This window comes from Zavarzinia compransoris (assembly GCF_003173055.1).
Taxonomy (GTDB): Bacteria; Pseudomonadota; Alphaproteobacteria; order Zavarziniales; family Zavarziniaceae; genus Zavarzinia; species Zavarzinia compransoris.
This window is the reverse complement of sequence record NZ_QGLF01000005.1, coordinates 386,160-440,484: the sequence shown is the minus strand read 5'-3', so window position 1 is coordinate 440,484 and position 54,325 is coordinate 386,160. Positions and strand designations below refer to the sequence as shown.

Sequence of the window (54,325 nt, the reverse complement as noted above, 5' to 3'; positions counted from 1 at the left end):
GCGCCTCACGCTCGGAAATCGGCGTCGGCTTGCCGGCGGGGCCAAGGAAACCCGTCACCTTCGCGGTGTTCTTGATCAGGTGGTAGCCCTGATCGCTCATCTGCATCTTCACCAGGACGTAGCCGGGATAGAACTTCCGTTCCGCCGACACTTTCTGGCCCCGGCGGACCTCGACCACTTCTTCGGTCGGGACCAGGACTTCCAGGATCTGATCCTGCATGCCGTGCTGCTCGGACTGCTCGCGGATCGACGCCGCCACCTTCTTCTCGAAGCCGGAATAGGCGTGGACGATGTACCAGCGCGCGGTCATGGCTTACGCTCCAAGGCCAAGGAGGAATTCGACGGCCTTCGAGAGGCCGATATCGACCACCAGGAAGAACAGCGACGCCACCACCACCATGATGAAGACCATCAGGGTCGTGATGCCCGTCTCCTTGCGCGACGGCCAGGTGACCTTGGAAACCTCCTGGCGCACCTGGCGGGCAAATTCGATCGGACTCGGCTTGCTCATGCCCTGTCACTCACCCCTGACTGGGCCGCCATCGCCGGCGCGACACATATCGACGCCGGCAACGACCGCCTGGTTTTTCAACGAGCCCAGGGCCGAGGCGTGGTTCCCCGCGCCCGGCCCTTTGCCCATCAACCTACTCTACCCGTCTTGTTGCCGCCTCCATCGGGAAGTGGCAGGAGTGGAGGGGCTCGAACCCCCAGCCCCCGGTTTTGGAGACCGGTGCTCTACCAATTGAGCTACACTCCTGTAGCCCGGACGGGAAACTCGAACCTTACTTCACGATCGAAGCGACGACGCCGGCACCGACGGTGCGGCCGCCTTCGCGGATCGCGAAGCGAAGACCTTCGTCCATGGCGATCGGCGCAATCAGCTCGACCGTCATCGCGACATTGTCGCCCGGCATCACCATCTCCACGCCTTCCGGCAGGGTCACCACGCCGGTCACGTCCGTCGTGCGGAAGTAGAACTGCGGGCGGTAGTTGGTGAAGAACGGGGTGTGGCGGCCGCCTTCTTCCTTCGTCAGGATGTAGGCTTCGGCCTTGAACTGGGTGTGCGGCGTGATCGAGCCCGGCTTCGCCAGGACCTGACCGCGCTCCACGTCGTCGCGGCCGACACCGCGCAGCAGCGCGCCGATGTTGTCGCCCGCCTCGCCCTGGTCCAGCAGCTTGCGGAACATTTCAACGCCGGTCACGGTCGTCTTCTTCGTCGCCTTCAGGCCGACGATCTCGATTTCCTCGCCGACCTTCACGATCCCGCGCTCAACACGGCCGGTCACCACGGTGCCGCGGCCGGAGATCGAGAACACGTCTTCGATCGGCATCAGGAACGGACGGTCCTTCGGGCGCTCCGGCTGCGGGATATAGGCATCAACCGCCGCCATCAGCTCCAGGATCGCTTCACGGCCCAGCTTCTTGTCCGAGTCGTTCAGCGCGCACAGGGCCGAGCCCTTCACCACCGGAATGTCGTCCCCGGGGAAGTCGTAGGACGACAGCAGCTCGCGCACTTCCAGCTCGACCAGATCCAGCAGTTCCGGATCGTCGACCATGTCGCACTTGTTCAGGAACACCACCAGCGACGGCACGCCGACCTGGCGCGCCAGCAGGATGTGCTCGCGGGTCTGCGGCATCGGGCCGTCGGCCGCCGAGACCACCAGGATCGCGCCGTCCATCTGGGCGGCACCGGTGATCATGTTCTTCACATAGTCGGCGTGCCCGGGGCAGTCGACGTGCGCATAGTGCCGGTTCGTGGTCTCGTATTCGACGTGCGCCGTCGAAATCGTGATGCCACGGGCCCGCTCTTCAGGCGCCTTGTCGATCTGGTCGTACGCCGTGAACGTCGCGCCGCCGGACTCGGCCAGGATCTTGGTGATCGCCGCCGTCAGCGACGTCTTGCCATGATCGACGTGACCGATCGTACCGATGTTGCAGTGCGGCTTCGTCCGCTTGAAACTTTCCTTGGCCATTTCTGCAGTCCGTCTAAAACATCGACCCAAGATTGAAGGGCAGACGGCGAAAGCCGCTGCCCTGGAAACTCGCTGCCGGCAGTACCGGCTTGAAACTCGCCCACCGGCTAGGCCGGCTGGAATACGCCCGCCGGCCAGGCCGGCTGGAATACGACTGCCGGCCCTGGCCGGTACTGTCCACCGTCGGCATCGGCCGCCGGTTTCACGCCTCGCTTCTCGCCGGCTCGAGCCCGCCGGGACCTTCCAAAGCCTGGAGCGGGTGATGGGAATCGAACCCACACAACCAGCTTGGAAGGCTGGGGCTCTACCATTGAGCTACACCCGCGCGCCAGACAAATCGGCATTTCCGCTGATCCGGCCTGATGGCCCGTGCCGCGAATCCGCCCGTCCGTCGCCGCCGGTCCGGTCCCGATCGCCGCCCCGCCCCGCAAGGAGCCCTGGTGGTGGAGGGGGTTGGATTTGAACCAACGTAGGTGTACACCGGCAGATTTACAGTCTGCTGCCATTGACCGCTCGGCCACCCCTCCACAGGGGCTGACGCACAGGGGACCTGCCCGCCAGAGCGCCGCAATATGGTGATTTGGCGGCCGGAGTCAATCGGAAACAGCAGGCCCCGCGGGAGGTCTTGGTCGGCCCGGGCCAAAGGCGCGGAAAGTCTGGACTTCATCGGCAGCCAATATGGTGCCGGGGCGGGCCCGGCGCAAGGGCGGCGGCGAATCAATTCGCGAAATCAATGCGTCTTCGGGCGATTCTCGCCGGACCGGCGATTGCCAGCCCCCGGGCGAAACCCTATAAGACCGGCCATGGACAAGCGCAGACCAGCAAGCCGCGGCCCCGGCGGCAAGGGCCCCGCCCCCCAGGGCTTCAAGGGCCCCGCCCCCCAAGGCGGCAAGGGCTCCCCCCCTCAGGGCTTCAGGGACAAGGACGCCGGTGCGACCGGCGCCGGCCCGAAGGCCCGGCCCGGCAAGCCCGCGGGTCCCCGGCCCGGCAGCGCGGCGAAGCCTGCCGCGCCGGCCCGCCCGGCGCGGGAAGGCGGGCTCTGGCTTTACGGCCATCATCCGGTGCTGGCGGCCCTGGAAAACCCGGCCCGGCGCTGCCTGCGCCTCGTCACCAGCGCCGAGCATCCGGATGAGATCGCGCCGGCGCTGCAACGCGCGATCGAGGCGAAGGGCGTGGCCGTCGAACATGCCTCCCGCGACGCGCTCGAGCGCCTGCTGCCCGCCGGATCCGTGCACCAGGGCATCGCGCTGAAGGTCGAGCCGCTGGAGGAGTTGTCGCTCGACGAGGCCTGCGTCCGGGACGACGGCGAGCGCGCCATCGTCGTCGTGCTCGACCAGGTGACCGATCCCCACAATGTCGGTGCGATCCTGCGCTCCGCCGCCGCCTTCGGGGCGCGGGCGGTGGTGGTGACCGACCGGCACGCGCCGGGCGCGACCGCGGTGATGGCCAAATCCGCTTCCGGCGCCCTCGACGTCATTCCCCTGGTCCGGGTGGTCAATCTGGCACGCGCCCTCGATCAACTGGGCGAGATGGGCTATTGGCGCATCGCCCTCGATGCCGATGCGCCGGCGACCCTGGCGGCGACCGACACCACCGGCTCGATCGCCCTCGTGCTCGGGGCCGAGGGCCTGGGCCTGCGGCGGCTGACGCGGGAGCGCTGCGATACGATCGCCAGCCTGCCGATCAAGGGCATGGAGTCCCTAAATGTCTCGAACGCGGCCGCGGTCGCGCTCTACGAATTGATCCGGGTGACCTGATCCACCATTCACATCGCAATAAGACCTTGAGGGCGGGGGTTTTCATGGCGTGGAACATCAACAGCGTGCCGGACCAGACGGGACGGACGGCCGTGGTCACCGGGGCGAATTCGGGGCTCGGCTATCACACCGCCAATGCCCTGGCGGCGCGCGGCGCCCGGGTCATCCTCGCCTGCCGCAACCGGGAGAAGGCCGAAGCGGCGGTCGCGGCCATTCGCGCCAATCACCCGGGCGCCCGGGCGGAGTTTCGCCCGCTCGACCTTGCCGACCTCAAGTCCGTCGAGGCGTTCGCGGCAACGCTCGGGGCCGAACTGCCGGCCCTCGACCTCCTGGTCAACAATGCGGGCGTCATGGCCCTGCCTTTGGTGCGCACGCGCGACGGCTTCGAGATGCAGGTGGGCACCAACCACCTCGGCCATTTCGCCCTGACCGGCCGCCTTCTCCCCCTGCTCGACGCGGCCCCGGCGGCGCGGATCGTCACGGTCGCCAGCCTCGCGCACAAGACAGGGACCATCGATCTCAACGACCTCAACTGGGAACAGCGCCGCTACAGCAAATGGCCGGCCTATGGCCAGGCGAAACTGGCCAATCTGGTCTTCGCCCACGAACTGCACCGCCGCCTTGCAGCGGCCGGCCGCCGGACCGTCAGCATCGCCGCCCATCCGGGCTTTGCCGCCACCAACCTGCTGATGGCCGGGCCGCGCATGGAGAATTCGCTGCTCGGCAAGGTCGCCATGGCGTTCGGCGGGGCCGCCTTCGCCCAATCCGCCGATCGCGGCGCGATCCCGATCCTACATGCGGCGACCGCGCCCGATGTCGCGGGCGGCAGCTATTGGGGCCCGGACGGCACGCTCGAACTCTGGGGCCGCCGGGCGGTGCCCGCCCAGGCCGCGCAGAAGGCGCGCGACCCGGAAACCGGCCGCCGCCTCTGGGTCCTGTCCGAAAGCCTGACGGCCGTCGCCTATCTCGGCTGAAGGACCGGAAATTCACCATTGACGACCGGGTCGGCGGCGGCGACATATACCGCCCGGTCGACCCCGGGCCCCGGCAAGGCAGCGGCTTTGCCGCCGGGGCGAGAAGGCGAATCGGATCAGGTGCTTAGGTCGGCATGATCCCAACAGGCACCGGCTTCCGGTGCCGCAGCGGCCGGTTTAGCTCAGCGGTAGAGCAGCGGTTTTGTAAACCGAAGGTCGGGGGTTCAATCCCCTCAACCGGCACCATTGCCGCACGGCGGGCGGAAGCCCGCGCAGAGGGCGGCCGTCAGTCCGTCAGCGCGCTCAGCATCCTGTCAGCGCGCACCAGTTGGTCCTCGTTCAGGCGGGACAGCCGGGTCTGGATCTTCGAGAGGATGCGCGTCCGCTCGCCGTCGGTGGTGACGATCAGGCCGACGCCGAAGAAGACCACCTCGGGCACCGCCAGTATCTCCGACAGTTTCTCGATCGTCGCGAAGGACGGCGAGGCGATCCCGCGCTCGATCTTGCTGATCATCTCGGGCGAGAGCGCCACCTTCTCGGCAAGCTCAGCCTGCGTCAGGTGTTTGGCCTTACGATGATGACGCAGGTTTGTTCCGAATATGACCGCAAGCGACACGCTGCACCTCCGAATGCCGACATTCGGAGGCGGGACACGGCAACAGAAGGAAACAACATTGCGATCACGCCATAATTCGCAATATAAATGCGATTATCATACAAATCGTCCGGTAGTTGCGAATTATGCTGGATTGCCCCCTGCCGGCGCTGAAATGGCTGGCGGTCGCGGCGGCGCTTTCGCCCATCGCGGCCGGCCTCGGCTGGGCCGTGGTCGAGGGGGTGATCCTGCCGCGCCTCGTCTCCCGCGCGGAGATCGAGGCGCTGGCCGATGCGGTGCTGCGCGACCATCCCGACGCCCCGGAAGCCTGGGCCGCCATGGAGGAACACGCCGCCTGGCATCGGAGCCTGGGGTTCGAGCAGGCCAAGTGGCGCCGCATCCGCAAGGCGCTCAGGCGGCGGCTACCGCCGCCCGGCGCCTGAGCGGCCGCCCTCGCCCGCCGGACCCGCATCCGGCCGGCACCATTTTCCTTGCCCATCGGCCAAAAGCGAGCATCATGCCTATAATGCTCATATATAACGACAAGAGCGGGGGAGCGCGATGGGCCGGGGTATCGATATTGCCATGAAGAAGCGGCCGAGCCAGCGCCGCGCCCAGGTGACGGTCGAGGCCATGGTCACTGCGGCGGCCGAGCTTCTGTCGAGCCTGCCCTACGACAGCGTGACCACCAACCGGATCGCGGAGCGGGCGGGTGTCGGCATCGGCTCGCTCTACCAGTATTTTCCGAACAAGGAGGCGATCGTCGCCCGGGTCGTCACCGGCTGGGTCGAGGCCATGGTCGAGGAAGTGACGGCACGCCTCGCCGCCTCGACCCAGCTCGAAGTGCGCGAAGCGGCGCTGGCCATGGTCTCCGCCCTGTTCGAGGTGATCGACCGGCACCGGGTGAAGGTGAAGCTGATCCTCGAAGTCATCCCCTTCGCGACGCAGATCCCGGCGGTGGCCATGCTGCCCCAGCAATTGGTGCTGATCGCGGCGCAGACCCATGCCTCGGTCCGCGACCGGCTGAACTTCCCCCGGCCGGAGGCGGCTTCCTATGTCCTGATGGTGATGTCCCGCGCCTCGATCATCGATGCGGTGCTGCATTGCCCGAAGCATCTCGACCGGCGCGACGTCGAACTGACGATTTCCGATTTCATCGCCCGCATCATGCTGGGCAATGAAACCGCCGCCACCGCCCGGCCTCAGAACTGATAGGTGGCGGCGATGCCGAGGAAATCCCGGTCGATGAAGGGATTGCGCGAACCGTTCGAGCCGCCGCCCGCGCCGAAGGATTTGAAGTAGTTCAGCGTCACCGCGAAACTTTGCGAGAAATCGGCGCGCAGGCCGAAGAGCAGCGACGTCATCCCCTTGGTGAAGCCCGGCAGCGGCGCCGGCGTGATCCCCACCAGCCCGGTCGAGAAGGCGACGGAGGGCGTCAGTTTCACCCCCTCGATCAGGTCCGGATAGTCGAACAGGAACAGGCCCTGGATGCCGCCCGACCATTGGGTGGGCAATCTGCCGGTCTCCCAGAACGGGTCGCCCAGGGCCAGCACCGGCTCGGGCGGCGAGACCTGGGCAAAGCCCCCGGGCAGTTCGAGCGCGCGGCTGTAGAAGCCGGAAAAGCCGTTCTGGCCATAGGCGGCATAGGGGTAGTTCTCGTCGAGATCGACGAAGAGCCCGCCGAATTCAACCAGCGCGATGATCGAATTCGCCCCCGTCACCCGGGTCAGGAAATCGGTGCCGCCGAAGATCTTGGTCAGGCGCAGCGCCGCCTGCCAGACATCGTGGCGCTTGTCGGCGCGGATGATGCGGCCGGGACTATATTGGTCGTCGAAGACGAGGCCGTTCGGCCCGTCGGAAATCGGCGCGATGCCGAAATTATTGATGTAGAGGGGGCCGAGGGGCAGCGCCGTGCCGGCGATGGTCGGCGGGCCCAGCGGCAGCCGCGCCCCTGCCGTGCCCTGGTCGATCGGAATGCCGCCCGCCTGGTTGATCGCCGCGGCGAAGAAGGCGGGGGCGGAGCCGAGGATCGGGACATTGTGCTTGTAGGAAATCTCGCCGTTGATGGCGATGCCGGTCCAATTGTCGGTGGTGCTGAAGGCGAGCCCCAGCATCTGGAGATCGTCCGGGTAATATTGATAGAAACCCGAATTATCCAAATTCTCGAACACCACCGAGCGCGGCAAAGTGCCGAGCGGCGGCGAGATCAGGCCGCCGAGCACGGGCGCGAGTGCCGGATCGAGCAGGTCGGACAGAAGATTGCCGGTCAGGTTCAGCCCCGGCGCCAGCTGCGCGAGGCCGGCCGCCAGCGCCGCCTGCGCCTCGGGCCCGAGGGCGCCAAGCGCAGTCCCGAGCAGGCCCGGCGCCGCCGTCATCAGCGCCACCTCCCCCGTCCCGTCCGCATAGTGTTCCGGCGCCTTGAAATAGATCGAGGGCAGCCGGCTGCGGTAGTTCACATAGAAGGCCTGGAACTCGGTATTGTTCAGTTCCGGCACGAAATAGCGCAGCGAAACGCCCCAGTCGCCGCCCGCCGGATCGTCCTCGCGGTGCAGGGGCACGCTGACCGAGAGTGCCTGCGGGCCGGTGCCATAGGGCGGCGCCGGGTTGTCGTAGTCGGCGGCATTGTCGCGCCCGACCGTATAGGACCGGCGGTCGCCGGCATCGGTGAACACCGAGGTCGCCTTGGCGCCTTCGCAGAGATTGTCGTTGAAGCTGAGGAAACTGCCGCAGACCGGCAGGCGGATCGGCTCGAAGTCGAACTGGTAGAAGGCTTCGATCGACGGCCCGTCCGCGATCTCATAGGACAGTTTCACCATGGGCACCGGGATCAGGGCGTCCTTCAGTTCCGTCCCCGGGGTCAGGATCTTGCTGACCTCGAGCGGATTGATCACCGAAATGCCGTTCAGGGTGAACAGCGCCTCGCCCCAGTTCAGGATCTGGCTGCCCAGCTTCACCTGGAGATTATTGTCGAACAGGGTGAAATTGCCGCCGACGTAATATTCCCGGAAGCGCGCGTCCCAGGCCGCCGCATCCCGCGCCGAGGGCGAATAGCGCCCGCGCCAGGGCCGCCCTTCCGGGCCGTTCGGGGCAAGGTCGTTGTTCAGGGCGACGGCATCGACGAAGGCTTCGCCGCTGACGGTGGCGAAATAATCGCGCCAGCGCAGCCGCGCCTCGGAGCGGACGGCCGTGATCTGGGTGACCAGGTCGTATTTGTCGAAATTCAGGTTGCCGTCGTCGGCATCGGCCGGGGTGTAACGCCCGCCGTTGTAATAGCCGACGTTGCGGGGATCGCGATCGGCGATCCGCATCTGCGCGCCGATCGACAGCGTGGTGATGACGCTGCCCGTGACCTCGTCGCCGATCTCGAAGTCGTAGGCGAGCGCCGAGGAGGCGGCGAGCAGGGCCGAGGCCGCGACCAGAAGGCCGGGGCGGCGGGAAAACGGCGGCATCGTGGCGCCCTCCCCGTCACTGCGAACCCATGCGGCGCACCGCATCCGGCGTGAACATCGAACCGTCGAGCTTGGCGTCGAACTCCACCGGCTTTTCCTGGTTCTTCATGCCGAAGGTCAGGTATTTGCCGGATTGCAGGTCGTGGGCGATTTCGATCACCGACGAGCACAGCGGCACGTCATAGGCATTGACCAGCGGCCCGTCCTGCACGCGCCACAATTGCTTCCGCGTGTCATAGGCATCGACCGAGACGATGTTCCAGCTGTCTTCGTCGAGATAGAAGGTGCGGCGGCCATAGATGTGGCGCGCCCCTTCCTTCAGCACTGCATCGACGACGAAGGCCCGGTGCAGTTCGTAACGCAGCAGGTCCTGGCGGGTGTGCTGGGGGGTGAGAATATCCTTGTACTGATATTTCGGGTTGCCGATCTCATAGGCATTGTAACCCATGTAGATTTCGCGCTTGCCCTCCAGCTTGAAGACGTAGCGGTCGGTCGCGCCGTTGTACATGTCGAACGTATCGGCCGGCGCCAAGCCGTCGGTCTGGGGCGCTGGATTGTCATAGGCGATGTCGGGGGCGCGCAGCAGGCGCCGGGTGCCCGGATTATAGACCCAGGCCTGGCGCGGCAGTTCCTTGGCGTTGATCGTGTCCAGCACCAGGACGATCGTCCCCGCCGATTTCGGCGGAAAGGTGATGAAGTTCAGGTAGGAGATGCCGATATTCTTCAGCTGGCCGATATCGGTGACGTCGCCGATCGTGTTGATGCCCGGGCCGTTGTAATGGGCGATGCCCTGGTCGTGGCCGCGGACGAGTTCGTAGGAGCCGTCGCGGGCGACCAGGGCCGCCGCGAAATAGCGCTTCACCTTGAAGCCGCGATAGCGCAGCCGGTGGTTCCAGATCGCCTCGACCCCGGATTGGGGAATCGGGAACGGATTGCCCAGCAGGGCGTCGTTCAGCCCATTGTCGTCCTCGGTCATGGTCGCCGAGACGGCATTGCGGCGGTTGGCTTCATAGAGCCGTTCCGGCAGGGCGCAGCTGCGCCGCGTCGCATAGACCGGCAGCGAATAGGTCGGATAGAGCCGGAGCAGCGCCTGGTGGCCCGCGGTCAGCCTGTCCTTGTATTGCTCGACGGTCTTGCCGGTGATGGTGAACAGCACCTTGTCGTCGGGAAAGGGCGTCGGGTAATGCATGCCCGGCTTGAAGCCCGGGGGCGGCACGCGCAGGCCGCCGTCCCAGACCGGGATCGAGCCGTCCGCATTGCCCGCCCGGACCGCCCCCATGGGGGTCAGGTCCTTGTCCAGCCGGGCCGCCTCGCCCGCCGTCACCCTGGCCGACGCGCTGCTCGCCCCGCTCGCCGCAAGCATCGCCAGAACGGCCGCCACCGCTGCCATCTTCATGCGCATTCCCCCCATCGCATCCCGGTTGTCCCCGGGGACGGCCTGCCGCCGCCAGGCGGATTTCCGCCGGTTTTTCTGCCTTCAGGGTGAAGAAGCGCGGCCGGGTTGTGAATTCGTGTTCCCGGCGGGCGGGACTTTGGCACTCAACGCCCGGAAATCCGGGCTTCGCTGCGGGTGAAAATAGAACTGGAACGGCATCTACTCGCAAATACTCGGGCGCCGCCCCCTGTCACCCCCTCTGATCAGAGGGGTGCCGCAAAACCCGCCCAAGGGCGAGCCTCGCTGTCTCGGGGTTCAGCACGGACGAGGGGATCGTGGGCATTGAAAGCAGCTTTCAACCAGGTTCCCTGGGGCGTGATGCCGGGCTTTGGCTGCGGGGCCTGCGCTGCGTGCGCGGCCTCTCCCCGGGCATGCTGGCCGAGCGTTCGGGCCTGCCGCTGCAGCGGATCGAAATGATCGAGAATGGTCTCGGACCCTTGCCGGACCTCGGCGAACTGGCCGCCGTGCTCGCCGCCATCGACCCCAAGGTCCTGGAGCGGCTGGCGGAATTCGCCCTGACCCTGGGCGCCGCGGCCAACAGCATCGAGGACGCCAACCAATTGTCCGGGCTGGCCAGCCGCATCGTCGCGGCCTTCGGCGGTGTGCCGTCCACCGCCACCCGCCATGCCGTCGCCGACCTGGTCGAAGCCATCGCCGGCTATGGCCCGGGACGCCGCCTGAACAGCTGAAAGGCTACGGGCGGCTGGCCACCGCCGACCGGCCGGCGAGGTCAGGGCGCGAAATACAACATAAAGACACCATCCGAAATCGAAGTCTCCCCCTCTGATCAGTCAGGCGATTTAAAACATCTAACAATTGTTCAATGAGCCATCACAACTTGGAGACGGCTCATGATCGACGTCATTGGTCCCTGGAACCGGATGCATCACCAAGCGGCCCTGGACACCATGTTCAGGCTGCGCCATCAGGTCTTCGTCGAGGAGATGGGCTGGGACCTGCCCATGGCCCGCGACGGCATGGAACGGGATCAGTTCGACGGTCCCCGCACGGTCTATCTGGTCTGCCGGGACGACGCGGGGACGATCCAGGGCTCGATGCGCCTGATCCCGACCAGCGAACCGCACGTGCTTTGCGATATTTTCCCCGAACTCTGCGACGGCCCGGTGCCGCGCGGCCCGGCCATCTATGAAAGCAGCCGGTCCTGCATTTCGCGGGCGGCCCGCCGCAACGATCCGCACGGCACCGTCTGGGGCTCGCTCACCTGCGCCATGATCGAATTCGCCATGCTGCGCGACCTCGATTTCATCACCGCGGTGATGGAGCGGCGCATGGTCGACATGGCCCGCGCGGCCGACTGGCACCTGAACGTCCTCGGCCCCGAGGTCCAGCTCGCGGGCGGCGGCGTGGTCGCCGTGACCATGCCGATCGACGGCCATGCGCTGGCCACCGTCCGGCGCCAGCGCCGCGTGCCGGATACGGTGCTGTCGTTCCGCTTCGCCGCCGCGGCCTGAAAGCAAGTCAGGACCTGAACCAGGTCAGGGCGTCAGCAGGCCCAGCCGGATCGCGGTGACGATCGCCTGCATCCGGGTCGAGGCGCCGAACTTCCGTTTGGCGCGCTCGACATGCCAATGCACCGTGGTCTCGCTGATGCCCAGGATCTGGCTGATCGCCCAATCCGACTTGCCGGCGGCGACCCAATGCAGGCAGTCCCGCTCGCGCGGGGTCAGGCCCGGGCCGCCCTCGCCCGGGCCGCGGCCGAGGATGGTGAGGGCGCGGTCGTGCAGGGTCGTCGCCAGGAAGCGCAATTGCCGGAAGACCCGCAGGTCGTCCGTCACCCGCTCGCCGGCGAAGGTCACTTCGGCGCGATAGCCGTTCGGCCCGTGAAGCGGGATGGTCAGGCCGGTGTTCAGGCGGAAGGCCGATGCCTCCTGCATGACGCGGCGGGCCTCCGGACGGGCGCCGCGCGCCGCCTCCGCCCAGGTGAAGGGGCGCATGTCCAGGGCCGCGCGCACGAACACCGGATCGACCAGGGCGAAATCGCTGGCGATATAATGTTCGACCCAGGCTTCCGGCATGCGCACGATCATCAGCGCATTGTCCGGCACCTCGGTGCCGCGCGGCAATTCCATGCAGGCGGCATGGTCGAAGCCATGCAACCGGGCGAAACCTTCGATCAGATCGAACGCGTCGGACAGGGTCGACACCATCTCGATCCGCTCGGCCATTGTCAGCAAATCATCCACGCGCAAGCCCCAATGACTCAATGCCCGTGATGATTGTCCACTGCTTCTCTCAATTCGCCAAGAGTGCGCGCATCTTCCAGCAGCTGGTTGAGGGCGTCGACGCCATAATCGCGGCGAATGCGTTCGACCAGGAAGATCAGCATGGCCTCGAGGTCGCCCAGCGGCAGCGGGCGCCGGTTGGGCCCGCGCTCCGTCGCCTGGCGCCACTCTTCCTCGAGCAGGCAGCGCAGGGCGCTGTCGCCGCAAGCCGAGGCCACGGCCCGCGCCATGTCGCGAAACCGGTCGAGGACCAACGCATTAACCCCGTCGTCGGGCACCTGGACACTCCCGCTCGCCATCGCGAAATCCACTGAAGGTTGCTTTATCCACTATGGCACCACCCATCGGCCAATCAAACAGTCTTCTCGTCCCAGCCCACGGGGCGGGCGCCGGCATCCCGCCAATAGCGCAGGGCCGGCCCCCAGGCCCCCAGCGCCTCGGCCGCCGCGATATCGTAGAGCAACTGGCGCAACCCCGCCGCCGCCGCCGGCTGCCCGCACAGGGCGAGGCAGCGCAGGATCCGGGTCAGGCGCAGGTGATTGTGGTCGATCGGCCCCAGCCAGTCGTCGAAGGGGCCGGGAAAGCCCGGTCCCCGGCTGAAGGCCGCCCCGTCGCGGCGGATGCCGTATAGCCGCATCATGGTATCGACCGAGCGCAGCAGCGAGTCGGCCAGCGCGGCGGAGGCGGCGATCGCCCCCGCCTCCGCCGCGCTCAGCAGGGGGGCAAAGGGATTGGCGCCGCTCGGCTCGGGCAGGGGGAACAGCCATTGGATGAAGTCGTGGCGGGCTTCCAGCCAGCCTTCGGACTGGCTGCGGATCTCGTCGATGCGGCGGCCGGCATGATCGGCGCCGGTCCCGGCGAGAAAATCAATGAGCGCCGTCACAATTTTGTCCCCCCTGACAGGTTGCGCGCCGGCCGCCCTGCGGCCATCGTCACGTCTTATTCCGACCATGGTTTCAAGGCCAAATTCGGGCCATCGTCAATTGGGGGAAACGGGAAGATGACGCCTCGCATCGGGATCGGCCTTGCCGCCCTGGCCTTCGGCCTTACGGCCGCGCAAGCCGCGCTGGCAGCGGAACTGGCCCTCGACCGGGTCATGCTGTCGACCGGCGGCGTCGGCTATTTCGAATATGAGGCCAAGGTCGATGGCAATTCGACCCTGACCTTGGACGTCCCCCTCGACCAGGTCGACGACGTGCTGAAAAGCCTGGTCGTCTTCGACGACAAGGGCGGTGTCGGCGGGGTCGAACTGCCCGGGCTCGAACCGTCGGCGCAATTGTTCCGCGACCTGCCCTTCGGCCCCGAGGCGCTGGAAAGCCCGGTCGCCCTGCTGAATGCCCTCCAGGGCAGCGAAGTGGTGGCGACCGGCGCCCGCACCCTCACCGGCCGCCTGCTCAAGGTCGAGCCGGAAACCCAGGTCCTGCCCGGCGAGGCCGGCACCATCACCCGCCACCGCCTGACCCTGATGACCGGCGAAGGCTTGCAGCAACTGGTGCTCGAAGATGCCCAGGCGGTGAAATTCGCCGATCCCGCGCTTCAGGCCCAGGTCGACAAGGCCCTGACCATCCTGGCCGCATCCCATGCCCGCGACCGCCGCAGCCTGACCATCACCAGCCGCGGCACCGGCGAGCGCACGGTGCGCGTCGCCTATGTCGTCGGCGCGCCCCTGTGGAAGACTTCCTACCGCCTGTCGCTGCCGGCCGATCCGGATGCGGCCAAGGCCCGGCTGCAAGGCTGGGCCGTGATCGAGAACATGAGCGGCCAGGACTGGAAGGATGTCGAACTGACCCTGGTCTCGGGCAGCCCGGTCACCTTCCGCCAGGCGCTCTATGCCTCCTATTACGTCGATCGCCAGGAAGTGCCGGTCGAGGTGGTGGGCCGCATCCTGCCCAATCTCGATACCGGCGCCAGCACCTATATCGCCGCCGAAGCGGCGATGGACGACAGCCGCGACCGCTCCCGCGCCTATGCCGGCGGCGCGGTCGGTGCCGCCCCGCCCCTGCCCGCCCCGGCCCCGGCACTGGCCGCCGCCCCGATCACCGCCGACTACGAGGCGGCGAAACTCGCCGGCGGCTCGGCCGACGTCGCTTCGACCGAAGCCCAGACCCAGGTGGTGTTCAAGCTGGCGCAGCCGGTCTCGGTCGCCTCCGGCCGCTCGCTGTCGGTGCCGATCATCGATCGCGACGTGCCGGCGGCGCGCCTGGCACTCTATCAGCCGGGCGTACACCAGCGCCACCCGCTGGCCAGCATCGAATTGCGCAACGACGGCGAGACCGGCCTGCCCCCGGGCATCCTGACCCTGTACGAACAGGGGCCGGGCGGCGTCGGCTATACCGGCGACGCCCGCCTGCCGGTGCTGCCCACCGGCGAGGAGCGGATGATCTCCTACGCCCTCGACCAGAAGGTGCGGCTGGACCGGGCGGAGACCAGCGAATCGACGCTGCGCTCCGGCACCATCGAGCGCGGCGTGTTCCGCTTTTCGACCCTCGACCAGCGCATCCAGACCTACAAGATCAGCGCCCCCGCGCGGGAAGGGCGCAACCTGATCCTCGAATTGCCCAAGCTCGAAGGCTATAGCCTGGTCGAGCCCAAATCCGGCATCGAGGAGACCGAGCGCTACTGGCGGGTGCCGGTGAAATTGGCCGCGGGCAAGACGGTCGAGATCAAGGTGGTGGCCCAGCGCGTGCTGGCCAACACACTCTCGGTCGGCAGTCTCGGCGACGGCCAGATCGCCTATTACGGCTCGGCCCAGGCGGTCGACGCCAAGACGCGGGAAGCCTTCACCCGCATCGCCAGCCTGAAGCGCGAACAGGCCGACCTCGCCCAGGCCGCCGCCAACCTGGCCCGCAAGCTCGACGAATTGGGTCAGGAACAGGGCCGGCTGCGCGCCAATCTCGACAGCGTGCCGCGCGACAGCGACCTTTACCGCCGTTACCTGAAGAAGCTCGACGAGCAGGAAACCGCGATCGAGGACTTGCAGGAAAAGATCGCCGACGCCCGCGACAAGGCCGATACCGCCGCCCGCAAGCTGGCGGATTTCATCGCCGCCCTCTGATCGGGCGATTGTTCCCAAGTGCCCCCCGGACCTGCGAGGTCCGGGGGTTTCCCCGATTGCGGCGGTGCGCTCGGCCGTGGATCATGCTGCCATGTCCCGTGGCCGCCGCCTCACCCGCCTGACCGTCTGCGCCCTCTTCGGCATTGCCGCGGCCTGGGCGACGGCGACCGGCTTTCGCCACGCCCGCAGCCTGTGGCAGGAACCGGACTGGCCCGCCGCCACGGCCGAGATTCTCGACGTCATCGCCGCGCCGCCCCGCTATCGCCTGCGCGTCCGCCTGCTGCCCCCGGGGCGGGAGGCGGTGACCGCCGATACCATCGACCTCATCGGCGAGGACCAATTGTCGCTCCTGCGCGAGGTCGGCAGCACCGCCCATGCCGGCAACCGGCCGACCGCCCTCGTCTATTACCGGCCCGACCGGCCGGACGAGGTCCGCCTCGCCCGGCAGAACGGCGGCGCCCGGATCCTGGCCGTGGTCTACGGCGCGCTTGCCCTCGCCTCCGCCGCCCTGTCCCTGGCCGCCTTCCGGCGGGCGGCGGCGCTCGGCCTCAGCCCCGCAGAATCCCCACCATGAGGAAATACTGGGCAAGGTAATAGGTCGCCCAGATCAGGTGATGCACCGCCTGAAAGGGTGCCCCGAAGCGGGAAATCGCGATCATCGCGTCCGAGATCATGAACAGCACGGCGCCGAGGGCGATCCACGGCGTCGAGGCCGGCACGGTCAGGGCGCCGGCGACCATGATCACGATCACCGCCATATAGACGGCGACCGGCACCGCCATCTCGCCGAGCCCGCCGCGCAGGCGGGCGAACAGGGCCAGGGCGAGGATCGCCGCGATCACCACCGCGACCAGCCGGGCCGCATCCAGCCGCGCGCCGAAATGGCTGAGGACATAGGCGAAGATGGCGATGAAGGCGAGATGGGCCAGCAGGAAGGCGCCGAGGCCGAAGACGAACCAGCGCTTCTCGTCCTTCAGGGCGAGGAAGACGTCCCCCGCGGTCGACAGCGCCAGGGCCAGCACCAGCAGCACGCCGAGGAACGGCGCCCCCGGAATGGAAATCGCCACCAGCAGGGCCAGCGCCCCGACCGGCACCGCCTTCAGCCAGGGCATCAGGGGATACCACGCGCCCCCGGTCCGGCCGAGATAGATCACCGAGGTCACGAGGGAAATCACGAACAGGGCATAGCGGATGGTATCGAGCCCATCGCCCTTCGGCCCGAGCAGGGGAACGGTCAGCATGTGATCCTCATTTTCAGCGGGCGTCGGCCCGGGCCCGCTTGGCCAGGGGATGGCGGGCGGCGATCCGGCGGACGAGGCCGCCGGGCAGATATTTCAGCAGGCCGGCGGCAAACCGGTTCACCGTGCCGTTGACCAGCACCGGCCCCCGCCCGGCCATGACCGCCGCGACCGCTTCCTCGGCCACCGCCTCCGCCGCCTGCCATTGCCAGCCGGGGATGGTGTCGGTCGCCTGGGTCATGTCGGCGGCGGCGTGGAATTCGGTGCGGGTGAACCCCGGGCAGGTAGCGAGGACATGGACGCCCCGCCCCTCCACCTCGGCTGCCAGGAACTCGGAAAAGCGCAGCACGAAGGCCTTGGCCGCGGCATAAAGGGTCGCCCCCGGCACCGCGGGCGCGAAGGCGGCCAGCGAGGCGACGTTGACGATCCGGCCATAGCCGCGTTCCAGCATGCCGGGCAGCAGGCGGTGGGTCAGTTCCGCGACCGCGGTGACCAGGACCTGGAGAAAGTCGCGCTGCGCCTCCCAGGGCGTGCGGGCATAGGTTTCGGCAATGCCGTAGCCGGCATTATTGACCAGGACATCGATCGCCAGGCCCCGCTCCGCGAGCGCCCGGACCAGGGCGTCCGGCGCCGCCGGATCCGCCAGATCGGCCGCGATCACGGCGACCGCGATGCCATGGTCCCGGCGCAATACCTCCGCCAGGGCCGCCAGCCGGTCCTCGCGCCGCGCGGTCAGCACCAGGTCGAAGCCCCGGGCGGCCAGCGCGCGGGCGAAAGCCACGCCCAGGCCCGCCGATGCCCCGGTGACCAGGGCCGTGCGCCCCGCCCCTTCCGCTTTGGCCATGCTTTCCCCCGTAGACACAAAAAGGGCGGCGCCGGCCCCCGGCCGCGCCGCCCCCTTCAATAGCAGATCAGAGGATCTCGAACAGGCCCGCCGCGCCCATGCCGCCGCCGACGCACATGGTGACGACACCGTATTTGGCGCCGCGGCGCTTGCCTTCGATCAGCAGGTGGCCGGTCATGCGCGCCCCCGACATGCCATAGGGGTGGCCGATCGAGATCGCGCCGCCAGAGACGTTCAGCTTGTCCGCGGGGATGCCCAGCCGGTCGCGGCAATAGACGACCTGGACGGCGAAGGCTTCGTTCAGTTCCCAAAGGTCGATATCGTCGACCTTCAGGCCGTGACGGGCCAGCAGCTTCGGCACGGCGAAGACCGGGCCGATGCCCATCTCGTCCGGCTCGCAGCCGGCGACGGCAAAGCCGCGGAACACGCCGAGCGGGTTCAGGCCCTTCTTCTCGGCCAGCTTGGCGTCCATCAGCACCGCGGCCGAGGCACCGTCCGAGAGCTGGCTGGCATTGCCGGCGGTGACCACGCCGCCCTTCACCGGCTGCAGCTTCTGCAAGCCTTCGAGGGTGGTTTCCGGGCGGTTGCCCTCGTCCTTCTTCAGTTCGGTCTCGACGTCGGAAATCTGGCCGGTCGCCTTGTCCATCACCTTCATGACGGTCTTCAGCGGCACGATCTCGGCATCGAAGGCGCCGGCGGCCTGGGCGGCGGCGGTGCGCTGCTGGCTGGACAGGGCGTATTCGTCCTGGATGTCGCGCGGGACATTGTAACGCTCGCCCACCAGATCGGCGGTATCGAGCATCGGCATCCACAGCGACGGCTTGTGCTCCATCAGCCATTCCTCGGTGAAATGGTTGACGTTGAGGTTGTTCTGCACCAGCGAGATGGACTCAAGCCCGCCGCCCACCATGACATCGGCATTGCCGGTCATGATCTGCTGCGCGGCCAGCGCGATGGCGTTCAGGCCCGACGAACAGAAACGGTTCAGCGTGGCGCCCGAGACGGTGACCGGCAGGCCGGCGCGGATCGCGGCGTTGCGGGCGACATTGTGGCCGGCCGCGCCTTCCGGCAGGCCGACGCCGAGGTAGACGTCGTCGATCTCGGCCCCGTCGATCCCGGCGCGGGCCACCGCGTGCTGGATGGCATGGCCGCCCAGGGTCGCGCCATGGGTGTTGTTGAAGGCACCGCGGAACGCCTTGGCGATCGGGGTGCGGGCGGTCGAAACGATGACGGCTTCTCTCATGGCTCTCCTCGCGGGGTCTGGACCTTTGCGGGTCTCTGGATGCGCGGGGCCTTGATAGCGCGCTCCAAATTCGTCCGAAACATGTTTTTTACAACGTGAACCGCAATATTATTGCAGCGCACGCGCAATCTTCGTTGCTTTCGGACCGCCCGCCCGGCTCATGCGGCAATGCAAAATTGCCTATTCCCAAAGGCCGGCGCTCGTGATTAAGAAAAATGAACAACCTGTCATCTATCAGCCGAGGTGTTCATGGCCGTTCCCCAACCCGCCGCCGCCTTTCCCGGCTTCCTCGGCCTCATCGGTCCGGTGCGCACGGAAAAGCCCGACGGCTCGCACTGGGTCTTTTCCTTCACCGTGGGCGACCAGCATCTCAATCCGGGCGGGGTGTGCCACGGCGGCATGCTGATGAGCTTCGCCGACCATGTGCTCGGCACCGTGGTGTGGGAGGCGATCGGCTACAAGCCCTGTTCGACCATCACCCTGAACTGCGATTTCGCCACCGCCGCCAAGCCCGGCGACCAGGTCGAGGGCGAGGCGACGATCACCCGCATCACCAAATCCCTCGTCTTCGTCCGCGGGCAATTGACCGTCCGGGGCCATGTCGTCCTGCAGGCGAACGGCATCTGGAAGGTGCTGGGGGCATGAGCGCGGACAGCGAAATCCCCGAGGGGTGGGCCCCCATCGTCACCCACGACCCGTTCGAGAAGGATGTCTTCGGCGAGCGCGGCCCGGGCAGCGAGGGCGGCACCATCACCTTCGCCTTCTACGACCGGACCGAGGACGGCCGCCGCATCTTCGCTTTCCGCCCGGAATTGCGCCATGCCAATGGGTTGGGCATCGTCCATGGCGGCGCGATCATGACCTTTTTCGATGCCTCCCTCGGCTCCGCCGCCTGGGACGCGGTCGAGCGCAGCCCGGCGGTCACCCTGACCCTGACCTCGGAATTCCTCTCGCCGGCGCGGCCGGGCGACCTGCTGATCTGCCGCCCGACCGTGACGCGGAAGGCCCGCTCCGTCCTCTTCGTCCGGGGCGAGATCACCATCGGCACGCGGCTGGTCGCCACCGCCAATTCGGTGTGGAAGGTGCTGGGCGCCTGAACCCCGTCAGTGGGGCCGGTGCAGGCGCCGCTTCATCCGCCGCATGCCGAGATAGACCGCGCCGAGCACCAGGGGCAGCACCAGGGTGACCACGATGGTGCCATGGGGCAGGCCGGGCACGATTTCCTCCAGCCCCTTGAAGAAATAGGACACCAGCCCGATCAGGTAATAGCTGATGACGACGACCGACAGGCCCTCGACCGTTTCCTGCAAGCGCAGTTGAAGGCCCGCGCGCTGCTCCATCGAGCGCAGCAGGGACTGGTTCTGGGCCTGGAGCGCGATCTCGACCCGGGCGCGCAGGATCTGGCTGGAGCGGGCGACGCGTTCCGACAGGCTGTCCTGGCGGGCGGCGGCGGACTGGCAGGTGCGCATGGCCGGGGTCAGGCGCCGGTTCATGAAATAGCCGACGGTCTCGAAGCCGCCGATCGGGGTTTCCCTGTTCTCGGCCAGGCGGTCCTCGACCAGGGCGTGATAGGCGGCGGCGGCGCTGAAGCGCCAGGCGCTTTCGGCGACCAGATTCTCGACCTCCGCCGCGATGGCGCCGAGGTCGGCCAGCAGGGCGGCATCATCCGCCCCCTCGCCCCGCCCGGGCACGAAGGCGGCGCTCAGTTCGGCCAGCCGGCGGTCCAGCGCCGTGGCGCGCTGGCCGCCCCGCTGCGCCAAAGGCAGGGCCAGCAGGGCCAGCATGCGATAGGTCTCGATATCGAGGAAGCGCTGCACCACATTGCCGATGGTGCGCGGCGTCAGGTCGTCGCGGACGCCGAGGACGAGGCGCACCTCGCCGTCCGGCCCCAGGCGGAAGTCCGACCAGATCTCGGCCCGGCCGTTGCCGAGGTTGGAGGCGACCAGGGTCCCCGGATCGAAATAGCCCAGCGCCGCCGCCTCCGCCGCCGTGGTGCCGGGATGGACGTCGATCTCGACGACGGCGATATTCTGCCCGGGCGCCGCGGCGATCAGGCTGCGCACCGTGTCGGGCACGCCCTCGCCCTCGAGGCCGGGCATGACCACGGTCCAGCCGCAGCATTCGGTATAGCGTTCCCACTTCACCGTGACGCCATCGACGGTAAAGCGGAACTGGCGCTGGCCGGCGCGCGGCGGCTCCAGCCCCAGGCGTTCGCACAGGCCGGTCAGATAGCCGGCATCCGCCGCCGGATCGACCCCGGACAGGCGCGCGACATGAAGGACGCGGGCCGGCGCCGCCACCGGCTGCGTGGGCCTTGCGTGCAGTTCGTCGGCCAGGCGCTGGCGCAGGGGGTGCACGGCGCCGAGGGCGGCGCTCATGCCCCGGTCCCTTCGGCATCGACGGCCGTGACCTCGGCGCCGGCGGTCAGCAGCTTGCTGACCGGGCAATGGTCGGCGATCTCGATCAGGCGGGCGCGCTGGCCGGCGTCGAGGGCACCGCTGAGCGTGATCCGGCGGATGAAACGGTCGCGCAGCGGCTTGCCCTCGGCCGTCACCACCTTCATCTGCCGGACGACCACCGAGACATCGTCGAGCGGCCAGTTCTTCCGCGCCGCATACATACGGATGGTCATGGTGGTGCAGGCGCCGAGGCCGGCCATCACCAGTTCGAAGGGATCGGGCCCGGTATCGAGGCCGCCCATGGCCTCGTGCTCGTCCGCGCCGAAGACATGGCGGCCGACGGTGACCACCTGGCCGAACCGGCCGTTGCCGCTTTCACGGACCGTCACTTCATGGCGTTGCTGCTCGCTCATCCGTCCCCCCGGTGGTCGGCCTGTGCCGATCCTTGGCATTTTGCCGCGCCCGCGCCTATTGGCGAGAGGGATGAGATGCGACCCTTTAGCCGAACGCCCGGCTCTTGACGATCGCCTGCACCGCAAGGCCCGGGTAGAGGCCGAGGTCGGCGACCGCGCCCCGGGTCAGGCGGGCGATCAGCTGCCCCCGGCCGCAGGCCAGCTGGACGTCGATGCCGCCCGGCCCCTCGGCAAGCGCCGCGACCCGGGCCGGCAGGATATTGCGGGCGCTCAGCCCCTTCGGCACCTCGGTCGCGATCAGCACGTCCCGCGCATGCAGCCAGAGCCGGCGCCGGCTGCCGACGGCGGCATCGAGGCGCGGCACGGTCAGGTGTCCGATCGGGCCTTCCAGCAGGCTGGTGCCGTCGTCGTCGTCATGGCCAAGCACGGTGAAGCCCATCACCGCGCCGGCGTCCTGGCGGGCGGCCAGCACGGGCACGTCGACCCGGCCCATCAGATCCTCGACCGCGCCCGCCGCCCGCACCTGCCCGCCGTCGAGGACGACGAGATGGCTGGCCAGTTCCACCACTTCGTCCAGCCGGTGGCTGACATGGACGATGGGCACCAGGGCTTCCTCGGCCAGCCGGTGCAGGAAGGGCAGGACTTCGTGGCGGCGGCCGTCGTCCAGCGCCGACAGGGGCTCGTCCATCAGCAGCAGCCGCGGCGCCGAGAGCAGGGCGCGGCCGATGGCGACCCGCTGCTTCTCCCCGCCCGACAGCAGCCGCGGCCGCCGCTGGAGCAGCGGCGCGATGCCGAGCAGCCCGACCACCGTGTCGAGGGCCAGGGCCGGGGCGCCGCGCGGGGCGAAGAAGCGGCCGTAGAGCAGGTTCTGCCGCACGGTCATATGGGGGAACAGCCGGCCTTCCTGAAAGACATAGCCGATGCGCCGCCGGTGCGGCCGGACGTCGATCCGCCGTTCGGTATCGAGCAGGACCGTGCCGTCGACGGCGATCCGCCCCCGGGCCGGGCGCAGCAATCCGGCGATGGCATTGACCACCGTCGACTTGCCGGCGCCCGAGGGGCCGAACAGGCTGGTCACCCGGCCCTCGGCGCGGAACGCGACCTCGAGGGTGAAATCGCCGGCACGGTGCAGCAGATCGAGGTCGAGGCTCATTCGATGCGCTTCCCGATCCGCCGGGCCAGCCATTCCGAGACGATCAGCGCCGCCATCGAAATGGCGACCGAAATCCCGACGAGGCGGAACGCGGCGGCATCCGCCCCCGGCACCTGCACCAGGGTGTAGATCGCGGTCGGCAGGGTCTGGGTCTCGCCCGGGATATTGGAGACGAAGGTGATGGTGGCGCCGAATTCACCCATGGCCCGGGCGAAGGCGAGAATGAGCCCGGCCAGGATGCCCGGCAGGATCATGGGCAGGGTCACGGTCAGGAACACCCAGGCGGGCGAGGCGCCGAGGGTTGCCGCCGCCGCCTCCAGCCGGGTGTCGACCGCATCGAACGACAGGCGGATGGCGCGCACCAGCAGGGGAAAGCCCATGACCGCCGCCGCCAGCGCCGCCCCGGTCCAGCGGAAGGCGATGACGATGCCGAAATGTTCCGCCAGGAAGGCGCCGATCGGCCCCCGCCGCCCGAACAGCACCAGCAGGATGAAGCCGGTCACCACCGGCGGCAGGGTCAGCGGCAGGTAGACCAGGGCATCGAGCACGGCGATGCCCCGGAACCGGCCGCGCGACAGGACATAGGCCGTGATGACGGCGACCGGCAGGCTGGCCGCCACCGCCCAGAAGGAGACTTTGAACGAAAGCAGGATCGCCGTCGTCTCTTCCGGGCTCAGGTCGAACATCAAGGATTACTTCGGCACCGTGAAGCCCGCGGCCTCGAAAGTGGCGGTCGCCGCCGGCGCCTGCAGGTAGGCGATGAAGCCGGCCGCATCGGCATTGGTCGAGGCGGCGACCCGCGCCACCGGATAGACGATCGCGGGATAGGATGCGGCCGGGAAGGTGGCCACCACCTTGACCGAGGGATCGGCCGCCGCATCGGTCGCATAGACGATGCCGAGCGGCGCTTCCCCGCGCGAGACCAGGGCCAGCGCGGCGCGGACGCTTTCACCCTGCGCGAGCTTGTCCTTCACGCTGTCGAACAGCTTCAGGCTTTCGAGGGCGGTCTTGCCATAAGTGCCGGCGGGGACCGAGGTCACCTCGCCGATCGCCAGCCGGCCGTCGCCGAGCAGGCCGGCGAGATCGAAGCCCTCGGCCAGCGGCACGGTCGTGGTCGCCGAATCCTTGGGCGCGATCAGGACGAGGGTGTTGCCCAGCAGGGCTTTTTCCGTCGCCTTGTCGGTCAGGCCCTTGTCCGAGAGATAGCTCATCCACTTCAGGTCGGCGGAGATGAAGACATCGGCGGGCGCCGCCGCCTCGATCTGCTTGGCGAGCGGGCCGGAAGCGGCAAACGACAGGGTCACCGTCTTGCCGGTTTCCGCCTTGTAGCTTTCCGCCACCTTGCCGAGCGATTCCTTGAGGCTGGCCGCGGCGAAGACGAGCACCGGCTTGTCTTCGGCCTTGGCCTTGTGAACCATGGGCAGGGACAGCACCGCCGCGGCGGCAAGACTGAGGAGAAGACGCCTGGTCAAGGTCATAGTTATATCCTCCCGAATATAGCGATCGACAGAGTGGCGGCTTTGCCCGCCGATGGCAAGACCCCCACCGGGGCGGAGATTCATATGGCTCTTGCATTAATTGCCGGCGCCGGCGTCGTCGGCCTCGCCGCCGGGCGGGCGCTCGCGCTTGCCGGGCACGAAGTGGTGATCGCCGAAGCGGCCGCCGCCGTCGGCACCGGCATTTCCGCCCGCAACAGCGAGGTGATTCACGCCGGCCTCTATTACCCGACCGGCAGCCTGCGCCACCGCCATTGCGTCGGCGGGCGGCGGCTGCTCTATGCCTATGCCCGCGACCATGGCATCGCCCACGCCCGGCCCGGCAAGCTGGTGGTGGCGACCACGGCGGCCGAGACCGGCCGAATCGAGGCGATCCACGCCCTGGGCCTTGCCAATGGGGTCGAGACCCTGCGCCTGCTGTCGGCGGCCGAGGCCCGGGCGCTGGAACCGGCGCTGGCCTGCACCGCCGCCCTGCACAGCCCGGAGACCGGCATCATCGACGCCCACGGCCTGATGCTGGCGCTTCTGGGCGAGATCGAGGACCACGGCGGCGCCATCGCCCTCGACACCCCGGTGCTGCGCCTTGAATACCGGGAACGCCGCTGGCAGGTCGGGTTCGGGGGCGCCGACGCGGGCACGATCGAGGCCGATCTGGTCGTCAATGCCGCCGGCCTCGGCGCCCAGGCCCTGGCCCGGAACATTGCCGGCCTCGATCCGGCGCTGGTGCCGCCCCTCGTCCTGGCCAAGGGCAATTATTTCTCCTACCAGGGCCGGCCGGCCTTCCGGCACCTGATCTATCCGGCGCCGGTCGACGGCGGCCTCGGCGTCCATGTCACCCTGGATCTTGCGGGCCGCATGCGCTTCGGCCCCGATGTCGAATGGCCGGCGGCCGAGGATTACACCGTCGACCCCGCCCGGATGGCCGGTTTCGAGGCCGGGATCCGGCGCTATTGGCCGGGCCTGCCGGCCGGCCGCCTCGCCCCCGATTACGCCGGCATCCGGCCGAAGCTGACCGGCCCCGGCGCGGCACCGGCGGATTTCCTGGTGCAGGGCCCGGCGGACCACGGCCTGCCCGGCCTGGTCAATCTGTTCGGGATCGAAAGCCCGGGCCTGACCGCCTGCCTGTCGCTGGGGGCCGCGGTCGCCGAAGCGCTGAAGGGATAGGCGTCAGCCGCCGCCGTCGTCGTCGGCGGCGCCGCGGCGACGGTGCTGGACCAGGGCGATATCGTCCAATTCGTCCTGTTCCGCCTTGTCGAGGGCGGCCTTCCGCTGCCGGGCCTTCATCTCGGCGGCGATCTCGAATTTCTTCACGTCCTGGAAGGCGACGGCGACCGCATTGGCCGCGGCCTCGATCTTGGGCGCCAGTTCGTCGATGGTGCGCAGCATGGTCTGGCGCCTTTGCCGCGCGCCTTCGAGATAGGCGGCGAACTGGCCGATCAGTTCGGGCTGGTCCGCCGCGGCCTGGCGCTCGCGCTCGATCTCGCCGTCGAGCAGCAGGATCTTGCGGTCCATCTCCGCCCGCATCTGTTCCAGTTCCGCCAGCATGCGGCGCTTCTCGTCGAGCTGGCGCTGGTGCAGGCGGATCAGGGTGGGCAGGCCGCGCTTGCTTGCCATGCGCCTAGTCCATCACTGGCGCCAGGACGGCGGCCAGTTCGGCATAGCCCTGTTCCAGGGTCGACGGCTCCTTCTTCGCCTGGCCGAGGAAATCCTCCAGCGGCTGGCGCAGGTCGATTGCCGTGTCGACCTCCTCGTTCGAGCCGCGGCGATAGGCGCCGAGGCGAATCATCTCGGCCATGTCCTCATAGGCCGACATATAGCGCCGGGCGGTCCGGACCAGCCGGTTCTGCTCGGGCGTGTTGCAGCCCGGCATGGTCCGGCTGACCGAGCGCAGGATGTTGATCGCCGGGAAGCGGCCGCGTTCCGCGATCGTCCGCTCCAGCACGATATGGCCGTCGAGAATGCCGCGCACCGCGTCCGCCACCGGCTCGTTGTGGTCGTCGCCCTCGACCAGGACGGTGAACAGCCCGGTGATCGAGCCCCGCCCGGTGCCCGGCCCCGCCCGTTCGAGAAGTTTCGGCAATTCGGCGAAGACCGTCGGCGTATAGCCCTTGGAGGTCGGCGGCTCCCCGCCCGAGAGGCCGATCTCGCGCTGGGCCATGGCGAAGCGGGTGACCGAATCCATCAGGCAGAGCACGTCCTTGCCCTGGTCGCGGAAATATTCGGCCACGGTCAGGGTCATATGCGCCGCCTGGCGCCGCATCAGGGCGCTTTCGTCCGAGGTGGCGACGACGACGACGGAACGGGCCAGGCCATCCGGCCCGAGGTCGTCCTCAATGAATTCCCGCGCCTCGCGCCCGCGCTCGCCGACCAGGCCGATGACGATGACATCGGCGCCCGAATAGCGCGCCAGCATCGACAGCAGCGACGACTTGCCGACGCCCGAGCCGGCGAAAATGCCCATGCGCTGGCCGCGGCAGCACGACAGGAAGGTGTTCATGGCGCGCACGCCCAGCTCGATCTTGTCGCCCACGCGGTTGCGCTGGTGGGCCGGCGGCGGCTGGCGCTTCAGGGGATAGGCTTCGGCGCCCCGGGGCAATTCGCCGCCGTCGTCGACCGGCCGGCCCAGGGAATCGATCACCCGGCCCAGCCATTGGTCGGAGGGATAGACGGCGGCGGTGCCGTCCTCGATGATCACCCGCGCCCCCATGCCGACCGCATCCATCGGCCCGAACGGCATGGCCAGCGCCCGGTTCTCGGAAAAGCCGACCACTTCCGCCAGGGTTTCGCGGCCGTCGCGCCCGACGAGGCGCATGCGCGAGCCGACCCCGACCTTGCCCTTCACCCCCGCCACCTCGACCACGAGGCCCTGCACGGCCACCACCCGGGCGAACCTCGTGGCCGTCGGCATGCCGGCGATTTCGGCGATCAGGGCCTGCAAGGGCGCGCTCTCCCCAGGATGACGAATGATGGCGGGCATGATGCGCCGGGGAAACTTAACCGTCGGTAAAGGCCGAAAGCCCGGCGCGGCGGGTTCCGGTTGCATTGGACGTTCGTTAAGGGCACATTAACCTTTATGAACGAAGGCCGTCGCGAGGCGAAGCGGCAGGGGGTGCCAATGCGCGTGCTTCTGATCGAGGACGATCCGCAACTGTCGAAGAGCATCGAGCTGATGCTGGGGTCGGACGGACTGAACGTCTATGCCACCGACCTCGGCGAGGAAGGGCTCGACCTCGGCAAGCTCTATGACTATGACATCATCCTTCTCGACCTGAACCTGCCGGACATGAGCGGGTTCGACGTCCTGAAGAAGCTGCGCGCCGCCCGGGTGAATACGCCGATCCTGATCCTGACCGGCATCAGCGGCATCGATTCCAAGGTGAAGGGCCTCGGCTTCGGCGCCGACGACTATGTGACCAAGCCCTTCCACAAGGAGGAGCTGATCGCCCGCATCCATGCCATCGTCCGCCGCTCCAAGGGCCATTCCCAGTCGCAGATCGTGACCGGCCGCATGTCCGTGAACCTCGACGCCAAGACCGTCGAGGTCGACGGTAAGCCGGTGCATCTGACCGGCAAGGAATACGGCATGCTGGAACTGCTGTCGCTGCGCAAGGGCACGACCCTGACCAAGGAAATGTTCCTGAACCACCTCTATGGCGGCATGGACGAGCCGGAACTGAAGATCATCGACGTCTTCATCTGCAAGCTGCGCAAGAAGCTGACCACGGCGACCGGCGGCGAGAATTACATCGAGACCGTCTGGGGCCGGGGTTACGTCCTGCGCGAGCAGGCGGAAGCGGAACCGGCCGAGGGCGGCAAGGCCCGCACCGCCTGATCGCGGGGGGCTGAGCGCGGGGGGCGGGCCGGCCCTATTCGGCCGCCTGCCGGTGTCTCGCCTCCCGGTATTTGGAGGCGTCGGTGGTATATTCCGCGTGGCCGTAGTCGACCAGCAGGCGGTCCAGCTTGCGGATCAGCCGGCGGTCGGCCCAGCCGGCCAGGCCCGGCGTGCGCAGCGCCAGCTTGTAGAATTTCTGGCGCCCGTAGATGAAGAGGCCAAGGGCGACGAAGACCGCATGGTCGTAGGGCCGCAGCGCCACCCCCATCAAGGCCGCCTTGCCCGTGGTATCGCCCCGCAGGAACGAGCGGTTGAAGAAGACGCGGGCGAAACTCCGTTCCAGGGCATTGAAGATCCGGCTCTTCAGCGAGCGGTCGGCCGGGAAATAGGCCGCCATCGTAGCCCTGACCAGGGCGCCGCAGGTCGCATCGTCGTAACCGTCGCGCAGCGTGCCGCTATAGACGGTCATGGCGTCATAGATGCCCTGGGGCGTCGTCGGCAGCAGGTCTTCCGGCAGGCCGAGCAGCCAGCAGCGATAGCGGTTGAACTCGACGAAGGCGCGTTCCCCCGGGGTGAAACTCAGGCGCCCCTGGGCCAGCATCTTGAAGGCGAGCAGGAAGACGCCGATCGTCCCCGCCGGCATCTGGTCGACCTGGGGCACCGGAATGCCGTAGACCGAGACATCCCAGGTCTTTCCGCCGCGCAGCACGTTGAAGCGGACCATGGAATGCATCAGGCGCACCATGGCCGCCGCCTTGAAGCCGGCGCCGAACCGGCCGAGCGCGCCCGGCAGCGCCGTCGTCGTGAAGAAACTGGCGGTTTCCTTGATCCGGCGCACCGCCGTCTCGTGGGATAGGGTGCCGGTCAGCGCCATGGGCAGGGCCGAATATTTGTTCAGGAAGGTGGCGACGAAGGCGCCGCGCACCACGAAGGGGGCCAGATTGGCCGAGGCATTGCGGCTGAAGCGGGCGCCCGCTTCGATCAGGCTCATGTCGATCCAGTCGGGCGTCGCCTCCATGGCGCGGATGAAGGCGACCAGTTCCGGCGGCGCCTCCGCCACCTGCTCGACGCCCTTGTCGCAGGCCTCGGTCAGCATGCCGACAAGGCGGCGGAAACCATATTCCGGCATCAGGGCGGCATAGGCATCGGCGACATTGTCGCCCAGCATCGTATAGGCGCGGGCGCGGGCCACCGTCCCGGGATCGGCCAGCAGGCGGCGCCGATGCGCCTCGCCGGTCTCGCCGCGGACCGTGCTCCTGATTTCCGGCGCGCCGGCGAAACGTTCCGGCGCAAGCGAGAAATCGACCTTGCCGTACATGGCCGGCAGGCGCGCCGCCTGCGCCGCCACCCGGGCCTCCAGATCCGCCAGGCTTTCCATCATCCCCCCCGGAAACTTACATTTAATAAGTTATATTTTGTAAGTTAATCTCGGCCCGTGACCGACGCAAGCAGAAATCCGATCGCCGCCCGGCCCGCGCCGCGCCGGCGCATGAGCGTGGACGAACGGCGCGACCAGATCCTGGACGCCGTCCGCGACCTCGTGGATGCCGAGGGTTTCCATGCCGTGGCCATGGACCGCATCGCCCAGGCCTGCGGCATCACCCGCACCCTGATCTATCAGCAGTTCGGCAATCTGCCGGGCCTGCTGCTGGCCATGGTCGACCGGGAATTCGGCCGCGCCGCCGCCGCTTTCCAGCGGGCGGAACGGCGACCGCCCGCCCCCGGCCAGTCGCGCTTCGCGGCCGGGGTCGCCGGCGTCCTCGAAGCGGTCGATGCCGATCCCGCCACCTGGCGCATGCTGCTGATGCCGAGCCAGGGCGGCCCGCCCGAGCTTTACGAGCGGCTGGAACAGGCGCGCAGCCTGACCCGCGCCCATATGAACGAAGCCCTGCTCGCCGCCGATCCCGCCCTCTCCAGCCTGACCAACCCGGACCGGGCGCTGGCTATCGCCATGCTGCACACCATGTCCCAGGAACTGGTCCGGCTGCGCCTGCGCGATCCCGCCGCCTATACCGCCGAGCGCCTGCTGGCCCAGGCGGAATGGATGAACAAGGCGATGTTCGGGCGAAAGCCGGGCACGCCGGCGCCCTGATTCCCCAAACCGCCGCGTGCCTTGCGGCAAACCGGTTTCCACTTTGCCGGAAACCGCGCTAGTCTCCGCTCAGAAGCTGCTTTCAGAAGTCATCTTGTCCACGACCGCATCGCCCCGCAGCGCCCCGCCGGCGCCGTCCCGTTCCCGCCCGCGCCGTTCCGCGACGCGCAGCGAGGAATTGCGCCTCGTCATCGCCGACGAGATCGTGCAGGGCCGCCTGACCCCCGGCACCCCGCTCGAAGAGGTCGAGATCGCCAAGCGTTTCGGCGTTTCCCGCACCCCGGTGCGCGAGGCGATCCGCGAGCTTGCCGCCTCCGGCCTGGTCGAGGCCCGGCCGCATCGGAGCGCGCTGGTGGCGCTGCCCTCGCTGGACCGGCTGCGCGGCATGTTCGAGGTCATGGCGGAACTGGAGGCGATCTGCGCCGGCCTCGCCGCCCTGAACATGACCAGCGCCGAGCGCCTGAACCTCGAAAAACTGCACGGGCAGCTGGGCGAACTGGTGCGCCAGGGCGATCCCCAGCGTTACCACGAGCAGAACGAATATTTCCACAGCGCCATCTATCACGGCAGCCACAACGACTATCTGGCCGAGATCACCCTGGCGACGCGGGCGCGCCTGTCGCCCTTCCGCCGGGCGCAGTTCCGCACCCTCGGCCGCCTCGCCCTGTCCCATGCCGAGCACGACCGGGTGGTCACCGCCATCGTCCGCGGCGACAAGGCGGGCGCGGAAGGCGCCATGCGCGGCCATATCACCGTGGTCGAAGCGACCTACGAGCGCTACAGCGCCCTGGCCGGCGCCTGATGGCCCCTACCCCGTGCGGGTGACGGCGCTCGGCGCATTCACTTCCGCCGCCCGCTTCACCGCATCGTAATAGGATGGGAACGGCGGCCGGTCGACGTAACGCCCGGCGCCCCGGACCGTGCGCACGTCGCCATCCCTGTAGACGACGGCGCCGTTGGCGATGGTGACCGTGTTGATCCCCTTCACCACCATGCCCTCGAAGATGTTGAAATCGATCTTCTGGTGATGGCTGTCCTTCGAGATGGTGCGTTCCCGCGCCGGGTCCCAGATCACGATGTCGGCATCCGCGCCGGGCGCGATCAGGCCCTTCCTTGGATAGATGTTGAAGATCCGCGCCGCATTGGTCGAGGTGACGGCGACGAATTCGGACGGGGTCAGGCGCCCGCTGTTGACGCCATGGTGCCACAGCACATGCATCCGGTCCTCGACCCCGCCGGTGCCGTTCGGGATCTGGGTGAAATTATTGTGGCCCATGCGCTTCTGCGGCGTGCAGAAGCAGCAGTGGTCGGTCGCCGTCGTTTGCAGCATGCCGGCCTGAAGGCCGCGCCACAGCGCCTCCTGATGCGCCTTGGGGCGGAACGGCGGGCTCATGACATGGTGCGCGGCGTAATCCCAATCGTTATGGCGATAGACGCCGTCGTCGACCAGCAGATGGCCGGCCAGGACCTCGCCGAACACGCGCTGGCCCTCGTTCCGGGCCCTGGTGATCGCCTGCAGGCTTTCGATGCAGGAATTATGGACGATATAAAGGGGGACGTTCAGCACCTGGGCGATGCGGATGGCGCGGTCCGCCGCCTCGCCCTCCACCGCCGAGGGGCGGGACTGGGGATGTCCCTCCGGCCCGGTGATGCCCATGGCCAGCAATTGCTGCTGGAGATGGGCGACCAGCTCGCCGTTCTCGGCATGGACGGTGCACAGCGCCCCCAGTTCGCGCGCCCGGGTGAAGGAATTCACCAGCACCTCGTCGTCGCACATGATGGCGCCCTTGTAGGCCATGAAATGCTTGAAGCTGTTGACCCCCAGCTCGTTCACCAGGGTGCCCATGGCGGCGCGGACACTGTCGCTCCACCAGGTGACGGCGACGTGGAAACTGTAATCGGTCGCGGCCTTTCCGGCCCAGCCGCGCCAGGTGTGATAGGCGTCCAGCAAGTCCTGCTGCGGGCTGGGGATGACGAAATCGATGATCGTGGTGGTGCCGCCCACCGCGCCGGCCGTGGTGCCGGAATAGAAATCCTCGGACGCCACCGTGCCCATGAAGGGCAGTTCCATATGGGTATGGGGATCGATGCCGCCGGGCATGACATAGGCCCCGCCCGCATCGATCACCTCGGCGCCGGCCGGCGCCTCGAGGTCCGGGCCGACGGCGACCACCTTGCCGTCCGCGACCAGCACGTCGGCCCGTTGCGTGAAATCCGCATTGACCACCGTTCCGCCCTTGACCAGCAACGCCATCGCCGTGCCTCCCGCTTTTGAGAATGGACACCGAAAGGGTGGCGCCGCGCCCGATGGCGGGCACCACAAGGTTCATTACATCTTGTCCGTGACCACATGGGTCCAGGCGCCGACCGGCTCCTTGGTGATTACGGGGTCGGAACCGCCGGTCATGATGGTCTTCACCGTGCGCTCGTAGTCGGCGGGATCGAGGACGCCGGTGGTGCCCGCGGTGAGCAGGTTCACTTCCTTCATCATGCGGATCTGATGGGCCTCGGTCTGGGCGCCGGTCGCGTCGTTGTCGAGGACGATCTTGGCCGCCGCCTCAGGGTTTTCCCGGGCCCAGGCCCAGCCTTCCATCGACGCCTTGACGAATTTCCCCATGGCCTCGACGAACTTCGGGTCCTTCAGGCGGTCTTCGAGGACATAGAGACCGTCCTCGAGGGTCGCCACCCCTTCGTCCTCATACTTGAAGACGATCAGGTCCTCCGCCTTCAGGCCGCCGTCGATGACCTGCCAATATTCGTTGTAGGTCATGGTCGAGACGCAATCCGCCTGCTTCTGCAGGATGGGATCGACGTTGAAGCCCTGCTTCAGGACCGTAACCCCGGCCGGCCCGCCGCTGGTCGGGATGCCCAGCTTCGCCATCCAGGCGAGGAAGGGATATTCATTGCCGAAGAACCAGACGCCCAGCGTCTTGCCCGGGAAATCCGCCGGGGTCTTGATGCCGGTTTCCTTGCGACAGGTCAGCATCATGCCCGAGCGCTTGAACGGCTGGGCGATGTTGACCAGGGCGACGCCCTTCTCGCGCGAGGCGAGCGCCGAGGGCATCCAATCGATGATGACGTCGGCGCCGCCGCCGGCGATCACCTGGGGCGGGGCCACGTCGGGCCCGCCGGGGTTGATGGTGACGTCGAGCCCGGCCTTCTCGTAGAAGCCCTTTTCCTTGGCGACGTAATAGCCGGCGAATTGCGCCTGGGTCACCCACTTCAGTTGCAGGGTGACCTTTTCCGCCGCCTCGGCGGAAAAGGCGCCCAGCGCCGCCGCGAACAATGCCGCACCCGCGATCAGTCTCTTCATGCCCCGCACTCCCTTAATGTCGCTGACGATAGGAAGGATGCCAGAAGGTGAGCCGGCGTTCCGCCAGCGCCACCGTCCCGTAGAAAGCCGAACCGGCGATCGCGGCCAGCACGATCTCGGCCCAGACCATGTCCAGATTCATGCGCCCGACCTCGGTCGAGATGCGAAAGCCCATGCCGACGATGGGCGTGCCGAAGAATTCGGCAACGATGGCGCCGATCAGGGCCAGCGTCGAATTGATCTTCAGCGCGTTGAAGATGAAGGGCAAGGCCGCCGGCAGGCGCAACGCCAGCAAGGTCTGGCCATGGCCGGCGGCATAGGTGCGCAGCAATTCGCGCTCCGCCGTGCCGGCCGCAGCCAGCCCCGCCACCGTGTTCACCAGCATCGGGAAGAAGGTCATGATCACGACCACCGCCGCCTTCGACGGCCAGTCGAAGCCGAACCACATGACCATGATCGGCGCGATCCCGACGATCGGCAGGGCGGAGGCGAGATTGCCCAGGGGCAGCAGCCCCCGTTGCAGGAAAGGCACCCGATCGGCCAGCAGGGCGACCAGGAACCCGGCGCCGCAGCCGATCGCGTAACCGATCAGGACCGCCTGGAGGAAGGTCTGGCGGAAATCCGCCAGCAGCACGTCGAGCGAGCCGGCGAAACGCGCCGCGATCAGCCCCGGCGACGGCAGCAGCACCTGCGGCACGCCATAGCCGATGGTGACCGCCTGCCACAGGAACAGCAGCCACAGGCCGAACAGCAGCGGCACCGAAAGATCGGCCAGCAGCCGGCCGAAACGCCCCTCCAGGCGCGCCGCGGCCGCCAGCGACAGCCCCCGCCACAGCAACAGGGTCAGCGCGACCAGGGACAGGGCATAGCCGAACCCCGCCGTCCCCGCCCCCTGCCCGGTCAGGCAGGCGAGGGCGCCGGCAAAGGCGACCGCCAGGAAGACCAGGGCATGGCGGAGCGCCGTCATCGCCGCCCCCCCATGGCCCGCAACACCAGGCGTTCCGCAAGGCCGACCAGGGCGACCAGGACCGCCGCGAGCACGGCCGCCGCGACCAGCGCCGACCAGATCTGGATCGTCTGCCCGTAATAGGAGCCGGCAAGCAGGCGGGCGCCAAGGCCGGCCTGGGCCCCGGTCGGCAGTTCGGCGATGATCGCGCCGACCAGGCTGATCGACACCGCCACCTTCAGGCTGGCGAACAGGAAGGGCAGCGCCGACGGCCAGCGCAGGTAGCGGAAGACTTGGGCCCGGCCGGCGCTATAGGTCCGCATCAGGTCCATCTGCAACAGGTCCGGGGCCCGCAGCCCCTTCGCCATGCCGATGGCGACCGGAAAGAAGCAGAGATAGGTCGAAATCACCGCCTTGGGCACCAGCCCCTTCAGGCCGATGGCGCCGAGAACCACGATGATCATGGGCGCGATCGCCAGGATCGGAATGGTCTGGGAGGCGATGATCCAAGGCATCAGGCTTTTTTCCAGGACCCGGACATGGACGATCCCGACCGCGAGCAGGATGCCGAGCAAAGTGCCCGCGGCAAAACCGAGCAGGGTGGACGACAGCGTCACCCAGCCGTGATAGACGAGGCTGCGCTTCGAGGTGACATCGGTCTCCGCCACCGTCTTCCACAATTCCGCCAGCACCTGATGCGGCGCCGGCAGCAGCGGCCGCTCCTGCGCCCAGGTCGCCCGCACCAGATCGCCGAACGTCCAGTCCGCCCCCGCCCGGGCGAAGGCATCGATCTGCAAGGGCGCGTTCAGCCAGGCCGCCCCCGCATACCAGAGCACGACCAGCCCGAGGCCGACGACCGCGACCGGCAGCCCGCGCCCGACGACGGGACAGAAGGATTGGCGCAGGGCGGTCGTCGCGGCCATGGCGTCAATCCTCATAGGCGTGGCCGGCGCGCAGGCCCTCGCGCACCCGGTGGGCGACGGCGAGGAATGCCGGCGTCTCGCGGATGTCGAGGGTGCGGTCGCGCGGGAAGTCGGTCTCGATCACGTCGATGATGCGGCCCGGCCGGGGCGACATGACGACGATCTTGCTGGACAGGAACACCGCCTCCGGAATCGAATGGGTGACGAAGACCACCGTCTTGCCCGTGCGCTCCCAAAGGCGCAGCAATTGCTCGTTCAGATGGTCGCGCACGATCTCGTCCAGGGCGCCGAAGGGTTCGTCCATCAGCAGGAGATCAGGCTCGAAGGACAGCGCCCGCGCGATCGAGGCGCGCTGCTGCATGCCGCCCGAAAGCTGCCAGGGGAATTTCCGCTCGAAACCGGCCAGGTTCACCAGGGCCAGATATTGCCTGGCCCGGGCCTGCCGCTCCGCCTTGGGCAGGCCCATGATTTCAAGCGGCAGGGTCACGTTCCGCTCGATCGTCCGCCAGGGATAGAGCGCGGGGGCCTGGAAGACATAGCCATAGGCGCGGGCGAGGCGGGCCTGTTCGGGGCTGAGGCCGTTCACCTTGATAGTGCCCGCCGTCGCCCGTTCGAGATCGGCGATCACGCGCAGCAGCGTGGTCTTGCCGCAGCCGGACGGCCCGATGAAGGAGACGAAATCGCCCCGCTCGATGGCGAGATCGACATTGGACAAGGCATAGACCGGGCCGTCCCGCGTCTCGAACGTCAGGGACAGGCCGGCGATATCGACGGCGCGCCGCTTGTCCACGTGAATCTTGCCCACCTCAGGCGACCGCGCCCGCTTTTTCCAGGATGGCGCGGAGCAGCACCTGCCCCCCGGCCGAGACCCATTCCGGGGTCGCGTCCTCGATCTCGTTGTGGGAAATGCCGTCGATGCAGGGGATGAAGACCATGCCGGTGGGGGCGACACGCGCCAGGTAACAGGCGTCGTGGCCCGCGCCCGAAACCATGTCGCGCGCGGTGAAGCCGTGCTCGGCCACGCCTTTCCGCACCGCCTCGATGCAGCCGTCGTCGAAATGGACCGGGGCGTAGTAGAAGATCTGCTCGATCCCGGCATCGAGGCCGATCTCGCCGCAGATGCGGGCGACACCGTCGCGCATCGCCTTGTCCATGGCGGCCAGCGTCCCGTCCTCCGGGTGGCGGAAGTCGATGGTCATGAACACCTTGCCCGGGATGACGTTCCGGGAATTGGGATAGACCTGCATCATGCCGACCGTGGCGCAGGCGCGGGGCGCGAACTGAAGGCCGATCCGGTTGACCAGATCGACGATGCGGGCCGCCCCCAGCAGGGCATCCTTCCGCCTGGTCATCGGCGTCGGGCCGGCGTGGCTCTCGACCCCGGTGAGGTTCAATTCGTACCAGCGCTGGCCCTGGGCATCGGTGACGACGCCGATGGTCTTGCCCTCGGCTTCCAGGATCGGGCCCTGTTCGATATGGGCCTCGAAATAGGCATGGACCGGGCGGCCGACCTCGGCCGCGCCGGCATAGCCGATGCGCGCCAGTTCCTGGCCCATGGTCTTCCCTTCGACATCCGCCCGCGACAGGCCGTAGTCGAGATCGAAGACCCCGGCGAAGACGCCCGACGCCACCATGGCCGGAGCGAAGCGCGAGCCTTCCTCGTTGGTCCAGACCGCGACCTCGACCGGGTGTTCGGTCTCGAGGCCGAGATCGTTCAGGCTGCGCACCACCTCGAGCCCGGCGAGCACGCCGTAGACCCCGTCGAAACGGCCGCCGGTCGGCTGGCTGTCGAGATGGGAGCCGGTGACCACCGGCGGCAGGTCGTTGTTCCGGCCCGGGCGGCGGGCGAAGATATTGCCGATGCGATCGACGGTGATGCTGCAGCCGGCGGTCCGGCACCAGTCGACGAAAAGATCGCGGCCGGCCTTGTCGACATCGGTCAGGGCCAGGCGGCAGACCCCGCCCTTCGGCGTCGCGCCGATCTGCGCCATGTCCATCAGGCTTTGCCACAGGCGGTCGCCATTGATCGAAAGATTGCGCTGCTCGGCCATCATCGCACCCCGGTTTCACCCTTCGACTCAACGCACCAAACCTGACCGATCGGTCAAGACAGCTTCGCGCCGCCCCGCCCCGCGATCAACAAAATTTAAGCACCACTTTCGCCGTAGAACCAGGGGTGCCCAAGGATCGATCACTCATTCCGCCGCCTGCCGGTTCGGGTTGTTCGGGTGGGTGGTCCAATTGCTGTAGCTTTTGCCCATCTCGCGGCCGGTGCGGGGATCGATGCCGACCACCGGCTCCATGGTGATGCAGTCCTCGATCGGGCAGACGCTGGCGCAGAGATTGCAGCCGACGCATTCCTCGTCGATCACCTCGAACTTGCGCCTGCCGTCCACGGTCGCGGTGATCGCCTGATGGGACGTATCCTCGCAGGCGATGTGGCAGCGCCCGCAGGAGACGCATTTATCCGGGTCGATCCGCGCCTTCACCGCATAGTCGAGGTTCAGATATTGCCAGTCGGTGACGGTGGGCACGGCGCCGGCGACGAAATCGGCGGTGGCGCCATAGCCCTTGCCGTCCATCCAGGCGGACAGGCCGGTGAGCATTTCCTGCACCACACGGAAGCCATAGACCATGGCGGCGGTGCAGACCTGGACGTTGCCGGCGCCGAGCGCCATGAATTCCGCCGCATCGCGCCAGGTGGTGATGCCGCCGATGCCCGAGATCGGCAGGCCCCGGGTTTCCGCATCGCGGGCGATTTCCGCCACCATGTTCATGGCGATCGGCTTCACCGCCGGGCCGCAATAGCCGCCGTGGGTGCCCTTGCCATCGGTCGCGGGCGAGATCGCCATGGCATCGAGATCGACGCCGACGATCGAATTGATCGTATTGATCAGCGAAACCGCATCGGCACCGCCCCGTTTCGCCGCCCGCGCCGGGCCGCGGATATCGGCGATATTGGGGGTCAGCTTCACGATCACCGGCATGCGGCTGTGCTGCTTGCACCAGCGGGTGACCATTTCGACATAGTCCGGCACCTGCCCGACGGCGGAGCCCATGCCCCGTTCCGACATGCCGTGGGGACAGCCGAAATTCAATTCGACACCGTCCGCCTCGGTCTCCTCGACCTGCTTCAGGATCGCCTTCCAGCTGTCCTCGACACAGGGCACCATGAGGGAGACGACCAGCGCCCGGTCCTTCCAGTCGCGCTTCACCTGCTTGATTTCCTGGAGGTTCAACTCCAGCGGCCGGTCGGTGATCAATTCGATGTTGTTGAAGCCGAGCACGCGGCGGTCCGGCCCATGGATGGCGCCGTAACGCGGGCCGTTGACATTGACCACCGGCGGCCCCGCCTCGCCCAATGTCTTCCAGACCACGCCGCCCCAGCCCGCCCGATAGGCACGCACCACGTTATAGGCCTTGTCGGTCGGCGGCGCCGAGGCCAGCCAGAACGGATTGGGCGACTTGATGCCGGCGAAGGTGGACGTCAGATCAGCCATGCTCGCTCTCCCTCACGCCTTCAGATAGTGGTCGATGGCGCGGGCCGCCACCTTGCCGTCCTCGACCGCCGCGACGGTCAGGTCTTTTCCGCCGGCGATGCAGTCGCCCCCGGCCCAGACGCCGGGGCGCGACGTCGCCCGTTCCCCGTCCACCTTGATCCGCCCGCCCTCGAAAGCGAGGCCGTCCAGCCCCGGGGGCGCCAGCTTCTGCCCCACCGCCTCGAACACTTGATCGGCGGGGAGCGTCAGCGTCTCGCCCGTGCCGCCGGCATAGGCGAATTCAGCCGCCGTAACCCGGCCGTTCTCGCCGAGATAGCGCTTCGGCCGCAAGCAGGTCCGGATCCGGACGTCGCGGGTGCGCGCCACCTCGCGCTCATAGGGGCTGGCCTTCATCGCCGCCTCGTCGCCGCGATAGACGATGGTGACATCCTCCGCCCCGAGCAGGCGGGCCTGCACCGCGACATCGATCGCGGTCATGCCGCCGCCGATGACGACGACACGCCGCCCGACCGCCGCCGGCTCGCCCTGGCGCAGGCGGGCGATGAAGCCGACCGCATCGGCGATACCGGCAAGGCCGGCGCCCTCGATCCCCGCCGCATTGACCGCGCCGAGCCCGAGGCCGAGAAAGACCGCATCGAACCCGGCGGCCAGCCCGTCCAGGGTGACATCGGCGCCAAGGGCGCTGCCGTGGCGGATCTCGATCCCGCCGAGCCCGAGGATATAATCGACCTCGCGCTGGGCGATATTGCCCACCGCCTTATAGGCGGCGATGCCGTATTCGTTGAGGCCGCCCGCCTTCGGCCGCGCCTCGAACACGGTGACCGCATGGCCGGCCAGCGCCAGGGCATGGGCGCAGGCGAGGCCCGCCGGCCCGGCGCCGACCACCGCCACCACCTTCCCCGTCGGCGCCGCGCGGGTGAAGATCTGGCGGCCGTCGTCCAGCAGGGCATCGGTCGCATGGCGTTGCAGCAGGCCGATCTGCACCGGCGCCTGTTCGCCCGCGTTGCGGACGCAGGCTTCCTCGCACAATTGCTCGGTCGGGCAGACGCGGGCGCACATGCTGCCCATGATATTGCTGGCGAGGATGGTTTCCGCCGCGCCCAGGTCGTTGCCGGTCGCGATCTGGCGGATGAAGAGCGGAATGTCGATCGAGGTCGGGCAAGCGGTGGCGCAGGGCGCATCGTAACAGAAGTAGCAGCGCTCCGCCTCCACCCGCGCCGCATGGGCGCCCAGGGGCGCATGCAGGTCGGTGAAAATCGCCCCCTTGGGACAGGACCCGCCGTTCCCCATTGTGCTGCCCCCCATTGCGCCGTCCGCCATGGCCGTCTCCCGCTCGCGTTGCCGACCCGGAAAGCTGAACAAAACTTGATCAAACGGTCAAGATTTATCGATCGGCAAAAGCAATCATTTTTCGTCACATGCAACATCCGCCGGCAAGGGGCGCGGCAGGCGGGCGAAAGCTAGGCCATTTGGAGGTTGCCCGCCCCCGCCCACCCGGCACCATGAGCCCCGACAACCCGGCACGGAAACCGGGGCAAGGCGGGGGAACGGCATGGGCGGGGGACGGGTCGGCCTGATGGTCGCGGGCAGCATGATCATGGGCGCCGCCGGCGGTGCCGCGGCCCTGGCCACGGCCCAGCGCTATGCCGACCAATTCGTCTTTTCCGCCTCGGATGCCGATACCGGCAACACCATGCGCTCGGTCGACGAGACGACCTATGGCATCCTGCACGGCACCAATCTCTCGATCGACAGCAGCGCCTATTACAAGGGCCGCTTCTCCAACGGCCCGACCTATGCCGAACTGCTGCCCGCCTATTTCGGCTTCGGCTATGACGACACCCATAATTATGCCTGGGGCGGGGCGGCCACCGGGCCCTATGGCGCGCCGATCCCCCGCCCCTCGCTGCTCGATTTTGAGACGTTTCTCGCCGATGCCACCAACCCCGAGGTCATCCTCACCCTGCTGAACGGGCTCAGCGCCTCCCTGCCCCGGCTGATCGAAGATCCCTTGAATCTCGATCCGACCAACCTGGAGCGGATCCTGGCGCCCAGTTTCATTTCGATGTTCACCGGGCATCATTCGATGCGCGCCCAGGTCGACGAGTATCTGGCGGAAAATCCGGCCACGCGGCCGGATGCGCTCTATATCGCCGGCCCCGCCTACAACAATTATTACGCCTATGGCGATACCGACCCGGTGCGCCCGGTCGACGACCAGATGGGCATGATCGACGACCTCCATGGCGCCGGCGCCCGCGACTTCATGCTGCTGGCCTATGGCGGCAGCGACGAGGACGGCGGCGACGATGCCTATGCCGCCGCCCAGCGCGCCGAGACCATCGCCCGCACCAACCAGTGGAAGCGTGAACACCCGGGGTCCAACCTCTATGTCGTCGACCTCGGCAGCTTCATCGAGGAGGTGGAGAAGGACCCGGCGAAATACGGCTTCTCCGACGATTTCCGCGGCTGCGTGCAGACCGGCCAGGCCCTGGACGCCTGCCCGGACGACCGCCTGCGCTATGATTTCGTGCACCCCACCGCCAGCGCCCACCGCATGCTGGCCGAGGTCGCCTATGCCACCATCACCAGCGCCTATGAGGGCACGCGCCAGGGTGCCGCCCTGCCCGGGCTTGCCGGCACGCTGGCGGGCCGCCGCGCGGCCAATCTCGCCGCCGCCCTGGAGGCGGCGCCCGCCGCCGGCCTGCTTGCCCTCGGCGAGGGGATGGCCGGTGCCGCCGCGGGCGAGACCAGCCTCGGCCACCGCCTCGCCCGCTGGTTCGCCCGCGCAGCCCTTGGCTTCGGCACCCGCGACGAGGGCGACGGCCGCCAGGGTTACAGCTATGTCGCGGGCGGCATCGTCGGCGGCATCGAGGCGCTGCTCGACCATGGGTTCGGTCTCGGCCTCGCGCTTTCCTATGACTATCTCGATACGGATTACGATGGGGTCGGCGGCGGCCTCGGCCTGCATGCTTTCGGTGCCACCGTCTTCGGCACCTGGCAGGCCGGGCCCCTGGCGCTGCGGGCCGAAGCCGCCTATCACCGCGACCTCTATCGCGGCATCCGCCGCAACACCGGCTTTTCGATCGAACCCGAGGCCCGGGGCGAAACCGCCGGCGAGACCATGTCCGCCGGCCTCGAAAGCCGCTATGCCCTCGCCCTCGGCGACGGCATCACGCTGACGCCGGCGCTGTCGCTGCGCTATACCCGGGTCGCGGTCGACGGCTACGAGGAGCGGGGCGCGGGCGTCCTCAACCTCCGCATGGAGGCCCAGGACGAGGACTCGCTGATCGCCGCACTGGTGGTCGAGATCAACCGCCCCACCGCCTGGGAAACCTATCGGGTAACACCGTCGCTGCGCCTCGGCCTTGTCCGGGAATTGCTGGACCGCGACCGCCTTTTCGTCTCGTCCTTCTCCAGCGGGCAGATCACCGTCGCCCCCGTGGGCACCGGGGCACGGACGGCGGCGCTCGTCGGTCTCGGTCTCGACTTCGCCGCCGACGGGTTGCGCCCGGGGGCACGCCTCGCCTTCGCCTATGACGGCCGCCTTGCCAGCGACGGGCAGGATCACACGGTCAGCGCGTCCCTCCGCGTGCCCTTCGGGCCGTAACCCTCAGATGCCGGGAAAGGCGACCGCTTCCGGGCGCTTGATCTCGATCTCGACGAAAGCCATCGGCGCGGTGCCGCCGTTCATCACATCGTGGCGGATACCGGCCGGGCGCTGGTAAGTGTCGCCGGCCTTGCGCGGCACGTCGGTCACCGCTTCACCGTCATGGACGCGCATCACGCTGTCGGTCAGCAGGACGACGAAATAGGGCCAGCCGTGCTCGTGCCAGCCGGTCACGGCGCCGGGCGCGAAATCCCAGCGCGTGATCCGCACATTCTCGTCATCCTGCTGGACGGTCGGCACCGCCGGGATCTCGCAGACGAAGGCCATGTCAGGCGACGCCGGTGATGGCGTCGTTCAGGGCATTCATCAGGCCGTCGATGTCCTCGGGCGAGGAAATGAACGGCGGCGCCAGTTGCAGCGTGTCGCCGCCGTAACGGACATAGTACCCCGCCGCCCAGCATTTCAGCGAGATTTCATAGGGCCGCAGTGCCGGCTGGCCGTTCTTCGCCTCGAACTGGATCGCCCCGGCAAGGCCGAAGTTGCGGATGTCGGTGATGTGCTTCAGGCCCTTCAGGCCGTGGATCGCCTCCTCGAAATAGGCCGCGAGTTGGCGGGCGCGTTCGGGGATGCGGTCCTTCTCGAAGATGTCCATGGCGGCAAGCCCGGCAGCACAGGCGACCGGATGGCCCGAATAAGTATAGCCATGGGGGAATTCGACCAGATAGTCCGGCCCGCCGACAGCCATGAAGGTATCGTAGATTTCCTTGGTCGCGATCACCGCGCCCATGGGCACGGTGCCGTTGGTCAGGCCCTTGGCCACATTCATGATGTCGGGCGTAACGCCAAAGGCATCGGCGCCGAAATTATAGCCGGTGCGGCCGAAGCCGGTAATCACCTCGTCGAAGATCAGCAGGATATTGTGCTTGTCGCAGAGCGCCCGCAGGCGCTGGAGGTAACCCTTGGGCGGCACCACCACGCCGGCGGAACCCGAGAACGGCTCGACGATCACGGCGGCGATGTTCGAGGCATCGTGCAGGGCGACGATTTCCTCCAGCGCATCGGCCAGCTGCACCCCGCCATTTTCCGGCAAGCCCTTCGAGAAGGCGTTTTCCGGCAGCAGGGTATGGGGCAGGTGGTCCGTATCCAGCAGCGTGCCATAGAGCTTGCGATTGCCGCCGATACCGCCCAGGCTCATGCCGCCGAAATTGACGCCGTGATAGCCCTTGGCCCGGCCGATCAGCTTGGTCTTGGTCGGCAGGCCCTTCAGGCGCCAATAGGCCCTGGCCATCTTCAGCGAGGTATCGGCGGATTCCGAGCCCGAGCCGGTGAAGAAGACATAGTCGAGGCCGGCCGGCGTCAGGCTCGCCACCTTGTTGGCCAGCTGGAAGGCGCTCGGGTGGCTGAACTGGAAGCCGGGGGCATAGTCGAGTTCGGCGATCTGGCGCGACACCGCCTCGACGATTTCCCTCCGCCGGTGGCCGGAACCGGTACACCAAAGGCCGGACAGGCTGTCATAGATCTTGCGCCCCTCGGCATCGGTGAAATGGCTGCCCTCGGCCGAGACCACCATGCGCGGGTTTTCCTTGAATTCCCGGTTGGCGGTATAGGGCATCCAATAGGCTTCCAGCTCGTCGCGGGACAGGCCCGCGGCTTTCGCCGGGTCGAACAGGGTCATCGCCATCTCCATGGATATTGCCCCCAGCATGCGCCCGGTTTTACCCTCTTCATATCCATGAGTATTTTCATTCAGTTCAGGGATTCTTGACCCATGGCCCGCGCCAAAGCCCTGCCGCCCGCCGGCGACATCGAGATCCGCCTGCTGCGGATCTTTCGCGCCGTGGTCGATTGCGGCGGCTTCACCGCGGCGGAAGTGGAACTGAACATCGGCCGCGCCGCCATTTCGATGCATATGGCCGACCTCGAAAAACGCCTGGGCCTGCGCCTGTGCCAGCGCGGCCGGGCCGGCTTTTCCCTGACCGAGGAAGGCCGGCAGGTGCACGCGGCCTGCCTGCGCCTGTTCTCCGCCCTGGAGAATTTCCGCACCGAGGTCGATACGCTGCATGCCCGCCTGCGCGGCGCCCTCGATATCGGCATCATCGACAATCTGGTCACCATGCCGCGCATGCAGGTGACCGATGCGCTGGCCGCCCTCAAGGCCGCCGGCCCCGACGTCCGGGTCAATATCCGCATGATCCCGCCGAACGACATCGAGCGCGGCGTGCTCGACGGCTCGCTCCACATCGGCGTGACGCCGGCGCTGCGCGTGCTGCCCGGCCTCGACTACCGCCCGCTCTATGACGAGGATTCCCGCCTCTACTGCGGCGCCGGCCATCCCCTCTTCACCCTGGCGGACGAGGCGATCACCGACGAGCAGATCGCCCGCGCCGAAGCCGTCGCCCCGACCTATGCCCAGACCCTGGAAGCCCGCGCCCTGCACCGCCCCCTGCGCACCACGGCGACCGCGACCGACCGCGAGGGCGTGGCCTTCCTCATCCTCACCGGGCGCTACATCGGCTATCTGCCCACCCATTATGCCGAACTCTGGGTCGGACAGGGCCGCATGCGGGCGCTGCGGCCGGACGACTACCGCTACACCACCGAATTCCGCATCGTCACCGCCAAGGGCCGCCAGCCCAATCTCGTGCTCCGCACCTATCTGGCCCTGCTGGAGCGGGACACCGGCCTAGCGGCGCCGGCAGCGGAACCCCGCGACCTTCGATTTGACAGTGATGCGGGGTGATCCGCAACAGCCGCGGCGCCAGTTGCTTCCCGCAGCCGCCGAGGGCGGCGGCTCTCATCCACGGGCCCCGGCGGTGAACAGGGCCGCCAGCCGGTCCGGGTCGATCGCCGGCACCACCCGGCCCTTGCGCCCGACCATGGTTTCCGCCGCGACCATGGCGTTGACCACCGCTTCCTCCACGATCTCGACCGCCGCCATGTAGAAGGCGTCGAGATCGTCGTTGGCGATGGCGTTCAGGGTGAAAAGCGCCGGTTCCGGCAGGGGGCCCGGGTCGTTCGCCGTGGTGAAGGCGAAGAAAATATCGCCGGAGGAATTGCCCGACGGCGTGCCGTGGCGGCCGATGCCGATGGCCGCCCGCCGCGCCAGCCGTTCCAATTGGCCGGGCAGCAGGGGCGCGTCGGTCGCCAGGATGACGATGATCGAGCCCGTCTCCTTCGACCAGATCGGGGCGGGCGGCATGATCTCGCCGATGCGCCGGCCGCAGATCTCCAGCCAGGGCCCGCGGCCGTGGTTGGCCTGGACCAGGCCGCCCACGGTGTAATCCCCCGCGCGCACCCGCACCCGGCGCGAGGCGGTGCCGGTGCCGCCCTTGTATTCATAGGCGATCATGCCGGTGCCGCCGCCGACGTTGCCCTCCGCCACCGGGCCGGCGCTGGCACCGTCGAGGGCGGCGAAGACATGGTCCTCGGTCACATGCAGGCCGCAGATATCGTTCAGCCAGCCGTCGTAAGTCTCGCCCACCACGGGCAGCAGCCACAGGTCGTCCGCCGCCTCGGCGAAGCGGCGCATCATCCAGCGGTTGATGCCGTGATGGACCAGGCCGAGCGAGGCGGTATTGGTGATGGCGATGGGGCCGACGCTCCAGCCGCCGTCGCGCACCCAATGGGCGCCGGTCAATTCGCCGTTGCCGTTCATCGAAAAGACGCCGGACCAGACCGGGTGCAGCAATTGCCCCGCCGGCCGGGGCAGGATCGCGGTGACGCCGGTGCGCACCGGCCCGTCGGCCTCGATCAGGGTGGTGACCCCGACCGTCACCCCCGGAACATCGGTGATCGCATTGAGGGGGCCGGGCGTGCCGCGGAACGGAATGCCCAGGGCGCGGGCGCGGCGGCGGCCGTTCGGGGCAACCAGGGCATCGGTCATCGCAATCCTCCCATCCGGCCATCAGCATGGCAGGCCGGCGATAGCGGCGGCAAGCGCGCCTTGCCCCTTGCATCGCGGGCCGGCGCCGCCTTCCATGGCGCCGGATCCATTCCAGGGAGGCGCACATGCATATCGAACTTGGCGGCAAGACCGCCCTCGTCACCGGATCGACCGGCGGCATCGGCAAGGCGATCGCGACCGGGCTTGCCGCCGCCGGCGCCAGGGTCGCGATCAACGGCCGGGGCGCGGAACGGGTCGCCGCCGCGATCGAGGCGATCGGGGCCCGATGCCCGGGTGCCGAACTGATCGCCGCCCCGGGCGACATCGGCACCGCGGACGGCGTGGCGGCGGTGGTCGCGGCCCTGCCCGCCGTCGACATCCTGGTGAACAATGCCGGGATCTTCGCGCCCCAGGGCTTCTTCGACATTCCCGACAGCGAATGGACCCGGTTCTTCGAGGTCAACGTCCTCTCCGGCGTACGGCTGGCGCGGGCCTATATGCCGGGGATGCTGGCGGCGAACTGGGGCCGGATCGTCTTCATCTCGTCCGAATCCGCCCTCCACATCCCGGCCGAGATGATCCATTACGGCGTCTCGAAGACGGCGCAACTGGCCGTCTCGCGCGGGCTGGCGGAATTGACGGCGGGCACCGGCGTCACCGTCAACAGCGTGCTGCCGGGCCCGACGCGCTCGGACGGGGTCGAAGACTTCCTGACCGCCATGGCCGGCGGCGGCGGCGGCGGGATCGACGACATCGCCGCCGGCTTCGTGAAGCAATTGCGCCCGACCTCGCTGCTGCAACGCTTCGCCACGGTCGAGGAAGTGGCGAACATGGTGGTCTATGCCTGTTCCAAACAGGCCTCCGCCACCAATGGCGCGGCGCTGCGGGTCGAGGGGGGTATCGTCCGCACCATCGCCTGATCAGGCCAGCCGGGTATAGCGCTGAAGGGCCGCCGCCAGGGCATCGAAGACGAGGCGGATGCGGCGGCTCGGCCACAGGTCTTCGTGCACCACCAGCCAGACCGGCAGGCGCGGCGCGAAATCATCGGCCAGCACGGGCACCAGGGCCGGCTCCAGCGCCAGCGCGCATTGGCAGACGCCGATGCCGCAGCCGGCCCGGACCATGGCCAATTGCGCCACCTGGTGGTCGACCCTCAGGGTGAAACCTTCCGGGTTCAGCCGCTCCGCCCCCGGGACGCCGCGGATCGCCGCCGTGTCGCGGTCGGGCCCGATCAGGTCGTGGCCGGCGAGATCGGCCAGGCTCCCGGGCAGGCCCCGCCGCGCCACGTAGTCCGGGGCGGCGAACAGCCCCAGGCGGATCTCGCCGATGTGGCGGGCGACCAGCGCCCCTTGCGTCGGCGCGACCATGCGGATGGCGAGATCCGCATCCTGGCGCGACAGGTCCTCCGCCCGGTTGGACAGGGACAATTCGATGCGGATGCCCGGCTCGCGGCGCCGCAGGTCGGCCAGGATCGGCGGCAGCACCGCCCCGCCCACCACGTCGCTGGCCGTGATCCGCACCGTGCCCGCCGCCGCGCCCGCGCCGGCGGAGGCCCGGCGGCGCAATACCGCCGCCGCCGCCGCCATCGCCGCCGCCTGCGGGCGGATCAGGCGGGCGGTCTCGGTCGGGGTCAGGCCGCGCGGCGAGCGGGTGAACAGGGGCACGCCCAGCGCCGTCTCCAGCCCCTCGATGTGATGGCCGACGGTCGGCTGGGTCAGGCCCAGGGCCCGCGCCGCGGCCGACAGGCTGCCCTCGTCGAGGACGGCCAGAAAACTGCGGTAAAATTCCCAGGACGGCTCGTCACTCATAAAATTTCTTATATCAGATGCTGATATTTCCACAATTTTCCTTTTGCTCTCGCGGCCGCATCGTCCCCTCGACAACCTTCGGGAGACGATGATGACGACAGCGACGAAACCCCTCGCCCTGGTCCTGGGCGCCACCGGCGGCATCGGCGGCGCCACAGCCCGGGCCCTGGCCGCCCGGGGCTGGCAGGTCCGCGCCCTGGCCCGCGACCTCGCCCGGGTCGACCGCGCCCTGCCGGTCGACTGGGTGCAGGGCGATGCCCTGCAGGCGGCGGAGGTGACCGCGGCGGCGGCGGGCGCCCGTGTCATCGTCCATGCCGTCAACCCGCCCGGCTATCGCAATTGGGCCGGCCTCGTCCTGCCCATGCTGCGCGCGACCCTTGCCGCCGGCCGCGCCCATGGTGCCCGTATCGTGCTGCCGGGCACGGTCTACAACTACGCCGCCGACGGCCCGGAACTGGTGGCGGAGGACGCGCCGCAGGCGACCACCACCCGCAAGGGCCGCCTCCGCATCGAGATGGAGGCGGCGCTCGAAGCCTCGGGCCTGAAGGTGCTGATCGTCCGGGCCGGCGATTTCTTCGGCCCGCACAGCGCCAATTCCTGGTTCGGCCAGGTGGTGGTGCCGGCCGGCCGGCCGCTGGCGGCGATCACCGATCCCGGCCGGCCCGGGGTCGGCCATGCCTGGGCCTATCTGCCCGATGTCGCCGAAACCATCGCCCGCCTGCTCGGGCGCGAGGGCGAATTGGCCCGCTTCGAGCGTTTCCACATGGCCGGCCATTGGTTCGCCGACGGTGCCGACCTGGCGGCGGCGATCCGCGCGGCGGCGGGGCGGCCGGACCTGCCCCTGAAGCGCTTTCCCTGGCCCCTGGTCCGCCTTGCCGCGCCCGTGGTGCCGCTGTTCCGGGAATTGTCCGAAATGCGTTACCTGTGGCGCCGGCCGCTCCGCCTCGACAACCGCAAGCTCGTCGCCTTTCTGGGGGCGGAGCCGCATACGCCGGCGGTGACCGCGCTCAGGGCCAGCCTCGCCGGCCTCGGCTGCCTGCCGGACGCCGCGGCCATGCCCGTCCCCGCACATTAAGAGGGCGGCCATGCACGGCAGGTGATGGCATTTTCCGGGGGTTTGGGGTAAATGGGGGGCCTGGACGCGCCTTAAGCGCGATCGTGTGCCGATCTCTATGATGGTGAGGGCGGCTCGCACCCCCTTTCATCGCTGTTCGCGCCGATAGAGATCGGCTGACCCGAGGCTCCATGCCCTTTCCGCAAATCAATACCCATGTGAACGGCGCGCTGGCCGCCCGCGACTATACCGAGCCGACGGCGGTGCAGACCGCGGTGCTGGAACCGGCCGCCGCCGGCCGCGACCTTCTGGTCTCGGCCCAGACCGGCTCCGGCAAGACCGTCGCCTATGCGCTGGCCATCGCCGAGACCCTGCTCGCCGGCGCCGAGCGCTTCGGCCCCGCCGGCGCCCCGCTGGCCCTGATCATCGCGCCGACCCGCGAACTGGCCATGCAGGTCCATGCCGAACTGACCTGGCTCTACGGCCCGGCGGGGGCGCGGGTCGCCTCCTGCGTCGGCGGCATGGATGTCCGGCGCGAGGCCCGCGCCCTTTACGAGGGTGCCCATGTCGTCGTCGGCACGCCCGGCCGCCTGCGCGACCATCTGGAGCGCGGCCGCCTGATCACCGGGCAGCTGCGCGCCGTCGTGCTCGACGAGGCGGACGAAATGCTCGACCTCGGCTTCAAGGAAGACCTCGAGGCGATCCTCGACCAGACGCCGGAAAGCCGCCGCACCCTGCTGTTCTCGGCCACGATCGCGCCCGAGATCGCCTCGATGGCGACCCAGTACCAGCAAAACGCGCTCCGCATCGAGGCGACCGCCAAGGGCGAGGCCCATGGCGACATCGATTACCGTGCCATCCGCGTCGCCCCCAACGAGCTCGAGCATGCGGTGGTGAACGTCCTGCGTTACTATGAATCGCGGGCGACCATGATCTTCTGCTCGACCCGCGAATCCGTCCGCCACCTGCATGCCGCCCTGCAGGAGCGCGGCTTCGCCGTCGTCGCCCTGTCCGGCGAACTGTCGCAGAACGAGCGCAGCCGCGCCCTTCAGGCGGTGCGCGACGGCCACGCCCGGGTCTGCGTCGCGACCGACGTCGCGGCCCGCGGCATCGACGTGCCGGACCTCGGCCTCGTCATCCACGCCGAACTGCCGAACAACCGGGAAACCCTGCTGCACCGCTCGGGCCGCACCGGCCGCGCCGGGCGCAAGGGCACCTGCGTCATCCTCGTGCCCTATAACCGCCGGCGTCGCGCGGAACAACTGCTGATGGGCACGCGGCTCAACATCGTCTGGTCCGGCGCCCCCACCGCCGACGAGATCCGCCAGCTCGACCAGGAACGCTTCCTGACCGATGCCGCCTTCGTCGAGGAAGCGGCGGAAGACGATCTGGCGCTCGCCCGCATCCTGCTCGAACGCCATTCGGCGGAAAAGATCGCCGCCGCCCTGGTGCGCCTGCGCCGCGCCGAACTGCCCGCGCCCGAGGAAATCGCCGACGAGCCGCCGGCCCCCGCCGCGCGCGGCCCGCGCCTTTCCGGCGGGCGGGACAGCGCCGGCGCCGGTGCCGGCGTGTGGTTCCAGCTGAACATCGGCCGGCGCAACAATGCCGATCCGCGCTGGCTGCTGCCGATCATCTGCCGCATGGGCAAGGTGACCAAGCAGGATATCGGCACCATCCGCATCTTCGACCGCGACACCCGCTTCGAAGTGGCGCCCGACATGGCCGCCGGCTTCGCCGACAGCGTGCGCAAGGCCAACGACCAGAAGATCCGCATCGAACCCGCAGGCACCCCGGCCGACGACCTGCCGCCGCCGCGCCCGCCCAAGCGCCCGCACCGGGGCCAGGCCCCGCGCGACCAGGCCGGCCTGTCCCCGAAGAAGGCGAAGAAGCACAGCCACGCGTAACGCGGGCCTGCCCTGGACCGGCCGCCATCCGGCCTGTTCTGTTCGCGGAGGTCCCCCGTGCGCCGAGAGTGGCGCCGATAGTGGCGGAAAGGGCGAAGGCGCCCTTTCCTACCGCTGCCGCACGAACTTCTTGCCGCTCCAGACGACGCGGACCGCGCCGACGCTGGGGGGCGGATCGACGCGGCATTCGAGTTCGATCACGGGGAGCCTGCCGCCGGTGACGATTTCCGAGCCGTAGCACACTTCATTGAGCGTATTCCCCCGGTAGCCGTTCCCGACCGACAGGAAGACGTCGATACCGCACCCGTGGCTGCCACAATTGTACAGTGAGGCCCCCTTGCACTCGAACAGGTTGTCGTCGACGAGATAGTCGGGCTTGCCGTCACCGTTGAAATCCGCAGACCTGACGAACCTGGGATCCTGTACCGGCTGGCCGCCATTGTCCCGGCACTCCTTGACAGCATTCCGGACATAGGCGGCGACGGGCTGGGGCAGCGATGCCCCAACCCCTTGCGCGGCGGCGCCGGCCGCGAGCAGCGGGAAGACGATGAAGGCAGTAATCGCGGCGCGCATGGGTTTACCCTCTCGTGGCAGCATGTTCACGGCAGTCGGGACGGCATGCGATCAGGGGGGCCTGAGGCGAAACCAAGAACGGCCTTCGCTTCAGAACTTCACCTGCCCTCCACCTGCAGCATCGAGGACGCCGGGCCATTTCATCGCGGCCTTGATGTCAGAAGCCCCCTCTGCCGGCCGACACGGCCGTGAATATTGTCGCCAGAGCCCCCATGGCAAAGATGACGATGAGCAGCGCAAGGCCGTTGAGAATGGTGCCGATAACGCCGAGGATCAGGCCGAGTTGGTAGTTGCCGGCTTGCCCACCACGCCAGGCGACGATCCCAAGGACCAGGCCGACAACCGCCAGCACGATCCCCAGGACCGGGATCATGAATCCGAACAGGGCGCAGACGCATGAGATGATGCCGGTAACAAGTCCGGGCTGCGTTTTCCCGAGATCCGTATCGCTCATTTTCAAACCCTCCAAAGGTCGGAACTTTGCCGTCGATTGCCGTCAGGCGCGATCCGTTCGCGGCTCCGGATCACGTAATCATATTCATTACACAAGAATTCGACGCCATGGGCGCTGCGGCGGCAGACGAGGCCGCCGCCGTTGACCGCCCCAGGGCTCACCCCCGCCGGTCCTGCAAGGCGGCGCGGATGTCCAGCAGCGTGAACAGGATCGCCGCCGACATGTTGCTGATCACATACCCCACGCCGCCGCCGACCAGGGCGGTAAGGGCATTGAAACGGTAGCCCCCGCCCCCGGCGACCCCGCCGAAGAGAAAAGCGGCGATCGTGATGAGGACGATGGCGACCAGGGTCATGATCTCGGAAAGGTTGATGACCAGGGCACGGAATTGCGCACGGAATTGCGACATGGTTGTAACCTCCTGATGTGATGCGTTACCTTCCGTCGGCGATCGAACAGGTCGCGACGACGGCTATAAAGAGAAAGGCGATCACCAAGCCGCCGTAGAACCTGACCTTGTTCAGCTTGTCGGTGAAGGATGTAACCTTGACCGGCCTATCCGAGGTGCGCAGGGATTGGCGGTAGCGCTCCTCCGCTTCGATGCGCGCCTTGTCTTCATCGCTCAGCATGATCTCACCCCGTCCGGTTGATGGCCCATTCTCGTGCCGGCGCCCGCTTCCGCGCCATTGCGTAACCTTTCGTATCCTTGCGTGGATCGCATTTTTCACCGCTCAATCGGGCAATCGCGTCCAATTGCCGTCCTGGTCCCGGCACAGGACGGCGGTCGTCGTCCGCGGTGCCGCCTCCCCCTCCACGCTGACGGTGGAAACGACCCGGCGGCACTGTGTCGGCGCTTCCGGTGCGCAGCCGGCAAAGAGGATGACGAGCGGGAACAGCACAGGTTTCCATGTCATGGGGTGTCTCCTGAAGACGGCGCTACCGCAAAGCCGCGTCCACAATCTGGTCGTCGCCATCGGCATCGCGGCAGATCAGCGCGGTTTCTCGAACCTTTCCTTCCACACCCTTTATGCTGAAATCCGTGTGGATGTGGCGGCACATGGTGAAACCTTCCCGATCCGGAGCGGGCACGGGCGGACCGACACGAAGGCTGCGCTTGCCGGTCGTCCCGGCGCCGGGCGCCGGGTCATAGGTGCGGGCGACCGGCTTGCCCGTCTCCAGCGCCTGCTGCCGGGCCGAGGAGACGATCTCGATATCACTCTTGTCCATGGCCAGGATCACGCAGGCGGCAGCGCGAGTGGCAGGGTCAACAATGCCGCCGAGGGGCATGAGCGGAGACCAAAGGCGGTCGTAACACGACTCCCGTGCCTTGGGCGCGCAGGTGGCGAGCGCCAAGGCGAGCGGGACCGACAAAGCTCTCCATGTCATGGGGCGCCCCCCTGAAGCCGGCGCTAGTTCGAGGTCACTTCCACAACCTCGTAGTCGCCATTGGCATTGCGGCAGGTCAGTGCGGTTTCCCCGGCGTTTCCTTCGACGCCCTCTATTCTAAAGTCGGTGTGGATCTCGCGGCACTTGGTGAACCCTTCCCGATCCGGAACGGGCACCGGCCGGACACGGAGGGTGCGAGCGCCGGGTGTTTTGGTACCGGGCGCCGGGGCGTAAGTGCGGTTGACCGTCTTGCCCGTCTCCAGCGCCTGCTGCTGGGCCGCGGCGACGATCTTCTTGTCGTTTTCGTCCATGGCCAGGATAATGGCGCAGGCGGCGGCACCAAGACCCGCGCCGATGGCGACGCCCGCAGGGACACCCTTGTTGCCGGCGGCGGCACCGCCGATGAGGCCGCCCAGCAAGGCCCCGCCGCCAACCGTCAGTCCGCATTCCAGGGCCCGGTCGCCGAAGGGCGAATCCGCACAGCCGGAAAGGCCGAGGGCCGCCGTCAGGACGACGGGAAGAAACACGGCCGTACCACGCCGCGCGATCACCTTGCTCATATCGGTATCCCTTGTGGTTTCAGAATTGCAGGCCGGGGGAGAGCTTCGCCTCGAAGCGGAAATCGGGTGTTTCCCGCCCGCTGACATCGGACCGGATCACTCTGATCTGGGGATCAAAAATGCGGACCTGCCCGATGTCGCCCGATGCCGTGATTTCGATGAACCGGAAGCCGTTCCACGAAAATTGCGGCGCGAAATCCGTATCCTTCGGAGATTCGGT

Annotated in this window: 59 protein-coding genes and 4 tRNA genes (2 of these 63 only partly in view); 20 read left to right on the top strand and 43 right to left on the bottom strand. The window is 68.2% G+C overall.

What is annotated here, in order from left to right:
* From nusG to DKG75_RS19005, 6 genes are all read right to left on the bottom strand, one after another.
* Positions 1 to 310, bottom strand: partial view of a transcription termination/antitermination protein NusG gene (gene nusG, locus DKG75_RS19030; RefSeq protein ID WP_109922741.1) — the 5' portion only. The gene continues 221 nt to the left of window position 1, outside the view; 310 of the gene's 531 nt are visible here — the first part of the coding sequence; its start codon is at positions 308 to 310; its stop codon lies off the left edge, out of view.
* Between the two features lie 3 nt (positions 311 to 313).
* Positions 314 to 511 (bottom strand): preprotein translocase subunit SecE, encoded by a 198-nt coding sequence (gene secE / locus DKG75_RS19025; RefSeq protein WP_109922740.1) that lies wholly within the window; start codon positions 509 to 511, stop codon positions 314 to 316.
* Positions 512 to 681: 170 nt separating this feature from the next.
* Positions 682 to 757: transfer RNA gene (locus tag DKG75_RS19020), tRNA-Trp, on the bottom strand.
* 25 nt (positions 758 to 782) lie between these two features.
* A complete protein-coding gene (gene tuf / locus DKG75_RS19015) occupies positions 783 to 1,973 on the bottom strand; it encodes an elongation factor Tu (protein WP_109922739.1) in 1,191 nt (396 codons plus the stop codon).
* Positions 1,974 to 2,224: 251 nt separating this feature from the next.
* Positions 2,225 to 2,298, bottom strand: a tRNA-Gly gene (locus DKG75_RS19010).
* A gap of 116 nt (positions 2,299 to 2,414) precedes the next feature.
* Positions 2,415 to 2,500: transfer RNA gene (locus DKG75_RS19005), tRNA-Tyr, on the bottom strand.
* Between the two features lie 276 nt (positions 2,501 to 2,776).
* Between DKG75_RS19005 and rlmB the strand changes: the two genes are divergently transcribed.
* The 3 genes from rlmB (at position 2,777) to DKG75_RS18990 (ending at position 4,950) form a co-directional block, all read left to right on the top strand.
* Positions 2,777 to 3,730: a 23S rRNA (guanosine(2251)-2'-O)-methyltransferase RlmB gene (rlmB, locus tag DKG75_RS19000; protein ID WP_109922738.1), complete on the top strand. Its 954-nt coding sequence runs from the start codon at positions 2,777 to 2,779 to the stop codon at positions 3,728 to 3,730.
* A gap of 44 nt (positions 3,731 to 3,774) precedes the next feature.
* The gene (locus tag DKG75_RS18995; RefSeq protein WP_109922737.1) at positions 3,775 to 4,704 is read left to right on the top strand and encodes an oxidoreductase; all 930 of its coding nucleotides are present in this window, start codon (positions 3,775 to 3,777) and stop codon (positions 4,702 to 4,704) included.
* Between the two features lie 171 nt (positions 4,705 to 4,875).
* Positions 4,876 to 4,950, top strand: a tRNA-Thr gene (locus tag DKG75_RS18990).
* 40 nt (positions 4,951 to 4,990) lie between these two features.
* Here the strand turns inward: DKG75_RS18990 and DKG75_RS18985 are convergent.
* Complete coding sequence (locus DKG75_RS18985) at positions 4,991 to 5,320, bottom strand: helix-turn-helix domain-containing protein (protein ID WP_109922736.1); 330 nt, start codon at positions 5,318 to 5,320, stop codon at positions 4,991 to 4,993.
* A 125-nt stretch (positions 5,321 to 5,445) separates the two neighbouring features.
* Between DKG75_RS18985 and DKG75_RS18980 the strand changes: the two genes are divergently transcribed.
* On the top strand, positions 5,446 to 5,742 hold the full coding sequence (locus DKG75_RS18980; protein ID WP_109922735.1) for a hypothetical protein: 297 nt from the start codon (positions 5,446 to 5,448) through the stop codon (positions 5,740 to 5,742).
* A 142-nt stretch (positions 5,743 to 5,884) separates the two neighbouring features.
* The gene (locus DKG75_RS18975) at positions 5,885 to 6,511 is read left to right on the top strand and encodes a TetR/AcrR family transcriptional regulator (protein ID WP_166646275.1); all 627 of its coding nucleotides are present in this window, start codon (positions 5,885 to 5,887) and stop codon (positions 6,509 to 6,511) included.
* Here DKG75_RS18975 and DKG75_RS18970 read toward each other — a convergent pair.
* Positions 6,502 to 8,748: a DUF1302 domain-containing protein gene (locus DKG75_RS18970; protein WP_166646274.1), complete on the bottom strand. Its 2,247-nt coding sequence runs from the start codon at positions 8,746 to 8,748 to the stop codon at positions 6,502 to 6,504. The two genes, DKG75_RS18975 and DKG75_RS18970, sit on opposite strands and share 10 nt — an antisense overlap.
* Positions 8,749 to 8,764: 16 nt before the next feature.
* The gene (locus DKG75_RS18965) at positions 8,765 to 10,144 is read right to left on the bottom strand and encodes a DUF1329 domain-containing protein (RefSeq protein WP_166646273.1); all 1,380 of its coding nucleotides are present in this window, start codon (positions 10,142 to 10,144) and stop codon (positions 8,765 to 8,767) included.
* Between the two features lie 314 nt (positions 10,145 to 10,458).
* Here DKG75_RS18965 and DKG75_RS18960 point away from each other — a divergent pair, with 314 nt between their 5' ends.
* On the top strand, positions 10,459 to 10,872 hold the full coding sequence (locus DKG75_RS18960) for a helix-turn-helix domain-containing protein (protein ID WP_133636712.1): 414 nt from the start codon (positions 10,459 to 10,461) through the stop codon (positions 10,870 to 10,872).
* Positions 10,873 to 11,034: 162 nt separating this feature from the next.
* A complete protein-coding gene (locus tag DKG75_RS18955) occupies positions 11,035 to 11,655 on the top strand; it encodes an acyl-homoserine-lactone synthase (protein ID WP_109922730.1) in 621 nt (206 codons plus the stop codon).
* A 24-nt stretch (positions 11,656 to 11,679) separates the two neighbouring features.
* On the opposite strand, the gene DKG75_RS18950 is transcribed toward DKG75_RS18955, so the two are convergent.
* The 3 genes from DKG75_RS18950 to DKG75_RS18940 form a co-directional block, all read right to left on the bottom strand.
* A complete protein-coding gene (locus DKG75_RS18950; RefSeq protein WP_133636710.1) occupies positions 11,680 to 12,387 on the bottom strand; it encodes a helix-turn-helix transcriptional regulator in 708 nt (235 codons plus the stop codon).
* 17 nt (positions 12,388 to 12,404) lie between these two features.
* Positions 12,405 to 12,704: a hypothetical protein gene (locus DKG75_RS18945; RefSeq protein WP_133636708.1), complete on the bottom strand. Its 300-nt coding sequence runs from the start codon at positions 12,702 to 12,704 to the stop codon at positions 12,405 to 12,407.
* A 74-nt stretch (positions 12,705 to 12,778) separates the two neighbouring features.
* Complete coding sequence (locus tag DKG75_RS18940) at positions 12,779 to 13,309, bottom strand: opioid growth factor receptor-related protein (RefSeq protein WP_166646272.1); 531 nt, start codon at positions 13,307 to 13,309, stop codon at positions 12,779 to 12,781.
* A gap of 117 nt (positions 13,310 to 13,426) precedes the next feature.
* On the opposite strand from DKG75_RS18940, the gene DKG75_RS18935 reads away from it, so the two are divergent.
* Positions 13,427 to 15,481, top strand: a complete 2,055-nt coding sequence (locus DKG75_RS18935) for a DUF4139 domain-containing protein (RefSeq protein WP_109922726.1) — start codon at positions 13,427 to 13,429, stop codon at positions 15,479 to 15,481.
* Between the two features lie 91 nt (positions 15,482 to 15,572).
* A complete protein-coding gene (locus DKG75_RS18930; RefSeq protein WP_109922725.1) occupies positions 15,573 to 16,055 on the top strand; it encodes a hypothetical protein in 483 nt (160 codons plus the stop codon).
* Here the strand turns inward: DKG75_RS18930 and DKG75_RS18925 are convergent.
* The 3 genes from DKG75_RS18925 to DKG75_RS18915 form a co-directional block, all read right to left on the bottom strand.
* On the bottom strand, positions 16,030 to 16,722 hold the full coding sequence (locus tag DKG75_RS18925; RefSeq protein WP_109922724.1) for a lysoplasmalogenase: 693 nt from the start codon (positions 16,720 to 16,722) through the stop codon (positions 16,030 to 16,032). The genes DKG75_RS18930 and DKG75_RS18925 overlap by 26 nt on opposite strands.
* A 13-nt stretch (positions 16,723 to 16,735) precedes the next feature.
* The gene (locus DKG75_RS18920; protein WP_109922723.1) at positions 16,736 to 17,563 is read right to left on the bottom strand and encodes an SDR family NAD(P)-dependent oxidoreductase; all 828 of its coding nucleotides are present in this window, start codon (positions 17,561 to 17,563) and stop codon (positions 16,736 to 16,738) included.
* A gap of 67 nt (positions 17,564 to 17,630) precedes the next feature.
* Positions 17,631 to 18,806, bottom strand: a complete 1,176-nt coding sequence (locus tag DKG75_RS18915) for an acetyl-CoA C-acyltransferase (RefSeq protein WP_109922722.1) — start codon at positions 18,804 to 18,806, stop codon at positions 17,631 to 17,633.
* Between the two features lie 249 nt (positions 18,807 to 19,055).
* Here DKG75_RS18915 and DKG75_RS18910 point away from each other — a divergent pair, with 249 nt between their 5' ends.
* A complete protein-coding gene (locus tag DKG75_RS18910; protein WP_109922721.1) occupies positions 19,056 to 19,451 on the top strand; it encodes a PaaI family thioesterase in 396 nt (131 codons plus the stop codon).
* Positions 19,448 to 19,903 (top strand): PaaI family thioesterase, encoded by a 456-nt coding sequence (locus DKG75_RS18905; protein WP_109922720.1) that lies wholly within the window; start codon positions 19,448 to 19,450, stop codon positions 19,901 to 19,903. Before DKG75_RS18910 ends, DKG75_RS18905 begins: the two co-directional genes overlap by 4 nt.
* A 6-nt stretch (positions 19,904 to 19,909) precedes the next feature.
* Here the strand turns inward: DKG75_RS18905 and DKG75_RS18900 are convergent, their stop codons facing one another.
* The 5 genes from DKG75_RS18900 to modA all read right to left on the bottom strand — a co-directional run bounded on the left by DKG75_RS18900 (position 19,910) and on the right by modA (position 24,249).
* A complete protein-coding gene (locus DKG75_RS18900) occupies positions 19,910 to 21,184 on the bottom strand; it encodes a DUF3422 family protein (protein WP_109922719.1) in 1,275 nt (424 codons plus the stop codon).
* A complete protein-coding gene (locus tag DKG75_RS18895) occupies positions 21,181 to 21,618 on the bottom strand; it encodes an OsmC family protein (protein WP_166646271.1) in 438 nt (145 codons plus the stop codon). The genes DKG75_RS18900 and DKG75_RS18895 overlap by 4 nt, the downstream gene beginning before the upstream one ends.
* 85 nt (positions 21,619 to 21,703) lie before the next feature.
* Entirely contained in the window at positions 21,704 to 22,771 is a 1,068-nt protein-coding gene (gene modC / locus DKG75_RS18890) for a molybdenum ABC transporter ATP-binding protein (RefSeq protein ID WP_109922717.1), read from the bottom strand.
* Positions 22,768 to 23,457, bottom strand: a complete 690-nt coding sequence (gene modB, locus DKG75_RS18885) for a molybdate ABC transporter permease subunit (protein WP_109922716.1) — start codon at positions 23,455 to 23,457, stop codon at positions 22,768 to 22,770. The genes modC and modB overlap by 4 nt, the downstream gene beginning before the upstream one ends.
* Before the next feature lie 6 nt (positions 23,458 to 23,463).
* Positions 23,464 to 24,249, bottom strand: a complete 786-nt coding sequence (modA, locus tag DKG75_RS18880; protein ID WP_109922715.1) for a molybdate ABC transporter substrate-binding protein — start codon at positions 24,247 to 24,249, stop codon at positions 23,464 to 23,466.
* A gap of 84 nt (positions 24,250 to 24,333) precedes the next feature.
* Between modA and DKG75_RS18875 the strand changes: the two genes are divergently transcribed.
* Positions 24,334 to 25,431, top strand: coding sequence for an NAD(P)/FAD-dependent oxidoreductase (locus DKG75_RS18875; RefSeq protein ID WP_109922714.1), 1,098 nt, complete (start codon positions 24,334 to 24,336; stop codon positions 25,429 to 25,431).
* A 3-nt stretch (positions 25,432 to 25,434) separates the two neighbouring features.
* On the opposite strand, the gene DKG75_RS18870 is transcribed toward DKG75_RS18875, so the two are convergent.
* A complete protein-coding gene (locus DKG75_RS18870) occupies positions 25,435 to 25,881 on the bottom strand; it encodes a flagellar export protein FliJ (RefSeq protein ID WP_109922713.1) in 447 nt (148 codons plus the stop codon).
* Between the two features lie 4 nt (positions 25,882 to 25,885).
* Positions 25,886 to 27,244, bottom strand: a complete 1,359-nt coding sequence (gene fliI / locus DKG75_RS18865) for a flagellar protein export ATPase FliI (RefSeq protein ID WP_109922712.1) — start codon at positions 27,242 to 27,244, stop codon at positions 25,886 to 25,888.
* Positions 27,245 to 27,382: 138 nt separating this feature from the next.
* On the opposite strand from fliI, the gene ctrA reads away from it, so the two are divergent.
* Positions 27,383 to 28,099, top strand: a complete 717-nt coding sequence (gene ctrA / locus DKG75_RS18860; RefSeq protein ID WP_109922711.1) for a response regulator transcription factor CtrA — start codon at positions 27,383 to 27,385, stop codon at positions 28,097 to 28,099.
* A 34-nt stretch (positions 28,100 to 28,133) separates the two neighbouring features.
* Here ctrA and DKG75_RS18855 read toward each other — a convergent pair whose 3' ends face one another.
* A complete protein-coding gene (locus tag DKG75_RS18855) occupies positions 28,134 to 29,480 on the bottom strand; it encodes an oxygenase MpaB family protein (protein WP_109922710.1) in 1,347 nt (448 codons plus the stop codon).
* A 54-nt stretch (positions 29,481 to 29,534) separates the two neighbouring features.
* On the opposite strand from DKG75_RS18855, the gene DKG75_RS18850 reads away from it, so the two are divergent.
* A complete protein-coding gene (locus DKG75_RS18850) occupies positions 29,535 to 30,191 on the top strand; it encodes a TetR/AcrR family transcriptional regulator (RefSeq protein ID WP_208111890.1) in 657 nt (218 codons plus the stop codon).
* Between the two features lie 94 nt (positions 30,192 to 30,285).
* On the top strand, positions 30,286 to 30,993 hold the full coding sequence (locus tag DKG75_RS18845) for a GntR family transcriptional regulator (protein WP_208111889.1): 708 nt from the start codon (positions 30,286 to 30,288) through the stop codon (positions 30,991 to 30,993).
* Positions 30,994 to 30,999: 6 nt separating this feature from the next.
* Here the strand turns inward: DKG75_RS18845 and hydA are convergent, their stop codons facing one another.
* The 8 genes from hydA to DKG75_RS18805 form a co-directional block, all read right to left on the bottom strand.
* A complete protein-coding gene (hydA, locus tag DKG75_RS18840) occupies positions 31,000 to 32,445 on the bottom strand; it encodes a dihydropyrimidinase (RefSeq protein ID WP_109922708.1) in 1,446 nt (481 codons plus the stop codon).
* Between the two features lie 75 nt (positions 32,446 to 32,520).
* Positions 32,521 to 33,504, bottom strand: a complete 984-nt coding sequence (locus DKG75_RS18835; RefSeq protein ID WP_109922707.1) for an ABC transporter substrate-binding protein — start codon at positions 33,502 to 33,504, stop codon at positions 32,521 to 32,523.
* A gap of 13 nt (positions 33,505 to 33,517) precedes the next feature.
* A complete protein-coding gene (locus DKG75_RS18830; protein ID WP_109922706.1) occupies positions 33,518 to 34,471 on the bottom strand; it encodes an ABC transporter permease in 954 nt (317 codons plus the stop codon).
* Positions 34,468 to 35,373, bottom strand: coding sequence for an ABC transporter permease (locus tag DKG75_RS18825; RefSeq protein WP_109922705.1), 906 nt, complete (start codon positions 35,371 to 35,373; stop codon positions 34,468 to 34,470). Before DKG75_RS18825 ends, DKG75_RS18830 begins: the two co-directional genes overlap by 4 nt.
* 4 nt (positions 35,374 to 35,377) lie before the next feature.
* Positions 35,378 to 36,163, bottom strand: a complete 786-nt coding sequence (locus DKG75_RS18820; protein WP_109922909.1) for an ABC transporter ATP-binding protein — start codon at positions 36,161 to 36,163, stop codon at positions 35,378 to 35,380.
* Between the two features lie 16 nt (positions 36,164 to 36,179).
* The gene (locus DKG75_RS18815; RefSeq protein ID WP_109922908.1) at positions 36,180 to 37,424 is read right to left on the bottom strand and encodes a Zn-dependent hydrolase; all 1,245 of its coding nucleotides are present in this window, start codon (positions 37,422 to 37,424) and stop codon (positions 36,180 to 36,182) included.
* A 144-nt stretch (positions 37,425 to 37,568) separates the two neighbouring features.
* On the bottom strand, positions 37,569 to 38,873 hold the full coding sequence (preA, locus tag DKG75_RS18810; RefSeq protein ID WP_109922704.1) for an NAD-dependent dihydropyrimidine dehydrogenase subunit PreA: 1,305 nt from the start codon (positions 38,871 to 38,873) through the stop codon (positions 37,569 to 37,571).
* Between the two features lie 12 nt (positions 38,874 to 38,885).
* The gene (locus tag DKG75_RS18805) at positions 38,886 to 40,193 is read right to left on the bottom strand and encodes an NAD(P)-dependent oxidoreductase (protein WP_243746407.1); all 1,308 of its coding nucleotides are present in this window, start codon (positions 40,191 to 40,193) and stop codon (positions 38,886 to 38,888) included.
* Between the two features lie 232 nt (positions 40,194 to 40,425).
* Between DKG75_RS18805 and DKG75_RS18800 the strand changes: the two genes are divergently transcribed.
* Complete coding sequence (locus DKG75_RS18800; protein ID WP_109922702.1) at positions 40,426 to 42,483, top strand: autotransporter domain-containing protein; 2,058 nt, start codon at positions 40,426 to 40,428, stop codon at positions 42,481 to 42,483.
* A 3-nt stretch (positions 42,484 to 42,486) separates the two neighbouring features.
* On the opposite strand, the gene DKG75_RS18795 is transcribed toward DKG75_RS18800, so the two are convergent.
* Together DKG75_RS18795 and aptA are read right to left on the bottom strand one after the other, a co-directional pair.
* Positions 42,487 to 42,810: a cupin domain-containing protein gene (locus DKG75_RS18795; protein ID WP_109922701.1), complete on the bottom strand. Its 324-nt coding sequence runs from the start codon at positions 42,808 to 42,810 to the stop codon at positions 42,487 to 42,489.
* Position 42,811: 1 nt separating this feature from the next.
* Entirely contained in the window at positions 42,812 to 44,158 is a 1,347-nt protein-coding gene (aptA, locus tag DKG75_RS18790) for an omega-aminotransferase AptA (protein ID WP_109922907.1), read from the bottom strand.
* Positions 44,159 to 44,251: 93 nt separating this feature from the next.
* Between aptA and DKG75_RS18785 the strand changes: the two genes are divergently transcribed.
* Positions 44,252 to 45,223, top strand: coding sequence for a LysR family transcriptional regulator (locus tag DKG75_RS18785; protein WP_109922700.1), 972 nt, complete (start codon positions 44,252 to 44,254; stop codon positions 45,221 to 45,223).
* Between the two features lie 54 nt (positions 45,224 to 45,277).
* On the opposite strand, the gene DKG75_RS18780 is transcribed toward DKG75_RS18785, so the two are convergent.
* Positions 45,278 to 46,366 (bottom strand): DmpA family aminopeptidase, encoded by a 1,089-nt coding sequence (locus tag DKG75_RS18780; protein WP_109922699.1) that lies wholly within the window; start codon positions 46,364 to 46,366, stop codon positions 45,278 to 45,280.
* A 125-nt stretch (positions 46,367 to 46,491) separates the two neighbouring features.
* Between DKG75_RS18780 and DKG75_RS18775 the strand changes: the two genes are divergently transcribed.
* Positions 46,492 to 47,286: an SDR family NAD(P)-dependent oxidoreductase gene (locus DKG75_RS18775; RefSeq protein ID WP_109922698.1), complete on the top strand. Its 795-nt coding sequence runs from the start codon at positions 46,492 to 46,494 to the stop codon at positions 47,284 to 47,286.
* On the opposite strand, the gene DKG75_RS18770 is transcribed toward DKG75_RS18775, so the two are convergent.
* Positions 47,287 to 48,174: a LysR family transcriptional regulator gene (locus tag DKG75_RS18770; protein WP_109922697.1), complete on the bottom strand. Its 888-nt coding sequence runs from the start codon at positions 48,172 to 48,174 to the stop codon at positions 47,287 to 47,289. It abuts the gene before it with no gap.
* An 88-nt stretch (positions 48,175 to 48,262) separates the two neighbouring features.
* Here DKG75_RS18770 and DKG75_RS18765 point away from each other — a divergent pair, with 88 nt between their 5' ends.
* The gene (locus DKG75_RS18765) at positions 48,263 to 49,249 is read left to right on the top strand and encodes an NAD(P)H-binding protein (protein WP_243746406.1); all 987 of its coding nucleotides are present in this window, start codon (positions 48,263 to 48,265) and stop codon (positions 49,247 to 49,249) included.
* Between the two features lie 170 nt (positions 49,250 to 49,419).
* Positions 49,420 to 51,132 carry a DEAD/DEAH box helicase gene (locus DKG75_RS18760; protein ID WP_109922696.1) on the top strand — a complete coding sequence of 571 codons (1,713 nt, stop codon included), beginning with the start codon at positions 49,420 to 49,422 and terminating at the stop codon, positions 51,130 to 51,132.
* A gap of 108 nt (positions 51,133 to 51,240) precedes the next feature.
* Here the strand turns inward: DKG75_RS18760 and DKG75_RS18755 are convergent, their stop codons facing one another.
* From DKG75_RS18755 to DKG75_RS18725, 8 genes are all read right to left on the bottom strand, one after another.
* The gene (locus DKG75_RS18755) at positions 51,241 to 51,705 is read right to left on the bottom strand and encodes a hypothetical protein (RefSeq protein ID WP_109922695.1); all 465 of its coding nucleotides are present in this window, start codon (positions 51,703 to 51,705) and stop codon (positions 51,241 to 51,243) included.
* Between the two features lie 157 nt (positions 51,706 to 51,862).
* On the bottom strand, positions 51,863 to 52,159 hold the full coding sequence (locus DKG75_RS18750; RefSeq protein ID WP_109922694.1) for a hypothetical protein: 297 nt from the start codon (positions 52,157 to 52,159) through the stop codon (positions 51,863 to 51,865).
* A gap of 157 nt (positions 52,160 to 52,316) precedes the next feature.
* The gene (locus tag DKG75_RS18745) at positions 52,317 to 52,568 is read right to left on the bottom strand and encodes a hypothetical protein (RefSeq protein WP_109922693.1); all 252 of its coding nucleotides are present in this window, start codon (positions 52,566 to 52,568) and stop codon (positions 52,317 to 52,319) included.
* A 25-nt stretch (positions 52,569 to 52,593) separates the two neighbouring features.
* Positions 52,594 to 52,788, bottom strand: a complete 195-nt coding sequence (locus tag DKG75_RS18740) for a hypothetical protein (protein WP_109922692.1) — start codon at positions 52,786 to 52,788, stop codon at positions 52,594 to 52,596.
* Between the two features lie 102 nt (positions 52,789 to 52,890).
* Positions 52,891 to 53,073: a hypothetical protein gene (locus DKG75_RS22790; protein ID WP_133636706.1), complete on the bottom strand. Its 183-nt coding sequence runs from the start codon at positions 53,071 to 53,073 to the stop codon at positions 52,891 to 52,893.
* Positions 53,074 to 53,095: 22 nt separating this feature from the next.
* Positions 53,096 to 53,386 (bottom strand): hypothetical protein, encoded by a 291-nt coding sequence (locus DKG75_RS18735; RefSeq protein WP_133636704.1) that lies wholly within the window; start codon positions 53,384 to 53,386, stop codon positions 53,096 to 53,098.
* Between the two features lie 182 nt (positions 53,387 to 53,568).
* Positions 53,569 to 54,105, bottom strand: coding sequence for a hypothetical protein (locus DKG75_RS18730; protein ID WP_109922690.1), 537 nt, complete (start codon positions 54,103 to 54,105; stop codon positions 53,569 to 53,571).
* Positions 54,106 to 54,124: 19 nt separating this feature from the next.
* On the bottom strand, positions 54,125 to 54,325 hold the final stretch of the coding sequence (locus tag DKG75_RS18725) for a hypothetical protein (RefSeq protein ID WP_109922689.1). 1,098 nt of this gene lie beyond the right edge of the window; 201 of the gene's 1,299 nt are visible here — the last part of the coding sequence; its start codon lies off the right edge, out of view — the gene reads right to left on this strand; the stop codon is at positions 54,125 to 54,127.

Coding starts and splice junctions, on each gene's coding strand:
- DKG75_RS18995 (WP_109922737.1), top strand. CDS start 3,775: ATGGCGTGGAACATCAACAGCGTGCCGGACCAGACGGGACGGACGGCC.
- DKG75_RS18835 (WP_109922707.1), bottom strand. CDS start 33,504: ATGAAGAGACTGATCGCGGGTGCGGCATTGTTCGCGGCGGCGCTGGGC.
- aptA (WP_109922907.1), bottom strand. CDS start 44,158: ATGACCCTGTTCGACCCGGCGAAAGCCGCGGGCCTGTCCCGCGACGAG.
- modB (WP_109922716.1), bottom strand. CDS start 23,457: ATGTTCGACCTGAGCCCGGAAGAGACGACGGCGATCCTGCTTTCGTTC.
- DKG75_RS18965 (WP_166646273.1), bottom strand. CDS start 10,144: ATGAAGATGGCAGCGGTGGCGGCCGTTCTGGCGATGCTTGCGGCGAGC.
- DKG75_RS18740 (WP_109922692.1), bottom strand. CDS start 52,788: ATGCTGAGCGATGAAGACAAGGCGCGCATCGAAGCGGAGGAGCGCTAC.
- DKG75_RS18815 (WP_109922908.1), bottom strand. CDS start 37,424: ATGGCCGAGCAGCGCAATCTTTCGATCAATGGCGACCGCCTGTGGCAA.
- DKG75_RS18935 (WP_109922726.1), top strand. CDS start 13,427: ATGACGCCTCGCATCGGGATCGGCCTTGCCGCCCTGGCCTTCGGCCTT.
- DKG75_RS18795 (WP_109922701.1), bottom strand. CDS start 42,810: ATGGCCTTCGTCTGCGAGATCCCGGCGGTGCCGACCGTCCAGCAGGAT.
- DKG75_RS18930 (WP_109922725.1), top strand. CDS start 15,573: ATGTCCCGTGGCCGCCGCCTCACCCGCCTGACCGTCTGCGCCCTCTTC.
- DKG75_RS18870 (WP_109922713.1), bottom strand. CDS start 25,881: ATGGCAAGCAAGCGCGGCCTGCCCACCCTGATCCGCCTGCACCAGCGC.
- DKG75_RS18825 (WP_109922705.1), bottom strand. CDS start 35,373: ATGGCCGCGACGACCGCCCTGCGCCAATCCTTCTGTCCCGTCGTCGGG.
- DKG75_RS18920 (WP_109922723.1), bottom strand. CDS start 17,563: ATGGCCAAAGCGGAAGGGGCGGGGCGCACGGCCCTGGTCACCGGGGCA.
- DKG75_RS18900 (WP_109922719.1), bottom strand. CDS start 21,184: ATGAGCGCCGCCCTCGGCGCCGTGCACCCCCTGCGCCAGCGCCTGGCC.
- secE (WP_109922740.1), bottom strand. CDS start 511: ATGAGCAAGCCGAGTCCGATCGAATTTGCCCGCCAGGTGCGCCAGGAG.
- DKG75_RS18905 (WP_109922720.1), top strand. CDS start 19,448: ATGAGCGCGGACAGCGAAATCCCCGAGGGGTGGGCCCCCATCGTCACC.
- DKG75_RS18830 (WP_109922706.1), bottom strand. CDS start 34,471: ATGACGGCGCTCCGCCATGCCCTGGTCTTCCTGGCGGTCGCCTTTGCC.
- DKG75_RS18750 (WP_109922694.1), bottom strand. CDS start 52,159: ATGAGCGATACGGATCTCGGGAAAACGCAGCCCGGACTTGTTACCGGC.
- DKG75_RS18760 (WP_109922696.1), top strand. CDS start 49,420: ATGCCCTTTCCGCAAATCAATACCCATGTGAACGGCGCGCTGGCCGCC.
- ctrA (WP_109922711.1), top strand. CDS start 27,383: ATGCGCGTGCTTCTGATCGAGGACGATCCGCAACTGTCGAAGAGCATC.
- DKG75_RS18915 (WP_109922722.1), bottom strand. CDS start 18,806: ATGAGAGAAGCCGTCATCGTTTCGACCGCCCGCACCCCGATCGCCAAG.
- DKG75_RS18745 (WP_109922693.1), bottom strand. CDS start 52,568: ATGTCGCAATTCCGTGCGCAATTCCGTGCCCTGGTCATCAACCTTTCC.
- DKG75_RS18770 (WP_109922697.1), bottom strand. CDS start 48,174: ATGAGTGACGAGCCGTCCTGGGAATTTTACCGCAGTTTTCTGGCCGTC.
- hydA (WP_109922708.1), bottom strand. CDS start 32,445: ATGGCGTTGCTGGTCAAGGGCGGAACGGTGGTCAATGCGGATTTCACG.
- preA (WP_109922704.1), bottom strand. CDS start 38,873: ATGGCTGATCTGACGTCCACCTTCGCCGGCATCAAGTCGCCCAATCCG.
- DKG75_RS18980 (WP_109922735.1), top strand. CDS start 5,446: ATGCTGGATTGCCCCCTGCCGGCGCTGAAATGGCTGGCGGTCGCGGCG.
- DKG75_RS18895 (WP_166646271.1), bottom strand. CDS start 21,618: ATGAGCGAGCAGCAACGCCATGAAGTGACGGTCCGTGAAAGCGGCAAC.
- DKG75_RS18735 (WP_133636704.1), bottom strand. CDS start 53,386: ATGGACAAGAGTGATATCGAGATCGTCTCCTCGGCCCGGCAGCAGGCG.
- DKG75_RS18805 (WP_243746407.1), bottom strand. CDS start 40,193: ATGGCGGACGGCGCAATGGGGGGCAGCACAATGGGGAACGGCGGGTCC.
- DKG75_RS18755 (WP_109922695.1), bottom strand. CDS start 51,705: ATGCGCGCCGCGATTACTGCCTTCATCGTCTTCCCGCTGCTCGCGGCC.
- DKG75_RS18955 (WP_109922730.1), top strand. CDS start 11,035: ATGATCGACGTCATTGGTCCCTGGAACCGGATGCATCACCAAGCGGCC.
- fliI (WP_109922712.1), bottom strand. CDS start 27,244: ATGCCCGCCATCATTCGTCATCCTGGGGAGAGCGCGCCCTTGCAGGCC.
- DKG75_RS18785 (WP_109922700.1), top strand. CDS start 44,252: ATGGCCCGCGCCAAAGCCCTGCCGCCCGCCGGCGACATCGAGATCCGC.
- tuf (WP_109922739.1), bottom strand. CDS start 1,973: ATGGCCAAGGAAAGTTTCAAGCGGACGAAGCCGCACTGCAACATCGGT.
- DKG75_RS18855 (WP_109922710.1), bottom strand. CDS start 29,480: ATGATGGAAAGCCTGGCGGATCTGGAGGCCCGGGTGGCGGCGCAGGCG.
- DKG75_RS18730 (WP_109922690.1), bottom strand. CDS start 54,105: ATGAGCAAGGTGATCGCGCGGCGTGGTACGGCCGTGTTTCTTCCCGTC.
- DKG75_RS18925 (WP_109922724.1), bottom strand. CDS start 16,722: ATGCTGACCGTTCCCCTGCTCGGGCCGAAGGGCGATGGGCTCGATACC.
- DKG75_RS18970 (WP_166646274.1), bottom strand. CDS start 8,748: ATGCCGCCGTTTTCCCGCCGCCCCGGCCTTCTGGTCGCGGCCTCGGCC.
- DKG75_RS18975 (WP_166646275.1), top strand. CDS start 5,885: ATGAAGAAGCGGCCGAGCCAGCGCCGCGCCCAGGTGACGGTCGAGGCC.
- DKG75_RS18780 (WP_109922699.1), bottom strand. CDS start 46,366: ATGACCGATGCCCTGGTTGCCCCGAACGGCCGCCGCCGCGCCCGCGCC.
- DKG75_RS18910 (WP_109922721.1), top strand. CDS start 19,056: ATGGCCGTTCCCCAACCCGCCGCCGCCTTTCCCGGCTTCCTCGGCCTC.
- rlmB (WP_109922738.1), top strand. CDS start 2,777: ATGGACAAGCGCAGACCAGCAAGCCGCGGCCCCGGCGGCAAGGGCCCC.
- modA (WP_109922715.1), bottom strand. CDS start 24,249: ATGACCTTGACCAGGCGTCTTCTCCTCAGTCTTGCCGCCGCGGCGGTG.
- DKG75_RS18775 (WP_109922698.1), top strand. CDS start 46,492: ATGCATATCGAACTTGGCGGCAAGACCGCCCTCGTCACCGGATCGACC.
- DKG75_RS22790 (WP_133636706.1), bottom strand. CDS start 53,073: ATGACATGGAAACCTGTGCTGTTCCCGCTCGTCATCCTCTTTGCCGGC.
- DKG75_RS18875 (WP_109922714.1), top strand. CDS start 24,334: ATGGCTCTTGCATTAATTGCCGGCGCCGGCGTCGTCGGCCTCGCCGCC.
- modC (WP_109922717.1), bottom strand. CDS start 22,771: ATGAGCCTCGACCTCGATCTGCTGCACCGTGCCGGCGATTTCACCCTC.
- DKG75_RS18765 (WP_243746406.1), top strand. CDS start 48,263: ATGATGACGACAGCGACGAAACCCCTCGCCCTGGTCCTGGGCGCCACC.
- DKG75_RS18800 (WP_109922702.1), top strand. CDS start 40,426: ATGGGCGGGGGACGGGTCGGCCTGATGGTCGCGGGCAGCATGATCATG.